The sequence below is a fragment of the Streptomyces sp. NPDC059373 genome, assembly GCF_042751495.1.
Classification (GTDB): domain Bacteria; phylum Actinomycetota; class Actinomycetes; order Streptomycetales; family Streptomycetaceae; genus Actinacidiphila.
Map to the genome: position 1 here is coordinate 57,672 of NZ_JBHYXC010000026.1, position 57,671 is coordinate 115,342.

Below are 57,671 nucleotides of genomic sequence, written 5' to 3' on the forward strand. Positions count from 1 at the left end.
CCTTCTCGAAGGCGCCCTCGAACTCGGTGTGACAGCGCTGGACACCGCCTTCAACTACAACGGCTTCACCTCGCACCGCACCCTGGCCCGCATCGCGCCGGACCTGCTCCCCGACTTCGACCTTTCCACGAAGGTCGGTTACTTCCCCGACGGCCACGACCTGGACCCGCAACGGCTCCGAGAGGCGGTCGAGCAGTCGGCCGAGGACCTCGGGCGCATCCCGGACACCGTCCTGCTCCACAACCCGGAGCGTTCGCCCGGTGACCTCGCACCCGCCTGCGCCGCTCTGTCGCAGATGCGGGATCAGGGGCTGTGCCGGGCCTGGGGCATCACCACGTGGGATCCCCGCCCCTTGCGCCATGCCACCAGAGATATCCCGCGCCCCGACGTGGTGATGATCCGCACCGGTCTGACCGTTCCCGGGGCCGTACTGGACGCCGCCGAAGAGTTCACCGAGCGCGTCAACCCACTCCAGCGCTGGGGCATGGCACCGTTCGCCGGGAACACCGCCGACCCCCTGTGGACGACCGTCGACACCGCACTTTTCGTCGCTCCGGGGCAGCAGGCCACAGCCGTCCAGGCAGGTATCGCCGCAGCGTTCGCCCTCCCCACGGTGTCCCGGCTCGCTGTCGGAACCTCCAGCCCCGGCCACCTGGCCGAACTGGCTTCCGGCGCCCGCTTGGAGACCAACGCCAAGACGATGACGCACTACCGCGTACTGCTGCGTCGGACGGCTACCGTAGGCGAGCGAGAAACGGGCGAAAGGAACGGCAGTGCTGCCTCCCATGGATGATCTGTCCACCGTCCCCCTAGACGACGTGCTGGACACCGTCGAGCGCCGACTGGATCTCCGGCTCAAACGGCAGGACGGCCACTACAGCAAGTACAACGGCACGGCCGGATTCCCCACCGACACCGGCACTTGGGTACGCCTGGCCTGGCGACGGACCAGGAAGATCAACACCCAGGCGTGGACCGGATTCGAAGCAGCCGCGAGCATCGAAGGCGTGCCCCGCCCCGAATGGTCCGCGGCTACCGTCTGGTCGGACACATCCCGAGGGGTGGTCTGGCGCGCCGACGACATGACCCTCATCGAGGACGGCGCACTCTCATCGACCGCCGACCTTGCCACCGACCCCCTCCTACCTGATCGGTGGTGGACCGACCTGCACTCCGCGCTGACCAACCTGGCCGGGCACACCACCGATCGAGTGTGCATGAGCCAGACGCACCTCACCTCCCGCATCCACGAGATCTACGGGGGGAACGTCGAAACGACCATCACGGACTGGTCCTGCGCCCACGGCGACCTGGGTTACGCGAACCTCTCCGGCCCGCGCCTCGCCATCCTGGACTGGGAAAGCTGGGGCCTGGGCCCCCTCGGCTGGGACGCCGCCTGCCTCTGGAACGCGTCACTGGCTGTCCCCGCCCTTGCTGAGCATGTGCTCAACCTCTTCGACGAGGTTCTGAACACGCGGTCCGGCCGCCTGTCACGCCTGTTGCTGTGCGCGAACACCGCGCGAGCGTTCAAACGGACCGGAGTGCAAGCACCGTTGACCGAAGAGATGGCGGCGGTCGCCGACGTGCTCCTTGCCCAACTGACGCACAATCGCTCCTCCAGCCTGTGACGCGGCCGAGTCGAGGACAAAGCAGCGGAAGCTTTCCGGGGCGCCTCGGTATCCGGTGTCGTTCAAGGGCGGGATGCCGTGTTCGGCTGCAAGGCGGTCGAGGGCTTCCCGCAGTCCGTGCGCGGGGGCACAGGTGCGGCTACGCACGTCATGACCCAGCCCTGCCAACAGGTCACCGTGTCGTACCGGCGCGCATGGCAATTCGCCGTCATGGCCGGTAGATCGCCCATGTCTTCGGCGTCTCCGATACTTTCACCGCGCTCAGCTCGGGCAACTCGTGACACCAGAGTTCGAAGATCCACTTCGCGAGATTCTCAGCCGAAGGGGGCACGCCCCCCCCCCATCGCCTCGTTCAAGTGGCGGTGGTCGACGGTCGCATCCATCCATTTCTTGAACTCATCAAGGTCCCGGTAGTCCCGTACAAACCCGCTCTCCGTGCGGGCGTCGTCCTCCGCGGACAGTTCAAGCACCACGATGTAGTTGTGGCCGTGTATGCGGGCGCAGGGGTGCCAGGACGGAAGCGTGTCGAGCACATGGCTGGCGGAGAAGTGGAATTCCTTGGTGATGGTGAACATGCCAGCTCCCGTCTCCTGCTCCCCCGTCTGGGACTCGTAGCGATGCCGCACTGTAACCGGTCACGTCGTGGAACCCTCCTCGAACAGAGCACGGTTAAGGGGCACTGCGTTCAGGAAGCGTGATCGCTGTGCCTCGTCGTCGATGCTGTCCGCTTTGCGTCGTACCTCGGTACGGGCCCGCTCGATCAGGTGGCGGGCTTCGGCGTTGCTACCGGCCGCGTTCAGGGCGCGGGCTGCGTAGTACAGGACTTCCTCGGTACGCAGGGCGGGCATGTCACCGTGCTCGGCGAGTAGACGCAGCGCTTCGCGTGCGTCGCGTACCGCGGGGGCGGTTTCGCCGTCGTGGAGCCGGATGCGGCTGCGCAGGTAGTAGCCGGCGATCTGGCTGCGCACCATGCCGGAGTCCTGGGTGTCCATCAGCGTGTCTCCGGCCAGCTGGTGTGCCAGCCGCTCGTCGCGGCCGGTCTCCAGCAGTACCTCGACGTACAGGTTGCGGACGATGGGCACGAGGTTGGCGAGCCAGGTGCGCGCGGTCTCCTGCCATGCCTCCTCGATACGGTGAACGGCCTCATCGGCGCGTGCCGGGTCACGGGCGAGGAGCAGGGCGAGGAGCGCGCTGTTGTACGCATGCCAGCCGCTGTCTCCGCCGCGTTCCTCCTCGAACTCCAGCGCTTGGCGAAGCGCGGCTTGCGCTTCCTGGTCCTCGCCCATCGCAAGGTGCAGTTGGGCAAGGTAGTTGAGGGCTATCGGCTTCTCGGCCTGGAACGTCTCACCGGCGAGACGTTCGGCGCAGCGCAGCAGTCGGTGCCGGGCTTCGCCCAGGCGGCCGGCGTCGAAGAGGTTGGCGCCGATCTGCATCTCGTTGAGGTTGCGGGCATGCTGGAGGACCGGGTTTCCCGTTTCGCCGAGCCGGGGGTCGGAGGCGTAGAGCTGTTCGGCCTCCATCAGGACCCGCAGGCCGGCGTGAAGGTCGCGTTTGGGCAGTTGCCGGCCGTACTCGACCATGGCGATGAAGAGGGCGGGCCTGCCGTCCTGTCCGCATTCGCGGGCGCGTTGTACCGCCTCCTCCAGCTTGGCGAGGGAGGGCTCAAGACCCTGGACCGCCATCAGGGTCTTGCCTCGCAGGAGGGTGGTACGGGCGATGAGCAGGGGGTCCCCAAGTCGGTGGGCGGCCTCCTCCGCCTCGGCGGCGAGGGTGTCGATTCCCGGGGTCTCCTCCTCGGTCCGGCTGCCTTTCCAGCGCACCTCGGTGAGACTGAGCAGCAGTTCGACCGCCTCTACCAGGTGGCGGTCGCGTTCCGAGTCTCCGACAGGAAGGAGCCGGGCGGACTCGATCGCCGTGTGGCAGTGCTGTTCGGCCTGGGCGAAGGAGAATTCGTTCACGGCCACGGAGCGGGCCAGTTCGTAGTAGGCGGCAGAGCTCAGCGCCGCACAGGCTGGTCCGGCCTCACGCAGCTGGTCGGCGATCAGGACCCGCAGTTCCTTCGGGAGCACGTCGGAGGCGGCGCCGGGCAGCCGTCGGAGCGCTTCGGCAATGCGGGCGTGCCGCTGGAGCCTGGCTCCCTCCGACTGGTCGAGCCTGATTCCGTTCTGCAGGATGCGGTGCTCGAAGTCGTACCAGTCGGTGTGCAGCCGGGCCGCCCAGGCGGGAATGTCCGCGCGCCGGCGTTCACGTACCAGACCGTGCTCGTGCTGGATGCGGTGCAGCTGGTCCTGGACCTGGCTCTGGGGCAGTCCTGTCACATCGGCGATGGTGTGCGAGAAGAAGAACTCGCCCATGGTGGCACCGACGCGCAGCAGTTCGCGGGACCGGTCGTCGAGCCGCTGGAAGCGGTCCTTGACCGCCAGGGGCAGGTCGTCGGGGAGCGGAACACGGTCGCCGAGGCCGGGCCGCCACAGGCGCAGACACTGCTCGACGAAGATCGGGCGCCCCGCGGTCGCGTCGGCGAGCCGCGTCGCGAAATCATCCGGGATGTCATGACCGCGCAACCTCGCGTCGACCAGCTCGCGCACGGCCCACTCGGGAAGCGGCGGCAGAACGTGCCTGTCCACCAGCAGCGGGTCCGCTGTCTGCCAGGCGGCCAGCAGATCCCGGACAGCGCCACCGTTGCCCACGGCTGACGCGTACGAACCGAGACCCAGGACGAGGCCGAGCGGCTCGCCCGCGAGGCGGGGCAGCAACAGGTGCAGCAGCTCCAGGCTCTCCACGTCGCAGAGCTGGATGTCGTCGATGATCAGCAGGAGAGGCTGTTTACCACGGGCCTGCTCCAGCAGGACCTCGATCAGCTGTCTGGCCATGACGCTCGGAACATGGTGGAGGCTGTCGCCGGGGATGGAGCCGGTGGCCATCGCCGCCTCCGTGAATCCCCGCACGGCCGTGAACATCGCTCCGGACCCCGGGACCACCGCGGACAGCAGATCAGGCATAGCCGCCATGGCGCCACGTGCCGCACGCCGGCGCCATCGTCGCCTGACCGCACCACGGGGCTGCCGCCGGTCAAGCTCATCGAGAGCGTCAAAAACCGGTCCGTACGACCGGCCGGTGCCGATCCCGGGCGTACAGCGCACGAGCACCACGCGACACGGCGGCGTCTGCTCCTGCTCCATCCTCGCGACGAATTCCTTGAGCAGGTAAGTCTTACCCATGCCCGAGTCGCCTTCGATGACAGCAACGCCGCTACGCCCCTCCCCCAGGGCATACGCCACGGTGTTCAGTATGTCCAAGCTCTCCGTGCGGTCGACGAAGACCGGTGTCACCTTGCCCCCTCGCCCACCGCGGACATCACCCATCGCATCAACATCACTTCGCCACAGCATATTTGACGCAGCGCCAATTACCAGGACAGCAAGCCGTCGTGACCGAATCCGGTTGGCCGGTAGGGCCTGTCCCCGCGAGACCCCGACCACCCGCTCCGGCCCACGACTGTCGTTGCGCCCTGAGCCGCCCTGATGCCGGCCCGGCACCCGGTGGGGCGGCGTCCGGGCAACGCGAATTGCACCCGCGAGTCAGCCGGAAGGACGGGGCTCGGTCTTCCTCAGGAACGCTTACCCCGGCAGAAGGCCGAACCGAGGGCGCTTCGAGCGATTGGATCGTTCTCCGACGGAGAAAGTTGTTGCCAGAGCACATTTAGTGATCGTAAATTGCATCCATGAACAATCAGCAATGGTCAGCCCAGCTCACCGCACTCGTCGCGGAGCAGCTGCGCCGTTTTCGCAAGGAACAAGACCTGACGGTGCAGGATGTAGCCGACGCGTGTGAGGCTCTCGGCGTGGCAGTGGCGCGCACCACGATCACCAATCTCGAAACGGGCCGCCGGGCCTCCGTCGACCTCGCCGAGTTCCTGGTGCTTGCCAAGGTCCTCGGCGTCCCGCCGATCAGCCTGCTCTACCCTCTCGGGCACACCCCGACGGTAGTGGTCCTGCCGGGCCAGGAAGTGTCCGCCTGGGAGGCGGCAGCCTGGTTCACCGGCGAGACGCCTCAGGATGCCCCTTCGCCGCCAGGGTCACCCCGGGAAATCCTGGACACCTTCCGGGCGCATGGAGACGCGGTGGCCACCGCGCTGGTATCCATGCGCCTCGCCAAGGAGCGCCGTCGGAAGGCGAATGCCTCTCTCGACGCCGGCCGCGACGATTCCCTGCTCGAAACGGCGGCCGGATACGAGCAGCTCGCCGTCGAGGACCGCCGGGAACTGATCGCCCTTCGAACCAGCATGCGCCAACGTGGACTCACCCCACCGGGTCTCCCCACCGAGTTGTCGTCAGCCGAAGAGCCCGGGGCGACGGATCCGGGCTGAGGCGCACCACGACAACGGGTTCACCCCTTTCGAGCACGCACCTCGCTACCACGCCGGTCCGGCCGCACCAAACCATGATTCCTCTGGATCCTGACACTCGCACTGTCACCGATCCGGGGAGGCCGGAGATGCACAACAAGAACCTGCCCTCGTACGAAACGGCCTTCCTCAGCCTGCCCAAGGCCGCCGATTACCTCGGGATCTCCGCCAACACCCTCTACGTCTGGCGCCACCGCCGCCAGGGGCCGCCGAGCTTCCGCATGGGTCGCCGCGTCATGTACAGGATCTCTGCACTCAATGAGTGGATCGCCGAGCAGGAGAAGGCCGATTCACGATCCACCCCCTCTCTCAACCCCCTCAACCACAAGCCGCAGCGCCGTGCGGCACCCGCCCCGCGCCGCCGGTGAACAACCGCAAGGCGTTTCACGCGGGCCAGTTGAGACCCCTCCGGGACCACACAGGGCACGCAGATCAGCCTGCCCGTCGCACACGCACCAAGCCTCCCGGAGGGCATTCAATTGGCGGGGTACATAGAGGACCGGTGGCTCAAGAAGAGGCCGAACAAGGAGACCGGAAAGCGCGAACGGACCACGCTGTGGGGGAAGTGCGCGCGCTACCGGGTGAAGGGCATTCCCGGCGTACGCGACCGCTCCTTCGACACCAGCGAGGACGCGAAGCGGTGGCTCGCGACGGCCAAGACCGATACCACGCGCGGCGAGTTCGTCGACCCGCGCGACGGCACCATCGCCCTCGCTGACTACATTGAAGAACACTGGTGGCCGGCCCGGACCGACGAGCCGTCCACCGCGGCACCCATGCGCAGCCGCATCTGGAACCACATCATCCCGCTGCTGGGCACACTGCCCCTCCGGGACATCGACGCTGCGGTGCTGAGGGCGTGGAAGGCCCAACTGCTCACCCGAGTGGAGGAATCGACGGCCGAGGTGATCTGGATCCACCTCTCCACGATCCTGGGGGCCGCCGTCGATGACGACCGGTTGCTCAAAAACCCCTGCAAGGCGCATCGCACGGTGAAGCCGCCCAGGCGCACGAAGAAGAAGGCCAAGGCGTGGGAGCGGTCTACGGTCGACGCGGTCCGGGCTGGCTTGCAGGAGCGGTATCGCATCACGGTCGACCTCGGCGTCGGTCTCGGCCTGCGACAGGGCGAAGCATTCGGTCTCGGCGAGGACGACTTCGACTTCGCGGCCGGAGTCGTTCACGTCCGGCGGCAACTGCGGTGGGACATCAAGGGTCGGCCGTACTTCTGCCTGCCCAAGGGCGGCAAGACCCGGGACGTCCCCCTCTCCCCCAACCTCGCTCTACGCGTGCGCCAGCACTTCCGGCGCTTCCCTCCGGTCGCCTGCACGCTCCCGTGGCGCAACCCCGAGCCGCCGACGACCGGCCTTGAAGCACGTCAGCGGAAGCCGATCACCGTCCCGCTGGTCCTCAGCACGTCGCAGAGCAACCGCATCTACTACATCACCTGGAACAAGCTCAGCTGGAAACGCGCCCTTGTCACGGCAGGCGTGATCAAGGTCGTCGGCGAGAAGGTGCAGCGCCACGGCGAGCGTGTCCGCACCGTCCCCGTGTTCGAGCTCTCCCGCCAGGACATGTTCCACGTCCTGCCCCACACGTACGCCAGCGTGCAGCTTGAGGCCGGCGAGTCCATCGTCAGCCTGTCGGAGTGGCTCGGCCACTCCTCGCCGAACATCACACTCGACCACTACGCTCACTTCATGCCGCAGGCAGGCCAACAAGGCCTCAGCGCCATGGACACGTGGTTCGCGCCCGATCAACCGCAAAAAGTCCCTGAGAAGTCCCTGGCCGTACCTTGGACCAAGAAACTGACCATAAAACCGCAGCTCACGGGCATGATCAAGTCCACGGGTGACATGAAGGTCAAATACAAGGAGACCGCCCGCGGCGGCCTCGCGGTCAACGTCATCGAGTGCTGACGGGAACGGCCCTGACCTGCTCCTTCGAGTCTTTCGGAGCTGTCAGGGCCTTCCCTGCTTGCACGGCGGAAAGTCCCCGGAAACTCCCCCGGACAGAGCTGTAGAAGTCTGCCCGTGTCAGTGGCCGTCGTTCCGTTGACGGAACCGGCCGCTGCACATCGGCCTGATACCGAGCCCACGCAGGGTGTGGCGACCGAGGACAGAGGGCGCCGCGCACGCGGTGCAGCCGCCTGTCCGTGGTCGGGTTGGACGGTGCACCCAGCGGCGGTGTGGTCGACGAGTGCACGCCCTCGCTCGACAAGGGGACCTCCCTCCGTGCCGGTCCGGTCGACAAGACCGGCGACTGGCGGGGAGGGGCCGGGCCCTCCCCGGTCCGCCGCGTCTGCTTGGGTGATCGTCACGTTGCGGGGTATCGGCCGAAGAGGTTTCGAGGAGGGCTGTCGAATCCGGGCTGGCCGTTCGACGTAGGGGTGTAAGGCAACCACAACCACGTGGAAGGACAGCCACCATGGCTCAGTACGCGATCCTCATCTACGGAAAGGCCCACGCCGATGAGGCCGAGGCCGTTCCTGGGGCGCGTGAGGCCCACGACCGGAACTTCGAGGACATGGTGACGTCCGGGGCCCTGGTCGCGGCATTCGCGCTGCAGTCTGCCGCCGACACAGCGACCTCGATCCGCGGCGACGTGGTGACGGACGGACCGTTCGTCGATGCCAAGGAAGTCATCGCCGGTATCGCCATCATCGAGGCGTCCGACCTGGACGCCGCTTTGAAGATCGCTCGGGCCAATCCCGCTACCCAGCAGGGCGGCGGTGTCGAGGTGCGGCCCATCGAAGGAGGCTTCATCGCTGATCGGCCCGCCGCGGCATGACGCCGTCGGCAGACGTCGAGACGGCGGTCGCGGACGCGCACCGTCGCGGGTGGGCCCTGGTGCTCGCCGCGACGGTGCGTGTCGCTCGCGATCTGGACCTGGCCGAGGAGTGTGTGCAAGAGGCGTATGCCGCGGCCCTGACGAGCTGGGCCCGCGACGGGATCCCGAACAATCCGGCAGCCTGGCTCACCACCACGGCCAAGCGCCGCGCGATGGATGTGGCGCGGCGCGAGCAGACATTCCGCTCGAAACTCCCGCTGCTGGTCGAGTCCGAGGAGACAGAGGACAAGGTGGCTGTCGACGAACCGGCCGTCGTCGAGTCCGAGGCCGTGATACCGGACGAGCTGCTGCGGCTGATCTTCATGTGCTGTCATCCGGCGTTGGCGCAGGAGGCGCAGCTGGCACTGACACTGCGACTCGTGTGTGGGGTGACGACCGCCGATATCGCCCGTGCGCTTCTGGTGTCGGAGCCCACCATGGCCGCCCGGATGACGCGGGCGAAGAAGAAGATCTCGGCTGCACGGATCCCCTTCCGACTGCCGGGAGCGGCTGAGCTGCCGGATCGACTGCGCGCTGTACTCGGCGTGATCCATCTGCTGTTCACTACCGGACACACCGCGCCGTCCGGCGTATCGCTGGTGCGCACCGACCTGGTGGACCAGTCGCTGAAGCTGGCTCGGATGCTGCGGGAGCTGATGCCCGACGAGCGGGAGGTGCGGGGGCTGCTCGCCCTGCTGCTGGTCACCGACGCCCGGCGCGCCACCCGGGTCGACTCCGACGGTCGGCTGCTACGACTGGAGGACCAGGACCGATCGCTCTGGGACCGCCCGGCGATGGCTGAGGCGCACGACCTGATCGTGAACGGGCTGCGCGGCGGGCGACCGGGCCGCTATGTGCTGCAGGCGGCGATCGCCTCGCTCTACGCCCAGGCGCCGTCCTACGACCGGACGGACTGGCCGCAGATCGTGACCCTGTACGACGAGCTGCTGTCGGCGTGGCCCTCGCCGGTGGTGGCGTTGAACCGCACAGTGGCGGTGTCGATGGTCTCCGGGCCGGCGCAGGCGCTGGAAGAGGTTGCGAAGTTGGAGAAGGACGGCCGACTCGCGCGATACCAGTACCTACCGGCGGTCAAGGCGGACCTGCTGCATCGGCTGGGCCGCTCGCAGGAGGCTGCGACCGCCTACCGCCAGGCGCTGGAGTTGACCGGGAACGACGCCGAGCGCGCGTTCCTGGCCGAACGCCTCGCCGGTCCGCACCAGGCATAGGTACCACGCTCTCGGCCATCAGTCTTAGTCCGAGGCTGCCTCGGGATCCGGCTTCGTGAGGTCGGCCACCTCGACGTCGTCCTTCTTCGTACGCAGGGCGACCCAGCAACCAGGACTCCGGCGACCAGCCGTCATCCGGCGCTCAGATCGGAGCATCTGACGTGTGTAGACCCTGGTGCGGGCAAAGCTGCGCTGCACCAGGGAAGCCCCCGTAGACAATCTGGATCACTGCATTGCGAGGGACACATGGCACGACCAGGCGGCGGGGGCCGATGGCCGGGCACCGCAACGCACCACTGACTCCGGAGGGGCGATTGCGGCTCTGCCTGCGCATCGACGCAGGTCGGCCGATCGCGCACGTTGCGGCCGAGGAATCCTCCCCGCCCGCCAACAGCTCGCGCAGCGCGGCAACGTCACCGTGCGCCGCGGCACGGTGCACCGCAGCGCGCCCCGTCTTGTCCCGCTCCTGGTCGCCATCTGTCATGACGCCCATCCTCTCGTCGGGCTTGACGAAGGACATAGGGGCACCCCCATCCTCACCCCTGCCCCCGCAACTTCTGCCACAACTCCGTGACCTGGACGACGTACCCGATGAACGGCAGCCCGAGTGCCAGGTTATGCAGGCCGAAGCGGCGGCGCAGGGTGCGAGTCAGGGGCCAAGTAGGGGCCCGTTCGATGAGCCAGAACTCGGTTTCCAGGTGCTTGATGCGGCCCTTGAGGGCGTCACGGTCGTCGGCCGCCGTCGCCACCAGCAACTGGCGTCGCAGATCAGCGAGTTGCACGGTCAGTCGGTCCGCGTCGTGGCTCAGCTCTACTTTGCGGGCCCGCATGGCCCGGTGGATGCCAGCCATCGGCACGACGAACACCAGTATCTCGATGGTGATGGCGAGGACGAGCAGGCCGAGGTACGGAGTGCGGTACATGTCGAGGCCCTCGACGAACGGGATGATCCACCACCATGCGGCAATGTAGAGGGCGGGGATTCCGGCGAGCATCGACTGGACGAGGTAGAAATCGCCGAGGGGTTTGAGGCCGCCCGCGCCGTCGACGTGGCCGGGCTGTACGTCGAGGCGTGCGCCGTACGCCCGTTGGATTCGCCACATGGTGCCATGGGCCGCCATTCGGCCGAGTTGCTCGCCCGCCGCCCACGCGCGGGTATCAGGGCGATCGAGGAGGCGCAGGATGCAGTCCGACCGGGAGTTCCGCGTGCGCCGTGTCTATGATCCGCCCGATCCGGCTGACGGGCTGCGCGTGCTGGTGGACCGGCTGTGGCCGCGCGGGCTGTCCAAGGAGCGGGCGGCCGTGGACGAATGGCTCAGGGAGGTCACGCCCTCGGGGGCCTGCGTGCCGCCTACCACGCCGAGCAGGTGGACTTCGCCACCTTCCGGGCCCGCTACCGGGCAGAACTGGCCGAGCCCGACCATGCGGCAGCGGTCGGTCACCTGCTCGACCTGATCCGTACCTCGACCGTCACCCTGGTAACCGCCGTGAAGGACCCCGAGCACAGTCATGTCCCGGTCCTTGTCGACCATGTGCGGCGGCAACAGGGTCGTGACGCCGGTGACTGGTAACGCCGAGGCAATGCCGAGGTAAGCGGAACACGCCCAACACCAAAGGGGGATGTTCTTCGCACCAAGGGAAGGGCAGCCCGCTTTGGGAATTGTCCGCTTTTGCGCTCCTAGTGTTTCTTCCTAGTAACAACCTCGGAAACTTCTGTGAAACTGCTGATAACGTGCTCCCGCAGCGCTGCGCACGCCTCCCAGGGGTGGGTCCGGAACGTCGTGTTCGCGCTGCGGAAGGCACGGCATTTGTGCCGGGGGGAAGCGCTGACCTCGTAAGACGTCCGCACCCACCCCAGCCCTCTTTCTTGGTTGAGAGCTCGTGGTGTCGAAGGGGAGGACGTCCATGCCAAGCACGGACGAGGAGCTGATACCGGCCGCGCGGCCGGTGATCGGCGAGTCAGAGATCGAGGCCGCTGTGCGTGTGCTGCGCAGCGGCCGGGTTGTGCAGGGGCCCGAAGTGGCCGCCTTCGAGGAGGAGTTCTCGGAGCTGGTGGCCGGCCGGAGCTGCGTGGCCGTGAATTCCGGTACGTCCGCGCTGCAGCTGACCCTGCTGGCGCTGGGCATCGGGTACGGCGACGAGGTGGTCGTACCGTCCTTCTCGTTCGCCGCCTCGGCGAACGCGGTGCGCCTGGTGGGGGCGGAGCCGGTCTTCGCCGACATCCAGCCGGACAGCTTCTGCATCGACCCGGCGGCCGTCGAGGCCGCGATCACCCCGCGTACGGCGGCGATCATGCCGGTCCACCTGTACGGCCACCCGGCCCGGATGGACCAGATCATGCCGATCGCCGACCGGCACGGCCTGGCGGTCGTCGAGGACGCGGCTCAGGCACACGGCGCCGCGCTGAACGGGTTGCCGGTGGGCGCCTTCGGCTCGGCGGGCTGCTTCAGCTTCTACCCGACCAAGAACATGCACGCCCTCGAAGGCGGCATGGTCACCACCGCCGACCCCGAAGTGGCCCGCACCCTGCGGCTGTTGCGTAACCAGGGTATGGAGCAGCGGTACGCGAACGAGATCGTGGGCGCCAACATGCGGATGACCGACGTCGCCGCCGCCATCGGGCGTGAGCAGCTGAAGCAGCTGGCCGGGTGGACCGATCAGCGCCGCGCCAACGCCGCGTTCCTGGACGAGCACCTGACCGGCGTGGTCGTCCCGCCGGTCGGCGCGGGCGCCCGGCACGTCTACCACCAGTACACGGTCCGGGCCTCCGGCGACCGCGACGCTCTGCAGGCGGCGCTCACCGAACGTGGCGTCGGCAGCGGCGTCTACTACCCGACACCGATCCACCGCCTCAAGCCGTACTGGGAACCCGACCAGAAGCACGGCCGCACCTGGGACCTCCCGCAGACCGAGCGGGCGGCGGCCGAGGTGCTGTCGCTGCCGGTGCACCCGTCGCTGTCGCAGGCACACCTCGACCGCATCGTGGCCGCCGTCAACGCAGCCGGAGGTGCCCTGTGAGCGCCCCGAAGCTGCGCGCCGGCCTCATCGGCCTGGGGGCGATGGGCCGTAACCACGCCCGCGTCCTGGCCGGCCTGGACCAGGTCGAACTGGTCGGTGTCGTCGACCCGATGGGCGACCGCGACGGCGCCGCCCAGGGCGCCCCGGTCGTCCCCACCGTCGACGAACTCCTGGACATGGGCGTGGACTACGCGGTCGTGGCCTGCCCGACCGCGCTGCACGAGGAGGTCGGTCTGGCCCTCGCCGGGGCCGGAGTCTGTGCCCTGATCGAGAAGCCGCTGGCCCACACCGTCGAGGCCGCCCGGCGTCTGGTGCACGCCTTCGAGTCCCGCGGTCTGGTCGCCGCCGTGGGCCACATCGAGCGCTTCAACCCGGCCCTGCAAAGCCTGCGCTCCCGCCTCGAGGCGGGCGAGCTGGGCGAGGTCTTCCAGGTCGTCACCCGCCGGCAGGGTCCCTTCCCGCACCGGATAGCCGACGTCGGTGTCGTGAAGGACCTGGCCACCCACGACATCGACCTCACCGCGTGGGTCACCGGCCAGGAGTACCTCTCGGTGGCGGCCCGCACGGTCTCCAAGAGCGGCCGCCCGCACGAGGACATGGTCGCCGTCGTCGGTCAGCTGACCGACGGCACGATGGTCAACCACCTCGTCAACTGGCTCAGCCCGCTCAAGGAGCGCTTCACCTCCGTCACCGGCGAGCACGGCTGCTTCGTCGCCGACACGCTCACCGCCGACCTCACGTTCTTCGCCAACGGTGCCGTCACCACCGAGTGGGAGGCCCTGCGCGCCTTCCGAGGGGTCGCCGAGGGCGACATGGTCCGCTTCGCCATCTCCAAGCGCGAGCCGCTGCTCGTCGAGCACGAGCGCTTCCGCGACGCGGTGCGGGGCGAGCAGACCGACATCGTGACCCTCCGCCAGGGACTGCGGACCGTGGAGGTCTCCGCGGCCGTCCTGGAGTCCGCCGGGACCGGCGCGACCGTACCTGTCGAGTGGACGGAGACCGTGCTCCATGGCGTCTGACCCCCTCATCGAGCGCCGGCCGGGCACCCGTGGACGGGTTGTCATGCTCGTCGACAACGGCGTGAACGGCGACTCGCGCGTGCAGAAGCAGGCCCGTTCGGCGGCCGCGGCAGGCTGGGACGTGGTCCTGCTGGGCAAGTCGCCCGACCGGAAGCGGCGCGGCTGGCAGCTCGGGGACGCGGAGGTGCTGCTCATCCCCGTACCGGGGCCACTGAGCAAGCGCCGCCACGAGTTCCGCCGGGCGCCCCTGCGGCGGCCGCTGGCCTACCCGCCCGGCCGGCTCGCCGACTACCGCAAGCAGCGGATCAAGGCCTGGCGGTCCGACCTGCGCATCCGTGGCGTGCTCGCCAAGGAGCGGGGCTCGGCGATCGCGGCCGTCCGGCTGCTGCTGCCCCGCATGATGTCCAACCTCGTGGGCCGCTGGGTGACCCTCCGCTGGCGGCACACCCGCGCCCTCGACGGCACGCGCAAGCGGATGGACTCCCGGCTCGACCGGTTCACCACCGCCTTCTGGCAGCGGACCATGGGCGACCGTGCCTGGCGCAGGCTCGACCCGCACCTGTGGGACTACGAACTGGCATACGGCAAAGTCGTGGACGCCCTGAAGCCCGACCTGATCCACGCCAACGACTTCCGCATGCTGGGCGTGGGCGCCAGGGCCAGGCTGCGGTCGCGGGCAGCCGGCCGGCGCGTCCCGCTGGTCTGGGACGCGCACGAGTTCCTGCCGGGCATCAAGCCGTGGAGCCCCCATCCGCGCTGGCACGTCGCCCAGTGCGCCCATGAGCGCGAGTACGCGCCGCACGCCGACGCCGTGCTGACCGTTTCCGAGTCGCTCGGCGACCTGCTCGTGGAGCGGCACGGCCTGGCCGACCGCCCGACGACCGTCCTCAACGCCCCCGGAGCGGAGCTGCCTCAGGACGGCGTCGACGAGCCGGTGCCGAACCTGCGCGAGCTGTGCGGCCTCGGCCCGGACGACCCGCTGGTCGTATACAGCGGATCCGCCGCCCCGCAGCGCGGCCTCGGCATCATGGTCGAGGCCCTGCCCGGGCTCGAAGGCGTCCACGTCGCCTTCGTCGTCCTCAAGCCGACGGCGGCGTATCCCCAGGAACTGCTCGCGCGCGCCGAGGAGCTGGGCGTCGCCGACCGGGTGCACATGGTGCCGTACGTGCCGCACTACCAGGTCGTGCCGTTTCTGGCGGAGGCCGACGCCGGAGTCATCCCGATCCACCACTGGCCGAACCACGAGATCGCGCTGATCACGAAGTTCTTCGAGTACTCGCACGCGCGGCTGCCGCTCGTGGTCAGCGACGTGCGGACGATGTCCGAGATGACGTCCGAGACCGGACAGGGCGAGGTCTTCGCGGCGGACGACCTGGCCGACTACAGCCGAGCCGTCAAGGCCGTGCTCGCGGACCCGGAACGCTACCGAGCGGCATACGACGCCCCAGGGCTGCTGGAGGGATGGACGTGGGAGCGCCAGGCCGAGATCCTCGACGCGGTCTACACCCGGCTGGCGGGGGTTACGAGATGACCACTCCCGACGTCAGCGTCATCGTCGCCGTATACAACACGATGCCGTACCTGACCGATTGCCTGACCTCGCTGGTCGAGCAGAGCATCGGCCTGGACAGGCTGGAGGTCGTCGCCGTCGACGACGGCTCCACCGACGGCAGCGGCAAGGAACTCGACCGCTTCGCCCAGCTCCACCCGGACACCGTCAAGGTGATCCACCAGCCCAACTCCGGCGGCCCGGCCGCCCCCAGCAACCGGGCCCTGGACATGGCCACCGGCCGCTACGTCTACTTCATCGGCTCCGACGACTACCTGGGCCGGGAAGCGCTGGAGCGGATGGTCACCGCGGCCGACGAGCACGGCTCGGACGTCGTGGTCGGGAAGATGGAGGGCGTCGGCGGGCGATACGTCCACCAGGCCCTGTACAAGACGACCCGGCACGATGTCACCTTCAGCAACTCGGCGCTGCCGTGGACCGTGGCCAACACCAAGCTCTTCCGGCGTGAGCTGGTCGAGCTGCACAAGCTGCGCTTCCCCGAGGACCTGCCGGTCGGCAGCGACCAGCCGTTCACCATCGAGGCATGCGTGCGCGCCGCCCGGATCTCGGTGCTGGCCGACTACACGTGCTACTACGCGGTGCGCCGCGGTGACGCCAGTAACATCACCTACCGGGCCGACCACGAGGCCCGGCTGCGGTGTACCGCGGAGATCATGAATTTCACCGCGGACCTCATCCCGGCCGGCCCCGACCGCGACGCGGTGCTCAAGCGGCACTTCGGCTGGGAGCTGTCGAAGCTGCTCCTGGACGACTTCCCGGACCTCGACCGGAAGGTCCAGGACACGCTCGTCGCGGGGATCGGCCGGCTCGCGAAGGCGTATCTCACCGATCCCATCCGGGACAACATGGGCGTCAAGAAGCGGGTCCGCCTCGGGCTCGCGCAGCACGGCAGGACCGAGGAACTGTGCGCGCTGATCCGCGAAGAGGCCAAGAAGGGCGCACCGCCGTTCGTCCTGGAGGAGGAGCGGGCCTTCGCCCGGTATCCGGGCTTCCGCGACCTGAACGCGGTGCTGCCGATGCACTGGTACGAGGTCATCAAGGAAGGCGTGATCGGCCGGCTGAAGGCGGGCACCAAGACCACGTCGGTGTCCTGGCAGAAGGACCGCGAGGGCCGCCCGGTCCTCGCCGTCACCGCCCGGATGAAGCTCCTCGGCCCGTTCGGCGCGGGACCGGCCCAGCCCCGGTGCGAGCTGGCCGGACCAGCCGCCGTGCGGGTCCCGGTCGTGTGGGGCCTGGCCGACAAGGCGTTGGTGGCCACGCAGGTCAAAGCAAGCATCCCGGTGCGTGAACTGGTGGCGGCGGCGGGCGGCAAGGCCGCGAAGTGGCAGCCGAGCCTCGCTGTCAGCATCGCCCGGACGCCGTACGAGATCCCGGTGGCCGCCCTCGGGTCCGTACCGCAGAAGCGGCTGTGGCACGAGCGCCGCCCCTACCGGATCTCCGTCATCACCGGCGAGGACGGCCGACTGGTGGTCGCCGTGGCCCCCATCAAGCCCTTGCGGGTCATCACGCGGCGCCTGCGCCGACTGAGGAAGAAGTAACCACCTATGAACATCTGTGTCGTCGCCCTCGGCAAGATCGGACTGCCGCTCGCCGTGCAGTTCGCCGCCAAGGGCCACCGGGTGATCGGCGCCGACGTCAACGAGAAGGTCGTCGAGCTGGTCAATGCCGGGACCGAACCCTTCCCCGGCGAGCACGACCTCGACGTACGCCTCAAGGCCGCCGTCGAGGCCGGGCTGCTGACCGCGACCACCGACACGGCGGCCGCGGTCGCCGAGTCCGAGGCGGTCGTGGTCGTCGTGCCGCTGTTCGTGGACGCCGAAGGCGTACCGGACTTCGGCTGGATGGACTCCGCGACCAAGGCCATCGCGGCCGGCCTTCGCCCGGGCACCCTGGTCAGCTACGAGACCACGCTCCCCGTCGGCACCACCCGCGGCCGCTGGGCCCCGATGCTGGAGGAGGGTTCCGGCCTCACCGCCGGGCAGGACTTCCACCTGGTCTTCAGTCCCGAACGGGTACTGACCGGCCGGGTCTTCGCCGACCTGCGCCGCTACCCCAAGCTCGTGGGCGGCATCGACGAGGCGTCAGCCGAGCACGGTGTCGCGTTCTACCAGGCCGTACTGGACTTCGATGAGCGCCCGGACCTCACCGAGCCCAACGGCGTCTGGGACCTGGGATCTGCGGAGGCCTCGGAACTGGCCAAGCTCGCCGAGACCACGTACCGCGACGTCAACATCGGCCTGGCGAACCAGTTCGCGCGCTTCGCCGACAAGGCCGGTATCGACGTCAGGAAGGTCATCGAGGCCTGCAACACCCAGCCCTACAGCCACATCCACCAGCCCGGCATCGCCGTCGGCGGCCACTGCATCCCGATCTATCCGCGGATGTACCTGTGGAACGACCCCGAGGCCACCGTCGTCCGCTCCGCCCGCGAGGCGAACGCCGCGATGCCGTCGTACGCCGTCGACCTGCTGGCCGCGGCCTACGGTGACCTCACCGGCGTCAACGTCCTTGTCCTGGGCGCTGCTTACCGCGGTGGCGTGAAGGAGACCGCCTTCTCCGGCGTCTTCCCGACCGTCGAGGCGCTCAAGGCCCGGGGCGCGGTGCCCTACGTCTCCGACCCGATGTACAGCGCCGAGGAGCTGGCCGCCCACGGGCTCACCCCGCACGCGGGCGAGACCGTGACCGCGGCCGTCCTCCAGGCCGATCATGCCGAGTACCGGGAGCTCGGCGCCGCCGACCTCCCCGACGTCCGCGTCCTCGTAGACGGGCGCCGCACCACGGACCCGGCCCGCTGGCCCGGCGTGCGGCACGTCGTCATCGGCGGCTGACGGCGCACGGTCTCCGTGACGCGAGGGCCCCCACCGGCTGCCGGTGGGGGCCCTCGCGTCACGCGTTACGGGTGTTCGACGAGCACGCCGTCCCGCTCCTGGTAGACCGAGCCGGTCTGCGGGCACTCCCATCCGCCCGGCTCGCCGTCGCGTTCCACCAGCCGTACGCCGGCCCGGCCGACCCAGCCGACGCGGCGCGCGGGCACCCCCACGACCAGGGCGAAGTCCGGCACGTCCTTGGTGACGACCGCACCCGCGGCCACCAGCGCCCAGCGGCCGATCCGTACCGGAGCCACGCACACCGAGCGGGCGCCCAGCGACGCGCCCTCGGCGACCTTGACGCCGACGGCCTCCCAGTCGCCGCCACGCTTCTGCCTGCCGTCGGGGTCGACGGAACGCGGGTACTGGTCGTTGGTCAGGACGGCCGCCGGGCCGACGAAGACCCCGTCGCCCAGCTCGGCGGGCTCGTAGACCAGCGCGTAGTTCTGCAGTTTGACGTTGTCGCCGAGCCGTACGCCCGTACCGACATAGGCGCCCCGCCCGATGACGCAGCCCGCGCCGAGACTGGCCTTCTCGCGAATCTGCGCGAGTTCCCACACGGTGGTGCCGTCGCCGATCTCGGCGCTCTCATCCACCTGTGCTGTGGGCTGAATCCTGTAGCTCACCTGTGAACCTCCCGACTGCGACTCCGACCCGTGAGGATACGGCCCGTGGTTCCAGCAGCAGCGGCAGGCCCAGCACCACTGGTGTCCACATCAGCACACCAAGGCGGCCGGCCTCCTGCGCCAGAGGGTGACCGGTGACCAGCACGGCCCCTGTGACCGCCGCCGCCAGCACCGGCCAGCCGAGCCCGGCACCGTACGTCACCAGGGCCCAGGCGGCGAGAGCGGTGAGGAGAAGGAAGTACGGCATGGCTGCCTGTTCCGCGAACCAATGCGTCCAGAACCGGCCGGCGAGAGCGAACAGCCGCCCCCAGGGATCCGGCACGTCGGGATGCCGGAAGTGCCGGGTGAAGGTGTCCTGCAGAGTGATCTCCGACGACGGCAGGCCCAGCAGCCGCATCGCCGCGGCGGTCGCCAGCGTGGCCGTCCCGCACATCGCGGCGAGCAGTGCGGTGCCGGAGTGCCTGAGCCGCCGGGAGAAGGCCGCCGCCGCGACCGCGACCGCCGCCAGCAGGGCGGCGAGCACCAGGATCGAGGAATATCTGGTGACCGCGCCCAGCGCGAGCGAGGCCGCCATCACCGACCCGCCGGCCGCCGGGCGGCGCCGGAACAGCAGCACGGCCCCCCACAACGCCCCGAACGAGCACAGGGTGAACAGTCCCTCGCCCAGTGCCTGCATGCTCCACCAGCCCAGTGGCGACGCCAGAAAGGCAACCTGGCCGCCCACCGCCCCGCGCCACGACAGACCGGCGCCCCGCAGCAGCCCGGCCACCATCAGCGATCCCCCGGCCGCCGTCAGCAGCCCCAGCAGCCGCATCCCGCGCAGCACGCCGAACGCTCCGACGAAGGGCGCCGCCACCAGCGGATATCCCGGCCGGCTGGAGAAGATCGCCTGATAGCGCGGGTCGCCCGTGGTGATGTCCACGGCGTCGGCCCACCGCGCCAGGCATCGCTTCTCGTCCTCGCCCTTGACGACCCCCGGGGACTCCCCCAGCGGGTCGAGCCGGCTCGCGGCCGCCGCCTGGTCGGCCCGGCTGGCGCAGAACGCGGCCAGGGCCGTGCGGTGCGCCTGCGTGCGGGACTCGCCCAGGTACTGCTCCGCGGCACGCGCGTACCGGTACGAGTCGGGGAAGAACGTCCACTGTGATGCCGCGGTGAGCTGAAGCAGAACGAAGACCGCGGGCGCCAGGAGCAGGAGCGCGGCACGAAACACACGCCTGGCGGAGGGCGTCCGCGGCCGGGGTATCCGCTGTGGGGATGTCACGAGCCGGTCAGGCTAGCACCGAATCCGGCAGGCCGCGTACGGCGCTGACCCGCAGGTCGCAGACCTCGGCCCGGGCTTGGGGCGAGGTGGCTGCCGGACAGGTCGACCGTCACGTCGACCGCGCGGGGGAACGCGTCATCGCGGGCCGGCGGGGGCCGACAGGGCCCGACAGGAGCGCAAACCGCTTGCTGTGATCGTGACGTGGTCGCGAGGATGGCGCCATGCCTGCTTTCACCGCTCCCGACGGGACTGAACTCGCCTACCACGTCGTCGGTGAGGGAGAGCCGCTGCTCTGCCTGCCGGGCGGCCCCATGCGGGCCTCGGCCTACCTCGGGGATCTCGGTGGGCTGTCGGGGGAGCGGCGGCTGGTGATGCTCGACCTGCGGGGTACCGGTGACTCGGGTGTTCCCGCGGACCCGGCGACGTATCGGTGTGACCGGCAGGTCGACGATGTCGAGGCCTTCCGTGATCACCTCGGGTTGGAGCGGGTGGACCTTCTCGCGCACTCGGCGGCGGGCGATCTCGCCATTCTGTACGCGGCCCGGCACCCGGAGCGGATCCGCAGCCTGACACTGATCACGGCCCGGGCTCGGGCCCTTGGGGTCGACTTCACCGAGGAGCACCGCAGGGAGGCGGCGGCCCTGCGCGCGGGCGAGCCGTGGTTCGAAGCCGCGTACGAGGCGTACGAAGCGGTGTGGGCCGGGTCGGCGACGGATGACGACTGGGATGCCGTCGCACCGTTCTTCTACGGGCGTTGGGACGCGGCGGCGCGGGCGCATGCCGCGGCGGAGGTCGAGCAGAGCAACTTCGAGGCCGCGGATGTCTACGCGTCCTCCGGCGCCTTCGATCCCGCCTCGGCCCTGGCCGCGATCGCCGCGCTGGACGCACGGGTGCTGGTCCTCGCGGGTGAGAGGGACAGTGGCCCGCTCCCCCGCGTCGCGGCCGGCATCGCGGAGCTGTATCCCAAGGCCGAACTGGCCGTTCAGCCGGGCGCCGGGCACTTCCCGTGGCTCGACGACCCCGGCCGCTTCAGGCGCACCGTCACGACGTTCCTCCGGTGACCGGGCCGACGCCCGGCAGCGTCAGGGCTTGCGGCCGACGCCGCAGACCGCGGTCGACTCCCCTGATGCAGGTGTCGCCCGGACGGGCGGATACCTGGACGCCGGCGGTGTCAGGCGCGCCCTGACGTCCCCGCAGCGAGCCCCGCACGGCCCAGACGGCGGATGCGCTCGGCACCATGCCGGGCGTCGTCATCGGCGACGGATGACCAGTACGGCCACGTCGTCGAGGTGGTCCACCGCGTCCGCCGCGTCGAGGACTCGGTCAGCGGTCGCCTCGGTTCTCAGCCCTTCGTGAAGGGCTTCGGCGGCCAGCCTTCCGGCCCGCTCCAGTCCGGCTTCCAGCGTCAGGCCCGGTCCTTCGACCACGCCGTCGGTGACCATGACCAGCGCTCTGTCCTTGTCCAGTGTGAAGGTCTCCTCGGGGTAGTCGGTGTCGGAGAGGATCCCCAGGACCGGGCCGCCGGGGAGCTTGAGAACCTCGTGGCTGCCGTCCTTGTGTGCGGACAGCACCGGCACGTGGCCGGCGCTGGTGCCCGTGACCTGTCCGTCGCGTGAGTCGATGTGCAGCATGGTGCAGCTGGCGAATAGTGCGGCACCCATCGTGACGAGCAGTTCGTTGGTGCGCGACAGCACAGTTCCCGGAGCCGGTTCGTGGGCGGCGATCGCACGCATGGACGCGCGTACTTGTCCCATGAATGCCGCGGCGTCCACGTCGTGCCCTTGAACATCGCCGATCGCCAGTGCGACCGCGCTGTCGGGCAGGACGAAGGCGTCGTACCAGTCGCCGCCGATGTCCAGCCCGTCCCGGCTCGGACGATAGCGAGCGGCGACCTCCAGGCCCGGAAGATGTTCGGGCAGCGTCGGGAGCATGCTCTTCTGGAGCGCCGTGGCCAGTTCGAGGCGGGCTTGCTGCGATCTGACGCGTCGCAGTGCCTGGCCCGCAAGGTCGGCCAGAGTGCCCATGAGGGCCCGCTCGTCCGGGGACGGCCGGTAGTCGCGACCGTATATCACCGCCCAACCCCCGAGCGGCTGATCGTCGACCCGACCGAGTGGGGTGACCAAGGCAGCGCGACCGGAGCCGGGCAGGTCGAACCATGACAAAGAGGCCCCGTGCGGCCAGCACCGGATGTAGTCCTCCTGGCTGCCGATGACCAGCGGCTCGCCGGTGCGGATCGCATCGGGCAGCGGACTCGGATCGTCCAGGGACAGGCCGTGCAGGGCGTCGGCCTCCTCGGTGGATATCCCGGCATCGGTGGAGACGCGCAGGGACCTGCCGTCGACGAGCGCGAGCAGGGCGCCGCACCCCTCGAAAGTCGTGGCGAGCCGGGTCAGGATGACCTGCTCAAGCCCCTGCTCCGTGGTCGCGGTGATCAAGGCGGAGGAGAATTCGGCGATCAAGCCGGCGCGCTCCTGCTCGGCGCTCAGCGCGGCCTGCATCTCGTCCTTGTGCCTCTTTTGCTCGGTGTCGTCGCGGACCACCCCGAAGGTCACCGTAGGGCCGCCATACCCCAGATCGACTCGACGGGCCTGGCAGGCCAGATGGTGCCAGCCATCGTCATCGGCACGGAACCGAAGCTCGATCCAGGGAGACTCGGCGGACGTCGGCCGCAACAGCCGCCGGAGCGCCTTCCGGTCGTCATGGTGGACTCGCGCCGTCACCCAGGACAAAGACACCGCGGCCTTCGGGAAGAGCGCGGCCATCGCAGGTGCGCCCCCTGTCCACTCCAGCTGACGATCGAAGGAGGAATACATCCACAGACCGAGACCGGCGGCCTTGGCCGCCAACCGGAACGGGATCAGCAGGCTGGCCAGGTCGTTTTGCGTGTCCAGCGAATGGACCCACACCAACCGCCCGTCACCTGCGGAATCCTCCACCTGCCGCGCCTCGACCAGGAAGACCAGGGACGCCCCGCCAGACCCAGGGAACTCCAGCACAGTCATCGCGAGCCGCTTGCCCGTAGCTCCCTGGGCCAGCAGACGTTCCGCCGAGATCTTCTGCCCCGCCGGCAACAAAGCAGCGAAGTCACGGCCCACGCACCGCTCCGCCGGCCTCCCCAGCGCCGTCGCCATCGCCGCGTTGAGGCGGCGGACGTCACCGCCCGAGCTCACAAGAGCCGACGGGTAAGCCCCTCCGAGAAGTTCGTCCGAGGCTTCCATCCGAGGCTTCCTGACAATCGTCGAACGATGCCCACGTCGTCCCCATCCTATTCCCGGTACTTCTTTCGCACCGCAGAATGTTGACGCCGCTCACATCATTCAGCGCATCTGGCCACTGTCGAGTTCGCCTCAGGCGTCCATGGCGGAGGTCACCGGTGCCGGGGTGGTGGTGCGGGGGCGGCTGCCGAGGCGGCCGGCGGCGGGGACGAGGGCGATGGCGACCGCGCCGGTCACGCCGGCCAGGGCGAAGGTGGTGAAGCCCCAGCTCTGGCTGCCGTTGGAGGCGAGGGCGCCGACCAGCCAGGGTCCGACGACGGCGCCGGTACGGCCGATGCCGGTGACCCAGCCCAGTCCGGTGGCGCGTTCGCTGTCGCGGTAGAGGGTGTTGGAGGTCGCGTAGACCATCACCTGGGCGCTGAACAGCCACACGCCGGTGATCGCCACGACGGCGTACGTGAGGCCGAGGGACAGGTGCGACTTCAGCAGCAGCGCGCCAACGGCCGTGAGGGTGAACCAGATCGCCGAGACCCGGGCCGGCCCGAAGCGGTCGGCGGTCCGGCCGGCGATCAGCATGCCGACGATCCCGCCCGCGTTGATGACCAGAAGGAAGCTGACGGAGGAGGTCATCCCGTAGCCGGACGCCTTCATCATGGTCGGCAGCCAGGTGCTGACCCCGTAGACGAGGAGCAGGCCGCAGAAGGAGGCCACCCACAGCAGCGGGGTCGCCCAGCGGGACTCGGGGCGGAACAGCGCGAGGACGGCGTCCACCCGGCCCCGGGCTCCGGCGGCCGGGCTGGCGACCGGCGTCGGCCGGGGCAGCCCGTAGCGGTCGGCCACCCCGTCGGCCCGGTCGCGGTGGCCCCGGGAGAGCAGGACGCCGGGCGACTCGGGCATGAGCCTCAGCAGCAGCGGGACGGTGATCACTGCGGGCACCACGCCCGCCCAGAACACCCAACGCCAGCCCACGGAGGGCGCGACGGTCAGTCCGAGGACCGTCGCGAACATGCCGCCCGCGTGGTACGAGGTCATCAGCAGGCCCGTCGTCAGCGCGGCCCGGCGCGGCGGAGCGAACTCCATCACCATGGCCAGGGCCAGCGGCATGAGGCCGCCGAGCCCGAGTCCGGAGACGAAGCGTCCGGCGCCGAACAAGGCGGTCGATCCGGCCAGGGCGCACAGCGCGGAGCCCATGGAGAACAGCGCGACGCTGGCGGCGAGGATGGGCCTGCGACCGATCCAGTCCGTGACATTGCCCGCGGTGAGCGCGCCGATGAGCATGCCGAAGGTGGTCCAGCTGCCGATGGTGCCCGCGATCGAGGTGGTCAGGCCCAGCCCGCTGTCCTCGAGCATGTGGGGCATGACGGCGCCGTAGATGTTGACGTCCATGCCGTCGAAGAACACGGCCAGCCAGCACAGGGCCAGGACCGGGAAGACGGAGCGGAAGGTGTGAGGTGGGCGTTGCGCGTCGTGGGTTCCGGAGCCGGAGAAGGTCGTCATCGTCATTCCCTGGGTTGCGAGGGGTGTTGCGAGGGGCCCTGCGAGAGGCGTCGTACGGGGCTTGGTGGGGAGACCGGCCGGCGGTGGCACCGGTCGGTTGCCGAGATCGGAGGTGCGACCTCCGGTTCGCGGTCACGATAGCACCAAGCGGAGATTACGTCTCCAGTTTGAGCCGAGCACCATGTGATGTCCGTTTCCCGCCAGCGTCCGGCGCGCGACCGGCGCACAGTGGTGGGGTGATGAGCGAGGACAGCAGGTACGAGGCGGTGTGCAGCCGGGACGCGCGGTTCGACGGGGTCTTCTTCTTCGCCGTGACCAGCACGGGGATCTACTGCCGCCCGAGCTGCCCCGCAGTCACGCCCAGGCGCGGGAACGTACGGTTCTTCGCGACGGCGGCCGCGGCCCAGGGCGCCGGGTTCCGGGCCTGCCGGCGCTGCCGCCCGGACGCGGTGCCGGGGTCGGCGGAGTGGAACGCGCGGGCGGATGCCGTCGGGCGGGCGGTGCGGCTGATCGGCGACGGCGTCGTGGACCGGGAGGGCGTGGCGGGCCTGGCGGCGCGGCTGGGCTACAGCGCGCGGCAGGTGCAGCGGCAGCTCAACGCCGAGCTGGGGGCCGGGCCCATCGCGCTGGCCCGGGCGCAGCGGGGGCACACCGCGCGGATACTGCTGCAGACCACCGGCATGCAGGCCGCCGAGGTCGCGTTCGCGGCCGGGTTCGCCAGCGTGCGGCAGTTCAACGACACGATCCGCGAGATCTACGCCCTCACGCCCAGCGAACTGCGCACCGCGCGCCCCGGCCACCGGTCCCGCTTCGGCTCCGTCGCCTCCCCGGGTGCGTCCGGCGGGATCCCGCTGCGCCTCGCCTACCGGGGCGCGTACGACACCGAGCAGGTCTTCGACCATCTGGCGTACCGCGCGGTCACCGGCATTGAGGAGCTCACCGGCGAGCGCGGCACCCGCACCTACCGGCGCACCCTGCGGCTGCCGCACGGCCATGGCGTGGCCGAGGTCAGCGAGGCCACCGGCGCGGGCGGCTGGCTGGAGTGCCGGCTGCACCTGAGCGAGCTGCGGGACCTGACCACCGCGACCCAGCGCATCCGCCGGCTTTTCGACCTGGACGCCGACCCCTACGCGGTCGCCGACCGCCTCGGCGCGGACCCCCTCATGGGCGCCCTGGTGCGGCGACGGCCCGGCCTGCGCGCTCCCGGCGCCGCCGACCCGCACGAGCTGGCCGTACGCGCGGTGCTGGGCCAGCAGGTCACCGTCGCAGCCGGGCAGCGGCTCGGCGGCGCCCTGGTGGAGGCGTACGGGGAGCCGCTGCCGGCCCCGAGCGGCGGGCTCAGCCACCTCTTCCCCCGGGCCGCCGACCTGGCCGACGCGTCGCTGAGCGAGATGGGCATGCCGGAGTCCCGCCGGGCCACGCTGCGCACCCTGGCGACGGCGCTGGCCGACGGTACGGTCCGCCTCGACCCCGGCGCCGACCGCGATGCCACGGAGCAGGATCTGCAGGGTCTGCGCGGCATCGGCCCCTGGACGGCCGGTTACATCCGCATGCGTGCCCTGGGCGACCCCGATGTCCTGCTGGAGGGTGACGTGGCCGTCCGGGCGGCCGCCCGCCGCACCGGAATCTCGCTCCAGGACGCCGAGGCCTGGCGGCCCTGGCGCAGCTACGCGATGCACCATCTGTGGAACGGAGGTGACCGGTGACCGCCCTCATCCCCCGCCCGCGCCTGCGGGTCGCGCCGGGCGCGGTCCACGTGCCCGGCTGGCTGACCCTCGGGCAGCAGCAGGAGCTGGTGGCCGCGTGCCGTGGCTGGGCCAGGGGGCCGGTGCCGATCCGGCACACCCGGCTGCCGCGCGGTGGCGTGATGTCCGTGCAGACCGTGTGCCTGGGCTGGCACTGGCAGCCGTACGCCTACACCCGCACCGCGGACGACGTGAACGGCCGGCGCGTCGCCGAATTCCCGGACTGGCTGGCCGACTTGGGCCGCCGGGCGCTGGTCGAGGCGTACGAGGACGAGACGGCCGGGGACGGCTACGCACCCGACACCGCGCTGATCAACTTCTACGACAGCCAGGCCAGGCTCGGTATGCACCAGGACAAGGACGAACGCTCCGGCGCCCCCGTGGTGTCCCTCACCATCGGTGACAGCTGCGTCTTCCGCTTCGGCAACACCGAGACCCGTACCAAGCCCTACACCGACCTCGAACTCGCCTCGGGCGACCTCTTCGTCTTCGGCGGTCCCTCGCGCTACGCCTTCCACGCCGTTCCGAAGATCCACCCCGGCACCGGCGACCCCGCCACCGGTCTGGCCTCCGGCCGGCTGAACATCACCATGCGCGTCACCGGCCTGAACGACGGACAGGCGCGCCCGTGAGCACGGGCGCGCCTGTCGGTCGGATTCAGCAGGGTTACGCGGCGGCGGACCTGCGGGGTGCGGAACGCTCCGGCTTGCCGCCACCCGCACGGCGGGCCTGGGAGGAGCGGCTGCGGCGGCCACGGGAGGAGGCGGCGCTGCGCTGCGGACGCTCCGCGGCCGGGGTGCTGATGGTGACCGGGATGCCGGACGGGGTCTGCGCACCGGTGATCCGGGTCAGCTCGGCCTCGCCGGAGCGGACCTCGGTGGTACGCGGGGTGATGCCGGCGGTGGCCATCAGGCGGGCCATCTCACGGCGCTGGTTGGGGGTCACCAGGGTGACGACCATGCCGGACTCCCCCGCGCGGGCGGTGCGGCCGCCACGGTGCAGGTAGTCCTTGTGGTCGGTCGGCGGGTCGACGTTGACCACCAGGTCGAGGTTGTCCACGTGGATGCCGCGGGCGGCGACATTGGTGGCCACCAGGACGTTGACGTGCCCGTCCTTGAACTGGGCGAGGGTGCGGGTGCGCTGCGGCTGGGACTTGCCGCCGTGCAGCGCCGCCGCGCGGACGCCGCTGGCCAGCAGGTCCTTGGTGAGCCGGTCGACGGCGTGCTTGGTGTCCAGGAACAGCAGCACCCGGCCGTCGCGGGCCGCGATCTCGGTGGTGGTGGCGTGCTTGTCCGCGCTGTGGACGTGCAGCACGTGGTGCTCCATGGTGGTGACCGCGCCGGCCGAGGGGTCCACGGAGTGAACCACCGGGTCGTGCAGGTACTGGCGCACCAGCCGGTCGACGTTACGGTCCAGGGTGGCCGAGAACAGCATCCGCTGCCCGTCCGGGCGGACCTGGTCGAGCAGCGCCGTGACCTGCGGCATGAAGCCCATGTCGGCCATCTGGTCGGCCTCGTCGAGGACGGTGATCCCGACCCGGTCCAGGCGGCAGTCGCCCCGGTCGATCAGGTCCTTGAGCCGTCCGGGAGTGGCGACGACGACCTCGGTGCCGCCCCGCAGGGCGCTCGCCTGCCGGCCGATCGACAGGCCGCCGACCACGGTGGCCAGCCGCAGCTTCAGTGCCTGCGCGTACGGAGTGAGGGCGTCGGTGACCTGCTGGGCCAGCTCACGGGTGGGAACGAGGATCAGGGCGACCGGCTGCCGCGGCTGGGCACGCTGTCCGGCGGTGCGGGCCAGCAGCGCCAGGCCGAAGGCGAGGGTCTTGCCCGATCCGGTGCGGCCACGGCCGAGCACGTCGCGGCCGGCCAGCGAGTTCGGCAGCGTGGCCGCCTGGATCGGGAACGGCTCGGTCACGCCCTGGGCGGTGAGGGTCGTCAGCAGCTCGGACGGCATCTCCAGGTCGGCGAAGGCGGCGACGGCCGGAAGTGCCGGGGTGATGGTGACCGGCATCGCGAACTCGCCCTGCACCGCGGCGGGACGGCGGCCGGGGGTACGCCCCGGGTTGCGCCCGGCGGAAGACCCACGCCCGGCGGAGCCACCACCAGAACGGTTACGGGAATAGGGGCTGTTCGAACGTGTGGTGCGGTTCAACGGAGAACCCTCCTCGATGCGGCGCGGTCGAGGGAGTCTCGGCGGCCGGCAGCCGCACAAGGAATCGCAAGAACGAGCCGAAAACAAAAAACGGAAACGAAGCCGGGACGGGAACAGCCCGCGCCGATCGCTGGTGAGCGGCCGGCGGCCGGCCCGGAAAGGGCCGCCGTTCGGCGCGAAAGTGTGCTGTGGCGGTCTGCCGCCACTGGCAAAGCGGAGGGCCCGCACCGGTGGTGCGGGCCCTGCTGCGTGGCGCTGGTCAGCGTCAGGCCGGAACGATGTTCTCGGCCTGCGGGCCCTTCTGGCCCTGCGTGACGTCGAAGGTCACCTTCTGGCCTTCCTGCAGCTCGCGGAAGCCCTGGGTGGCGATGTTCGAGTAGTGGGCGAAGACGTCAGCGCCGCCACCGTCCTGCTCGATGAAGCCGAAACCCTTTTCCGCGTTGAACCACTTCACGGTGCCACTAGCCATGTCAATCTCCTTCGATAGGGGGCAAAACCGGAATCCGCGTGTGCTGATTCCGCGTCGCCGCATTGACCCATCCGGAGATGACCGGCAAAAGAAATGCGCCCGACGGTCACAACCCGTCAGGCGCACACAAACTTCATGGGTACCAAAACTGCAACTGACCTAAAGGTACCACGGACGGGCCCCGCCCTGTTCAGATGCGGTCGCGCAGCCGCCGCTCACGGCCGTACAGGCCGACCACGGCGAGGATCAGCCCACCCGTGATCATCTGCTGGTCGGCCGAGGAGAGCTGGGCGGCGCTGAGCAGGAGCGCGACCACGGACAGGACGAGGGCGCCGAGGACGGTGCGCCAGTAGTCGCCGCGGCCGCCGAACATCGTGCCGCCGACGATGACGGCGCCCAGGGAGTCGAAGAGGTACGGGTCGCCGATGGTGACGTTGCCCGATCCGGAGTAGCCGGCCAGGAGGATGCCGACGAAGGTGGCCAGGACGGCGCTGGCGACGTAGGCGCAGATCCAGGTGCGGCCGACGCGGACGAGGGCGAGCTTGGCGGCGGGCTGGTTGACGCCGGTGAGGTAGAGGTTGCGCCCGGCGCGGGTGCGGGTCAGGACGAGGCCGATGACCAGGGCGACGAGGGCCCAGATCAGGACGACGGGCGGGACGGCCAGGCCGAAGGTGGTGCCGTTGGCCGCGGTGAGCTTGCCGAGCCAGGAGGGCGAGACGCCGGTGGCGGCGCCGTTGATCCACTTGAGGATCAGCCCCGACAGCAGGGCGCTGACGCCCAGCGTGACGATCAGCGGTTCCACCTTGAAGCGGAACGACACCAGGCCGTTGACCAGCCCGCCGAGCACGCCGACGGTCAGGGCGACGGCCACGGCGGCCCCGGTGGACCAGTGGTCGGTGCCGCACAGCTCGGCGATGATCACGTCGCCGGCGGAGATGAAGGCCGCGATGGAGAAGTCGATCCCGCCGACCAGTACGACGATGGTCTGCCCGGCGCCGGCCAGCCCGAGCAGGGAGGCGTTGATGAGGATCGCGTACAGCACGCGGTCCGAGCCGAAGCCGTCGATGGTGGCCAGGCCGTAGCCGTACAGGGCGACCAGCGCGAGAAGTTGCAGCAGGGGGAAGCGGCGCTGCCACTCGGCGAGGGCGGGGAGGAAGGGCACCCGGCCGGTGGTGGTGGGCGCGGTGGTGTCGGTCATGCGGCTGCCCTCCTGTGGGCGTTGGTCAGGACGGCTCCCACGACCACGGCGAAGAGCAGCATCGCGCCGTAGATCGCGGTGGACCACAGGGTGGACACGTTGACCTCGTTGAGGAGGTTGTTGATCAGGTAGATACTGCCCGCGCCGAGCAGCGAGCCGAAGAGCGAGCCGCGCCCGCCGGACAGCGCCGTGCCGCCCAGGGCCACCGAGGCGATGGCGAGCAGCGTGTACTGGGTGGCCATGCTGGCCGCGCCCTCGCTGATCAGCGCCATGAGGGCGAGGCCGCCGATGCCCGCGAAGAGCCCGCCGAGTGCGTACGCGGCGATCCTGACCCCGGGCACGTTCACCCCGGCGGAGAAGGCCGTGGCGTCGTCGCCGCCGACCGCGTAGAGGGCCTTGATGAACGGCGTACGACCCAGCAGCCACCAGATCACCAGGGGCGCGCCGATGGTGAGCACCGCGCCCGGGACCGGGCCGATCGAACCGGCCAGGTCCTTGGTCCAGGAGGTGCTGCCGGAGGGCACCGAGTCTCCCTGGACGTCGGTGGCGAGGCCGCCGATGACGATGTTGGCGCAGAGCGTGGCGACGACCGGCTGGAAGCGCAGGACGGCGACCATGAAGCCGTTGAGCGCGCCGATGGCCGTGCCGATGGCCAGGCAGACCGGGATGACGACCAGCGGTGAAGTGAGGCCGTTGGGCAGCAGGTTGGCCACGATGACGATGTCGACCAGGGTCAGCACCGGCCCGATCGAGATGTCGATACCGCCGCCGCCGGACAGGATCGCCGGGGTGCTGGCCATCGCGGCGAGCGCGAGCGGCGCGAAGGAGGCCAGCACGGTGGGCCAGTTGGAGAAGGCCGCGAAGGCGGGCTGGACGGCGATGTCGGCCAGCAGCAGGGTCAGCGTGAGCAGCCCCGCGAAGGCGTAGGGGCGCCGGCCGAGCAGCCCTCTGAAGGCGGCGAGGGCGGTCATGAGGCACCTTCCGAGGGGGCGACGGGCACGGGTGGGCCCGCGTGAGCTTCTTCTTCGACCGTCCGGCCGAAGAAGGCCGCGACCAGTGACTGCCGGGTCAGTTCCTTGCGGTCCAAGGTCGCCGACAGCGTGCCCTCGCGGAAGACGAGGACCCGGTCCATCAGCTCGATGTGCTCGTCGACCTCGGTGGAGAGCATGACGACGGCCACGCCCTGCGCGGTCAGTTCGTCCAGCAGCGCGTAGATGTCGCGCTTGGCGCCGATGTCGACGCCACGGGTGGGGTCGTTGAGGAGCAGCACGCGGGGGTCGCGGGCCAGCCAGCGGGCGATGATGACCTTCTGCTGGTTGCCGCCCGACAGGGTGGTGATCGGGTCGGACTCCCGGCCCATGCGGATCTTCAGGCTCGCGCGGTACGCGGCGAAGCGTTCCAGCGCGGCCTTGCGGGACAGCAGTCCGAGGCGGGCGTCGCGGCCCATCGTCGCGGCGGCGAAGTTCTCCCGGATGGACAGGCTCCCGAACACGGCCTCGGCCCGCCGGTCGCGCGGTACGTAGCCGATGCCCGCGGCGGCGGCCCGCTGCTCGGAGTGGATCTCGGTCCCGGGTTCGGTGCCGTCCTGGACGCGCACCACCGAGCCGTCGCCGGGCGGTCCCTCCCACAGGGCCTTGATGAAGGCGTCCTGCCCCTGGCCCTCCAGCCCGGCCAGGCCGACCAGTTCGCCGGCCCGCAGGTCGAAGTGGACCGGCAGCGCCTCACCCCGAAGGCGCAGTCCCCGTACGCGCAGCAGCACCGGCGCCTCGGGGGACGGGGCCGCCCGGTGGGCCAGGCTGCCGCCCTCGGGGGCGCTCGTCAGGTGCTCGGCGCCGGTCATCAGCCGGACCAGCTCGGCGGTGGTGGCCCGCTCCGCGTCCAGCGTGGCGACGGACTCGCCGGAGCGCAGGACGGACACCCGGTCGGCTATCTCGTCGACCTCGTCCATCCGGTGGGAGACGAAGAGTACGGACATGCCGGCCGCCTTGCGCCGGGCGACGGCCTGGAACAGCCGGTTCCGGGTGGCCACGTCCAGCGCGCTGGTGGCCTCGTCCAGGATCAGCACCTTGGGCTCGCGCACCAGCGCCCGGGCGATCCCGCAGGCCTGCCGGTCGCTGAGCGAGAGGTGCTCGACCGGGGTGTCCAGGGCGGGCACCCGCTCCAGGAGTTCGCCCAGTACGGCGGCGGCCTTGGCGCGCTTGTCGCTCTCGGACACCCTGCGCCGGAACACCCCGTCGGCGCCGAGCCAGACGTTCTCCAGCACCGAGCGGGGGCCGACCACCAGGACCTCCTGGTAGACGGCCATCACGCCGGCACCGATCGCCGCCGCCGGGCCGGCGAGGCGGACCGTACGGCCACCGACCTGGAGGTCGCCGGAGTCGGGGGCGTGGACTCCGGTGAGGATCTTGACCAGGGTGCTCTTGCCGGATCCGTTCTCGCCCATCAGGGCGTGGACCTCACCCGCCAGCAGCCGGAGCGAGCAGGACCGCAAGGCCCTGGTCGCCCCGAACGACTTGGCGAGGCCGGTGACTTCGAGGGCCACCTGGCTCTGCTCGCTCAACGTACTGCTCCGTTCGTGCGCTTCGTGCGGCGGACAGGTCCTAGCCGAAGAAGCCGTCGATGTAGCTGTCCTCCGCGAAGGTCTGGCCGACGTCGCCGAGCGTGATCGTGGAGGCGTCACCGGTCTTGAAGGCGGACTTGGTGAACTTGGACAGGTTGTCGCTGGTCACCAGCGGCGGGTTGATCACGATGTCGGAGACCTTGACGCCGTCGCCGTCGAGCATGTGCTTGGCGACCTGTGACACGGCCTTGGCCAGTCCGTCGGCCGGGTTGTAGAGGCCAACGCCCTTGTAGCTGCTGTTGGCGCTCCAGTACGCCACGCCGCCCTTGGTCAGACCGTTGTCGGCGATGGTCGGCACGGTCACGTTGGTCTTCTGGAAGGCCGAGATGATGCCGGTGGTCATCGGGCCGCCCTCAAGGACGCCGCCGATGGTCTTGGTGGGGTTGGCCGCCAGGTACTGCTGGACCTTCGTCTGGGCGGTGGTCGGCGAGAAGTCGGTGTACGTCGAGTCGTCGAGCGTGATGCCCGAGCACTTCGCCAGGGCGGCCTTGGCGCCCTTGAAGGTGTCGGTGTCGATCGGCACACCCTTGATGCCGTGCACGCCGAGGATGGTGCCCTTGCCGCCCATGATCTTCGCGACGGCGGCGGCCTGCGCCTCGCCGGCGGCGAAGGAGTTCGGCACGACGTTGACGGTGTTCGCGTCCGCCACGTTGTTCAGCATCGAGATCGACGGGATGCCGGCCTTCGCGGCCTTGTCGACGACCGACTCGAAGCCCGAGGCCAGCGGCTGGTAGACGATCAGATCGACCTTGTCGGTGATCAGCTGGTTGAACTGGGCTATCTGATTGGTGACCTCGTTGGTCGACACCAGGTCGATGACCTTGTAGCCCTCGGCCTTCAGGTACTTCTGCAGCGCGGTGTTGATCAGGGTCTGGTACGGGTTGCTCAGCTGGGACTCGGAGATCCCGACGGTGATGGTCCCGGACTGCTTGCCCTTCCAGTTCGCCCACGCGCTCTTCTGGACGGTGCCGGAGTAGCCGCTGTACGCGGCCTCGTACGACCCGCCCAGCGCCTTGACCAGACCGGCGGCGTCGTTGAAGGAGGCGGTGGGCACCGACCCGCAGGCCGAGGAGGAGGACGAGCCGGTGGTGGAGCCGGCGGTGGAGGCCGAGGAGCTGTTGCAGGCCGACGCCGTGAGTGCGAGGAGGGTCACGGCACAGAGAGCGCCGGGGACACGGGCCATGCGGTGCGATGTGGCGGTGGCCGGTCTTGCGGTCATCGTGGGGACTCTCCTTTGAGTCTGATCACCATCAGTGCGGTGGCGGATGTGAAGCGAGGGTGCGCACTGACGCGTGGCGGTCGCGGGATCGCGCCGGACTGCTCGGAGCGTAGGAAGTGCCGGTCATAGCGGACAAGGTTCGGGGTCATCGCTGGTCGGCATGGGTGGTATATCCGCCACAGGCTCGCCCCGGGCGAGCCGGACCCCTCGCAGGTCGCGCCGCTTCCCGGAGCAGGGACCGCCTGCGGGCGGTGGCCTACCGGATGCGCAGGGCGAACTCGCACCAAACGATCTTGCCGGGGCCCCGTGCACCCACGCCCCATTTGTCCGACAGCGCCTCGACGAGGGTCAGACCGCGCCCGGACTCGTCGGCGACGTCGGGGATGCGCGGACGGCCGCCGCCGCTGTCGTGCAGTTCGACCCGCAGCAGCGCGTCCGGCTCCAGGCGGAGCCGGAGGCGGAAACCGCGCCCGGGGGGTACGCCGTGCAGGAGGGCGTTGGTCGCCAGCTCGCTCACGCAGAGCACGATGTCGTCGACCCGGTCGGGGGCCACGGCCCAGTCGCTCAGCACGTGCTTGGTGAACTCGCGGGCCGCGGCCACGGATCGGCGGGTCCGTGGGTAGAAGTACTGGCGGCAGCCGGGGTGTTCACATTCCTCAGTCATGCATCAAGCGTCGCTCTCTGTCACTAGGATCATGCAGTACGTCAGCCCGTACGGATCGGCCGTACGGGTCCGTTCGAGGTCGAGTACGGATCCGGGTGGGGAGCCCAGGCCATATGCACCCCTTGCAGAAACCGAAGAAGAGGCTGGGCTCCGGCATTCGTCTCGTGGGCGCCCAGGTGGCCAACTTCCGCCGGGCCGAAGGCCTCACCCAGCGTGAGCTGGCCGAGCGGCTACGCGTGTCCGAGCAGCTGGTCGCGTCCATCGAGCAGGGGCGACGGCCCCTGAAGCGGGACGTGGCCGAGTTGATGGATCAACTGCTGGACACCAAAGGCGCGTTGGAGGTGCTGGTCGACAACCTGCCGGAGATCGACAGTTACCCGGTGTGGGCGATGGAGTTCATCGATCTGGAGCGCGAGGCGATCGCCCTTTCCTGGTACGAGAACCAGGTCCTCCCCGGACTCCTCCAGACCGAGGCCTACGCCCGCGCCACGTTCCGGAGCCGCGTCCCGGTCCTCGGCGAGGACGAGGTCGAGCAGCAGGTCGCGGCCCGGATCGCCCGGCAGGGCATCCTCCACCGCAAGGTGCCGCGCACCATCAGCTTCGTGATCTCCGAGGCCATCCTGATGGACCGCCTCGGCGGTCGAGGGGTGTACGAGGAGCAGCTTCGCCACCTGTGCGTGTGCGCCGATCTTCCGGGGCTCTCCTTTCAGGTCATGCCGTTCGGCCGTGAGACCCATGCCGCGCTCGACGGCCCGTTCGTCCTGCTGGAATCCCCCGACCATCTGCTCGTCTCGTACACCGAAACCCAGCGCGGCAGCCAGCTCACCTCCGACCCCGATGAGGTGAGCATCCTGGGCCAGAAATATGCGATGCTGCGATCACAGGCTCTCAATCCCGAGGAGACCAAGGGCCTGTTGGAGCGGCTGCTAGGAGAGCGATGAACGACGCAGTGGTGTGGTTCAAGTCCAGCTACAGCGGCAGCGAGGGCGGGGCCTGCCTCGAAGTCGCCTACGACTGGCGCAAGTCCAGCTACAGCGGCAGTGAAGGCGGCAACTGCGTCGAGGTCGCCGCCCACCCCGAAGCCGTCCACGTGCGCGACTCCAAGGACCCGGCCGTGGGCGCTCTTACGTTCAGTCCGGCCGCATGGGCGGCCCTCACGTCGTTTGCAGCATCCGACTCCCGCTGACGACCCGCCGCGCGGCCGCGTACAGCAGGTACGCGAGGGACGCCCCGGCCGTGTTGAGGATGAGGTCGTCCACGTCGAAGCTGCGGCCGGTGAGCACAAACCCCTGAATCGTCTCGACCAGCAGCATCGCGGCGCCGGTCACCAGGGTGACCTGGCGGAGGCCGTCGAGGCGACGGGAGACGAGCGGGAGGAGTATGCCGAGGGGCGCGCACAGCAGCAGATTGCCGCCGATCTCCAGGAGGAAGGTCGAGATCGACGAGTGGTCGATGTAAAAGCGGATCGTGCGTCCCGGCACGACGTTGTTGTACGTGACATCCGCCGCGGAAGCGACGGGAATGAGAGTTACCTGAGCGAGGGCAATCGCGTAAAGCATCAAGGCGATGCGGCTCTTGCGCATGTCACCCCCTCCCCCTTCATGAGAATCGGCTCAACAATTTCTCCGCCCCGGGGCGAGGCGGGCACGCGGCGCCTTGGCCGCACGCCCGCCTCGTGATGCCCGGGCGGCTACCAGCAGGAGCCGTCAGCCACCGATCGGGCGGCGGCGCTCCTTCTTGGTGGTCTTCTTCGCGACCTTCTTGTGCTCGTCCTTCTTGGACTTCCTGACGGGGACGATCTTGTTGAGAGCCATGGTCTTCTCCTTATGTGCGAGTGATCCGGTTCCTGTTTTCCGTCTCCGCCTTTCGGCTTCGACATGTAAAACAATACGCGCTGAATTCGCTGACACATACCAAATCCGGTTAGATAACGGTGAATTAGAGGTAAGAGGGTTTCTCAGTCTCCGGTTGCATTTACCGGAAATAGCTGTGACGGAATCACAACATATCCGCAGTACCCCCGCAGGCGGCCGGCCCGGCGCTTGGCGCGGTCACGACATGGGGGCGAGGAAGTGCTCTGACCAGCGTTTGCAAGGCAAGTGGGGGATCTCACCTGCGGTTGATTAGGCCGGGAAGCCCGGGTCACGTAGAGTGGAAGCAGTCGCGGCCCCACCCCCCTGGCCCGCGGCCGACAGAAGAGGCCCCCGTTGCGTCGTTACAACGACGCAGGGGGCCTCTTCGGTTTCGGCCGGAGTGCCGAGGGTCTCAGCGGTCGATGACGCGCATCTCGAACCAGGTGGTCTTGCCGCGCGGCAGCAGGTCGACGCCCCAGCGGTCGGCGAGCTTGTCGATGAGGAAGAGGCCGCGGCCGCTGACGTCCAGCTCCCGTACCGGCATGAGGCAGGGCAGGGCGCGCGAGGGATCGCGGACCTCGACGCGGATCCAGCCGCGGCGGCGGAGCAGACGGAGGCCGAAGGTGCGGGCGCCGGTGTGGCGTACGGCGTTGCCGACCAGCTCGGAGACGAGGAGTTCGACGACCTCGTTCAGCTGGGGCAGGGCCCAGACCTTGAGGACCGACAGCGCGAGCCGGCGGGCGGTGCCTGCGGACTCGGGGCGGGAGGTGAGCCGTACCTCGTCGACGGAGGGATCGCCGACCAGATCAAGGGGTGTCGCGGCGATGTCGTCCATCGCCATGGGCACCGCGGTCGGCACCCATCCCGCAGGGGGTATGGTCACCCGCTGCGGTCGCTCCGATGCTCCCTGCCCCGCCATGCCTTCATGATGGCCGTACCAGCGGTAGTTGGGGCCGCTTCGGCGGAATTCGCCTTCCGGAATCTTTGCTTCCAGGCGGGGGTGGGGGCATATGCCCAGGGCACTGATGGGTGGCGTACAACCCGGGTGAACTGGGGCGTTGTGGCACGAGATGATCGCAAAGACGCCGTAGGGCGCAGGCGGCCTTAAGGCTCACTTAAGGCCGGTTTAAGGCCGCCGTACGCCGCTACGGCGCGCTACGGACCGTCACAAGGCCGCCGTCTAGCGGAACTTGGCCTTCCCCGGGCCCTCCTCGACGAAGCTGCGCATGCCGGTCGCACGGTCCTCCGTGGCGAACAGCCCTGCGAACAGGCCGCGTTCGATGGCCAGGCCGGTGTCGAGATCGGTCTCCAGGCCCGAGTCCACCGCCTCCTTCGCGGCGCGCAGGGCGACCGCGGGGCCCTTCGCCAGCCGCTCCGCCCAGGTGCGCGCCTCGGCGTACACCTGGTCGGCCGGGACCACCTTGTCGACCAGGCCGATGGCCAGCGCCTCGTCGGCACGGACCTGGCGGCCGGTGAAGATCAGGTCCTTGGCCCTGGACGGCCCGACGAGGCGGGCCAGGCGCTGGGTGCCGCCCGCGCCCGGGATCAGGCCGAGCAGGATCTCGGGCTGGCCGAGCTTGGCGTTGTCGGCGGCGATCCGGATGTCGGCGCACAGCGCCAGCTCGCAACCGCCGCCGAGGGCGTAGCCGGTGACGGCGGCCACGACGGGCTTGGGGATGCGGGCGACGGCCGTGAAGGAGTCCTGCAGATCCTTGCCGCGCACCGCCATGGCCTCGTAGTCCATGGCCTGCATCTCCTTGATGTCCGCGCCGGCCGCGAACACCTTCTCTCCGCCCCACACGATGACGGCACGTACGTCGTCGCGGCGCGAAGCCTCCTCGGCGGCCGCGCGGAGCCCGTCCTGCGTGGCGATGTCCAGGGCGTTCATCGGCGGACGGTCCAGGCGGATCGTGCCGACACCCTCGTCGACCTCAAGGTTCACTGTCATGGCCGACGAGGGTAGTCGTGAACGGGCGTTTACGCTGCGGTCCGGATCACGGTGTTCATCCCTGCGTCAGGAGGCCTTGATCCAGTCGGACCAGTCCATGTTCCAGCCGTTGAGGCCGTTGTACCAGGCGACGGTCTTGTCGTTGGAGTTCTTGACCTGGACGACGTCGCCGATGATCGAGTTGGTGTAGAACCAGTACGCCGAGGTGCTGGTGTCGTTGGCGCCCTTGGTATCGCTCAGGCCGACGCAGCCGTGGCTGACATTGCTGGAGCCGAAGACGGACTTGGAGGCCCAGTAGTTGCCGTGGATGAAGGTGCCGGAGCTGGTCAGGCGCATCGCGTGCGGCACGTCGGGGATGTCGTACTGGCCCTCGTAGCCGACGGTGTCGCCGTTCATCCGCTTGGTCTTGTACTTCTCGGTGATGACCATCTTGCCGTTGTACGTGGTCTTGCCCGGCGCGCCCGAGGTGATCGGGATGGTCTTGATCAGCTTGCCGCTGCGGTACACCTTCATCGTGTCCTTGGCGGCGTCGACGATGCTGACCTGGCTGCGGCCGACCGTGAAGTGCACGTCCTTGGACTGGGTGCCGTAGGTGCCGGAGGCGCCCTTCACCCCGTTGAGGTGCAGGCTGAGCGTGATCTTGGTACCGGCGGCCCAGTAGCTCTTGGGGCGGAAGTCGATGCGCTGGTTGCCGTACCAGTGGCCGACGACGTCGACGGCGGGGCTGGCGGTGACCTTGACGGCCTTCTCGATCGCCTTCTTGTCGGTGATCGCGTGGTTGAAGTTGAGGGAGACCTCCATACCGGTGCCGACCGTCTGGCCGTTCTCCGGCGTGTAGTAGCCGACGAAGGTGGCCTTCGGCGTGACCGTACGGAAGGTCGTGTGCTTGGTCGTCGTCGTGCCGGCGCTGTCCTTGGCGGTCGCGTCGACGGTGTACTTGGTGTTGGCGGCCAGGGTGCCCGACGGCTCCCAGCCGGTGCCGCCGCCGGCTATCGCGCCGTCGACCTTGTTGCCCTTGCTGTCCTTGACCACGACCGTCGTCAGCGTGCCCTTGGCGGCCGTGACCTTCAGGACGCCGGAGGTCTCGACGCCGTCGGCGCCGTTCTTGGGCGTCACGCTCACCACGGCCTTGGGCGTGGGCGACGCGGACGCGTTGTCCTGCGACGTGGCACCGGCGTCGTTCTTGCCGCTGCTGCCGCTGTTGCTGTCATTTCCCCCGCATGCCGTGGCCACCAGCATCATCGTTCCGATGACCAGGGCCAGAATGGTCTGTCTGGCCCCCGGCACCGTCCGTATCGGCTTCAACTCGTATCTCCCCATACCCGGTCAGCTCTGGGGTCAGATAACCACACGAAGCTGGGAAGCAGCACAGAGCTGTGTCACCGTTCCGCACCAGTTGGATCAGGGGGGAACCGGCGGCGATCGCCGTGGATCATGGGGCCCAGCCGGCGAGCCAGTCCTCCCACGACAGATTCCAGCCACCCAGCCCGTTGTCCGGGGAGACCGTACGGTCATGGGAGTTGACGACCTCCACGACGTCCCCCACCAGCGAGTGCTCGAAGAGCCACCCGGCGGGGGTGTCGTTGCCGCCGCCCTTCGTGTCGAACAGCCCGACGCAGCCGTGGCTGGTGTTCTCCCGTCCGAAGACGGACCCCGCCGCCCAGTAACTGCCGTGCACAAAGGTCCCGGAGCGGGTCAGGCGCATGGCGTGCGGCACGTCCGGGATGTCGTACTCGCCGCCGAAGCCGACCGTGTCGCCGTTCATCCGGGTCAGCCGCAGCTTCTCTGAGATGACCATGATGCCGTTGTACGTGGGGTTGGACGGGCCGCCCGCCGATACCGGCAGCACGCGCAGGACCTGGCCGGCGCGCCGTACGGTCATGGTGTGCGCGTCCGCGTCGACCAGGTCGGTCTGGTCCCGGCCGATGGTGAAGGCCACATCCTTGGACTGCGTCCCGTAGACCCCCGGCGCGCCCTCCACATCGCGCAGCCGCAGCCGCAGCGTGACCCGGGTCCCGGGCGCCCAGTGGTGCTCGGGGCGGAAGTCCAGGCGGCTGCTGCCGAACCAGTGCGGGGCGACCTCGACGGCGGGTTCGGAGGTGACCGAGATCGCGCGCTCGACGGCGGCGCGGTCGGTGACCGGACGGTTGAAGGTGAGGGAGACGATCATGCCGGTGCCGACGGTGGACCCCTCCTCCGGCATGAAGTAGCCGATGAGGGTGTTCTTCGGCACGAGGGTGGTGAAGACGACGTGCTTGGCGGCCCGGCGGCCGTCCCCGTCCACGGCGTAGGCGTCCACGGTGTACTTCGCCGACAGCGCCAGCCGCTTGGCCGGTTCCGGCCGCCAGGTGTGTCCGCCGGCCGAGATCCGTCCGCCGACCTCCTTGCCGTCGGCGTCCACGGCCCGTACGGAGGTCAGCGTGCCCTCGTCCGCCTCCACGGTGAAGGGCGCGTCCGGGCGGACGTCCCGCGCGCCGTCCCTCGGCGTGATCAGGATCCGGGCGCTGGACACCGGAGGGGTGTCGTGGGTTACCGTTCCTCCCCCGTTTCCGCCGATTCCACAGCCGGCCAGTACGACCAGCCCCGCCCCCGCGCACGCGCGCAGTGCGCGCCTCACCGCTTTCGTCACGCACCGTCAACGAGCGTGCGTGCCCAGTGGAAACGTGTCCGCGAGGTCACGGGTGTGACTACTGGCGTCCGAACGGGAAGTAAAGGATGAGGACGGCACGCCTGCGATAGGGACATCGCGGACCGGCTGCCGCGGAGCCGCAGGAGGGCACGTGTCAGGGACGCGCGAGCACAAGGGGGTCGAGGCCGCCCCGCGGTCGAACGGCCACCGGGCCGGACCCGTCGCCGCGCCGCCGCGAACACCGCTGCCGGAGCCGCGCACGGAACCGGCCGCCGAGGTCCTCCACGCGCCGCGCCCCGTCTGGCCCGGCAGCGCCCAGCCGCTGGGCGCCCGCTTTCACACCGGGCCCGACGGCCGGCCGGGTACCAACTTCGCGCTGTGGGCGGGCGGCGCCGAATCCGTCGAGCTGTGCCTGTACGACGCCGAGGGCCGGGAGGAGCGGCTCGAACTCACCGAGCTGACCCACGAGATCTGGCACGGTTTCGTCCCCGGGATCCTCCCCGGCACCCGCTACGGCTTTCGCGTCGACGGCCGCTGGGACCCCTGGACCGGCGCCCGCTGGAACCCGGCCAAGCTGCTCCTCGACCCGTACGCGCGGGCCGTGGACGGCGATTTCACCCTCCCGCCCGAGGTCTACGGACACGTACGGGACTGGCCCGAGCACGACATCGCCGACACCGTCCGCGACAACCGCGACTCGGCGCCCTTCGTGCCCAAGGGCGTCGTCGTGGAGGACGGCGTGGGCTGGCCCGACGAGTGGATGAACGACCTGCGGCCCAAGACCCCTTGGGCCGACTCCGTCATCTACGAGCTGCATGTACGCGGCTTCACCATGCGCCACCCCGGCATCCCGCCCGAGCTGCGCGGCACCTACGCGGGCCTCGCACACCCGGCGGCGATAGCGCACCTCACCCGGCTCGGCGTGACGGCGGTCGAGCTGCTGCCGGTGCACCAGTTCGCCCACGAGGACCACCTGCTCCGCCGTGGCCTGCGCAACTACTGGGGCTACAACTCCGTCGGCTACTTCGCGCCCCACGCCTCGTACGCCGCCTCCGGCACCCGCGGCCAGCAGGTCAACGAGTTCCGTGGCATGGTGCGCGCCCTGCACGCCGCCGGCATCGAGGTCATCCTCGACGTCGTCTACAACCACACCGCCGAGGGCAGCGAGTTCGGCCCCACCCTCTCCCTGCGCGGCATCGACAACCGCGGCTACTACCGCCTCCAGCCCGACGCCCGCCGCTACGCCGACTACACCGGCTGCGGCAACACCCTGCACGTCGTCCAGCCGCACGTCCTGCGGCTCATCACCGACTCCCTGCGCTACTGGGTCACCGAAATGGGCGTCGACGGCTTCCGCTTCGACCTGGCGGCGGCGCTGGCCCGCTCGATGCACGACGTCGACATGCTGTCCCCCTTCCTCGCCGTCATCGCCCAGGACCCGGTCCTGCGCCGCGTCAAGCTCATCGCCGAGCCCTGGGACGTCGGCTCCGGCGGCTACCAGGTCGGCGCCTTCCCACCCCTGTGGACCGAGTGGAACGACCGCTACCGCGACACCGTCCGCGACTTCTGGCGCGGCGCCCGGGCCGACGTACGCGACCTCGGCTACCGCCTCTCCGGGTCCAGCGACCTGTACGCCTGGGGCGGCCGGCGACCGTACGCCTCGGTCAACTTCATCACCGCCCACGACGGCTTCACCCTGCGCGACCTCGTGTCGTACGAGCAGAAGCACAACGCCGCCAACGGCGAGGACAACCGCGACGGCACCAACGACAACCGCTCCTGGAACTGCGGGCACGAGGGCGAGACCGACGACCCGTCGGTGACCGAGCTGCGGCGCAGGCAGCTGCGCAACCTGCTGTCCACCCTGTTGCTGTCGACCGGCGTCCCGATGCTGGTCGCGGGCGACGAGATGGGCCGTACGCAGGGCGGCAACAACAACGCGTACTGCCAGGACAACGAGATCAGCTGGATCGACTGGTCACTGCTCGACCAGCCGGAATGGCGGTCCCTGCACGACCTGGCGGTCCGGCTCATCGCGCTGCGCCGCGACCACCCCGTGCTGCGCAGCCGCGCCTTCTTCTCCGGCCGCGCCCAGACCGACGGGGGGCTGCGCGACCTCGCCTGGTTCAATGCGGCCGGTGACGAGATGACCGACGAGGACTGGTACTCGCCCTCGGCCACCCTGGGGATGTACCTGTCCGGCTTCGACATCCCGCAGCGCGACGCCCTCGGCCAGGAAATCATCGACGAGAGCTTTCTGGTCGTCCTGCACGCCTCCCACCTCCCGGCGAGCTTCACGCTGCCCGGCCTGCCCTGGGCCGAGGAGTACGAACTCGTCCTGGACACCGCCCTGGAGGACCAGTCCGCTTCCCCGGGCACCCGGCACGCCGCCGACACCCCGGTCACCGTCGGCCCTCGCTCGGTGCAGGTCTACCGGGTCGGCCCCGGCTGAAATCCCCTGGACCGCGCCCAGTGGTCCAGTCCACACTGACCGCCTGTGACCTCCACCCCGCCGCGATCCACCGCCAGGCCGCACCGGCCTGCCCCGCGCGGCATGTGGTCGCGCAACTTCCGGCTGTACTTCATCGCCCGCTCGGTCGCCACCCTGGGCGACTCGATGCTGCCGGTCGCCCAGTCCGCAGGCCTGCTCCTGCACGGTTACGGCGCCGGAGCGATCGGTGTGGTGATGGCCTCGTACACCGCCTGCTTCGCGGGGCTGGTGATCCTGGGCGGGGTCATCGCGGACCGTTTCGACGCGCGGAAGCTGATGATCGGCGCCGATGTGGTGCGGCTCGGGACGATGTCGCTGGCGGCCGGGCTGTTCGTCGCCGGGCACGTCGTGCTGTGGGAGATGTGCGTGCTGGCGGCGGCGAGCGGCGCGGCGGCCGCCATGTTCCAGCCGGGGGTGGCCAGTACGGTGCCGCGCGTCGCGCGCGACGTCCAGGGAGCCAACGGCATCCTGCGCACCGCCGAGTCCCTGGCCTTCCTCGCCGGGCCCGCGCTGGCCGGGCTGCTGGTGGCCTTCGTGTCACCCGGCGGGGTGATCGCGGTGGACGCGGGGACCTTCGCGGCCAGCGCGGTCTGCCTGCTCCTGCTGCGGCTGCCGCCGCCGGCCCCGACGGACGCGGAGAAGCCGCCCAGCACCTTCCGGGCCGACCTGGTCGAGGGCTGGCGGGAGTTCAGGTCCCGTACCTGGATGTGGTCGGTGATCCTGGTCTGGATGGTCTACATGATCACCGTCATCGGCCCACTCACCCCGCTGGCCGCCGTCGAGATCATCCCCTCCCACGGCATCCGCGCGTACGGCCTCGTCCAGTCGGCCTTCGGCGCGGGCACGGCTCTCGGCGCCCTCCTCGCCATCCGCGTGCGCTCCGAACGCCCGCTGCGCGCCGGCTCCACCGCCCTGTTCGGCACCGCCCTCTTCCCCGCCTCGATCGGCGCGCACCTCCCGGTCCCCGCGATGGCGGTCTGCGTGCTGATCGCCGGAATCTCCTCGTCGTACTGGGGCGTCAACTGGGCCACCAGCGTGCAGACCCAGGTCTCCGGCGACATCCTCAACCGCATCCACGCCTACGAGGTCGCCGGGTCCGTGGCCACCGTGCCCTTCGGCCAGGCCCTGGCCGGTCCGGCGTCGGGACTGTTCGGAACGCCGCACGTGCTGCTGGCGGGCGGGGTGATCACGGTGCTGGCCGCCACGGTGCTGCTCTCGATACCGGCGGTGCGGAATCTGGTCCGGGCGGGGGCGGCGGGAGGGGCCGTGGCAGGGGAGGACGGCCGGAAATCCAGGTGAGGGATGTCAGTGGTCGCACGTAGTCTCAGAAACGATGCCTGAGTCGACCATCAACCCAGCTGATCCCCCGCCCGCCACGCCTGCCAGACCCCGCTCCGCAGTGCGCTCGCTGCTGCGCCTTCGGCCCTACGTGGCGCCCGTCCGCGCCCGGCTGTTCGGGTCGGCCGGGGTGGCCGTGCTGGCGTCGTGCCTGGCGCTGCTGATCCCCCTGGTCCTGAAGTGGATCGTGGACGGCCCGGTGGCCGACCGGGACCCCTCAGGGGTGTGGCTGGGCGGCGGGATCATGCTCGCGCTCGGCGTGCTGGAGGCGGGTCTCTTCGGGATCCGCCGGTGGCTGATCGCCCGGCCGCTGGCGGCGCTGGAAGCCCGGATGAGGGGAGATCTGTTCCGGCATCTCCAGCGGCTCCCGGTGGCCTTCCACGACCGGTGGGGGTCCGGACAGCTGCTGTCGCGGGCGACGAACGACCTGCAGATCTGCCGGATGTTCCTGGCCTTTCCGCTGGTCTTCCTGGTGGTCAACACCACCACCATCGTGGTCGGTTTCGGCATCCTGATCTCCCAGCGCTGGACCCTGGGCCTGCTGCTGCTGGCGCCCGCGGTGCCGCTGGTCATCCTCTGCTCGTACTTCGAGTCGCGGTACTCGCTGGCCTCGCGCCGCGCGCAGGACCAGATCGGCGACCTGACGACGCTGGTCGAGGAGTCGGTGCTCGGCATCCGCATCATCAAGGCCTTCGGACGCCACCACAGCCAGGCAGTGGCCTTCCGCGAGCAGTCGCACGAACTGCGCGGGACGGAACTGCGGAAGGCGCGCCTGCTCTCCGACCTGTGGATGCTGATCATCGGGCTGCCCGATGTCGCGCTGGGCGCGGCGCTCGTCGTCGGTTCGGTGCAGGTGGCGGACGGCAAGCTGTCGGTGGGCACCCTGGTCGCCTTCCTGTCCACCGCGCTGGCGCTGCGCTGGCCGGTGGAGTCGATGGGCTGGCTGCTCTCGATCAGCAACGAGGCCGCCACCTCCGTCGACCGCGTCTTCGAGGTCTTCGACTCCCCCATCCCCGAGGAGCACGGCCAGGAGAGCCTGCCCGAACGCGGCGGCGACGGCATCCGCTTCACCGGCGTCCGATTCCGCTACCCCGACGCCCCGGCAAGCACCCCGGACCTCCTCACCGGCATCGACCTCCACATCCGCACCGGCGAGACCCTCGCCCTCGTCGGTGCCACCGGCTCCGGCAAGACCTCACTGACGGCGCTGATCCCGCGCCTGTACGAGGCCACCGGCGGGCGGCTGACCCTGGACGGCGTCGACACGGCCGAGTTGACCCGGCCGGCGCTGCGCGGGCTGGTGTCCACGGCCTTCGAGGAGCCGACGCTCTTCTCCGCGAGCGTGCGGGACAACGTCCTGATGGGCGCGCCCGGCGCGAGCGAGGCGGACCTGCTGCGGGCCCTGGACACCGCCCAGTGCGACTTCGTCCACGGGTTGCAGCACGGCGTCGACACCCAGGTCGGCGAGCAGGGGCTCAGCCTCTCCGGCGGCCAGCGCCAGCGGCTCGCCCTCGCCCGGGCCGTCGTCGGCCGACCCCGCTTCCTGGTGCTCGACGATCCGCTCTCCGCCCTCGACGTCCACACCGAAGCCCTCGTCGAGGCCGCCCTGCGCCACGTCCTGGTCACCACCACGGCCCTCGTCGTGGCCCACCGGCCCTCCACCGTCATGCTGGCCGACCGCGTCGCCCTCCTCTCCGGCGGCCGCATCACGGCGGTCGGCACCCACCACGACCTCCTCCACTCCAGCCCCGAATACCGCCACATGATGTCCGGCGCCCCAGTAGGTGCCGCATGACTGCGCCGGGTGGTTGTCCCTCCCCCACCCCGCCCCTTCCCGAAACCAAGGGGCTCCGCCCCCTGGACCCCCGGTCCTCAAACGCCGGACGGGCTGATTTTGCCCATCCGGGTTGTGGGAGAACGTTCCGCAAGGCGGAACGGGCTGGCACAACCCGGCCACCGGCGGAAAGCCGAACACGATGCCGCAACCGCCGACTCGGCGAGAGGAGCGACGCCCGATGACCGCCGTCACCGAGCAACCCGCTGAGCAGGAAGAGCAAGCGGCACCGGCCCGGACCGAGCCCGAACTCCCGACCCCCGCTGGGGCGTCGCGCGCGCTGCTGCGCGGGCTGCTGGGCCCGCACAGAGCCCGGGTGTGGGCGGCGGCAATCGTGCTGGTCGTGCAGCAGGCGTCCGTGCAGGCGGGGCCGCTGATCGTGGCGTATGCGATCGACCGGGCGATCCCGGCGTTGCGGCGGCATGACCACGGGCCGCTGATCGCGGTGGCGGTCGGTTATGTGGGCTGCGCGGTGCTGGGCGCGGTGCTGCAGCGGGTGTTCATCCGCTCGGCGGCCCGCATCAGCCAGGACATACTGCTGGACCTGCGCGGGCGGATCTTCCGGCATGCGCAGGCGCTGGGGCTGGACTTCCATGAGCGGTACACGTCGGGACGGATCATCGCGCGGGCCACGTCCGACGTGGAGTCGATCCGGGAGCTGCTGACGGAGGGCCTGCAGGAGTTGCTCAATGTGGGGCTGTCGGTCGTCTACATCTCCGTGGTCCTGCTGTATCTCGACTGGGGCCTGGGCCTTTTCGCGCTGGCGACCGCGCTGCCGCTGGTGCTGACCGTACGGGCGTTCCGGCGCCGCTCGCACAGGGTGTACGCGCGCAGGTCGGCGGCGATCGCGGCGGTCATCGTGCAGTTCACCGAGACCATGAACGGCATCAGGCCGGTGCAGGCGTTCCGGCGTGAGAAGGCGAACGACAAGACGTTCGCGGGGCTCAACGCGGCCCACCGTCAGTCCAACGGGGACGCGATCCTGGAGATGGGCCGCTTCACGGTCTCGTCGTGGCTGCTCGCGAACACCTCGGTGGCGCTGGTCGTGCTGTGGGGTGCCTACCGGGTCGCCGAGGGCTCGCTCGCGCTGGGCGTGCTGGCGGCGTTCGTGCTCTACCTGCGGCGGCTGTACGCGCCGATCGATCCGCTCGGGATGTTCCTCAACTCGTACCAGTCGGCGGCGGCATCGCTGGACAAGATCGCCGGGTTGCTGGCCCAGAGCCCGTCCGTGCCCGAGCCGGAGGCTCCGCGCGAGCTGCCCGCCCGGAGGGACGGGATGCCGGGGCGCGAGGTGGTGTTCGACGGGGTCCACTTCGCGTACCGCACGGGCGGCGAGGTGCTGCCGCGCTTCGATCTGCGGCTGCCGGCCGGGCAGACGGTGGCGGTGGTCGGCGCGACCGGGGCCGGAAAGTCCACGCTCGCCAAGCTGCTGGCCCGCTTCTACGACCCGACCGGCGGCCGGGTGCTCCTCGACGGAGTCGACCTGCGGGAGCTGTCGCTGCCGGAACTGCGGCGCGGCACGGTCATGGTCACCCAGGAGGCGTTCCTCTTCTCCGGCACCGTCGCCGAGAACATCGCCATCGGCAGGCCCGATGCCACCCGCGAGCAGATCGAGGAGGCCGCGAAGGCGATCGGCGCCCACGACTTCATCGCCGAGCTGCCCGAGGGCTACGACACCGACGTCCGTAAGCGCGGCGGCCGTATCTCGGCCGGTCAGCGCCAACTGGTGGCGTTCGCGCGGGCGCTGCTCGCCGATCCGGCCGTGCTCATCCTGGACGAGGCGACCTCGTCGTTGGACGTGCCCGGCGAGCGGGCGGTGCAGCAGGCGATGCAGACGGTGCTGGCCGGACGTACGGCGGTGATCATCGCCCACCGGCTGTCGACGGTCGAGATCGCCGACCGGGTGCTGGTGATGGACGCCGGGCAGCTGGTCGAGGACGGCACCCCGGACCAACTGGTCGCCGGTGACGGGCACTTCGCCGGGCTGCACCAGGCCTGGCGGGACAGCCTCGTATGAGCCGGAAGCTCCTGTTCCTGCCCCCGATCGACGCGTACGCCGACCCCGGCACGCCGCCGCCCGGCTCCGGGCCCGGGCGCTTCCTGTGGTGGCTGCTCACCAGTCAGCGGCACCGGACGGTGGGCGGGGCGGTGTACGGCTCGGTGTGGATGGTGCTGCTGACGGCGCCGCCGTACTTCATGTCCCGGGCGATCGACGACGGCCTGGTGCCGGGCGACATGACGGCCGTGGCCGGCTGGGCGTCGGCGCTGCTGGTCACCGGGGTCTTCAACGCCTGGGTGAGCATCATGCGGCACCGGACGATGACACGGCTGCGGATGGACGCCCGGTTCCGGGTCGTCAAGGTGGTGATCCGGCAGGCGGTGCGGCTGGGGGCGGCCCTGCCGCGCCAGGTGCAGGCCGGGGAGGTGGTGACGGTCGGCGTCAGCGATGTACGGACCATCTCCGAATCCCTGACGATGGTGGGCCCGGGCGTCGGCGCGGCCGTCGCCTACCTCGTGGTCGCCGGGGTGCTGATGTCGATCTCCGGGCCGCTGGCCGCCGTGGTGCTGCTCGGCCTGCCGTTGATGGCGGTGCTGCTCGGGCCCCTGCTGAGGCGGTTGCAGGGCGCGGAGGGCGCGTACCGGGAGCGGCAGAGCGGGCTCACCGCGCGGATCGGGGACCTGGCCGGGGGCCTGCGGGTGCTCAACGGGCTGGGCGGCAAGGAGCTGTACGCGGACCGGTTCCGCGGCGCCTCACAGGGGCTGCGGGAACAGGGGTACCGGGTGGGCGCGGTGACCAGCTGGGTGCAGGCGCTGGGCGTGGGGCTGCCGACCGTGTTCCTGGCGGTGGTGACCTGGCTGGCGGCGCGGATGGCGGCGCAGGGCACGATCAGTGTGGGTGAGCTGGTGTCGGTGTACGGGTATGTGGCGGTGCTGGTGGGGCCGGTGGCGTTCTTCGTCGAGGGCTCGTACCAGCTCAGCCGGGGTCTGGTGGCGGCCCGCCGGGTCGTACGCTTCCTGGCCCTGGAGCCCGCCGCCGACACCGGCACCCGGGACGCCCCCGACGGGCCGGCCGTCCTGCGCGATCCGGTCTCCGGGGTGGAGGTGGCGCCGGGTCGGTTCACCGCCCTGGTCAGCGCACGGCCCGCCGACGCGGCCGAAGTCGTGGACCGGCTCGGGAGGTTCGCCGGGTCGGACGTGACGTGGGGCGGGGTGCCGCTGGCCGAGGTCCCGCTGTCGCAGGTGCGGGAGCGCATCCTGGTCGCCGACAACGAGGCCGACCTCTTCGCGGGTCCCCTGCGCGAGCTGATCGCCGGCCGCCGCGAGCACACCGACACCGCCATCGCACGGGCCGTCCACGCCGCCGTGGCCGACGACATCGTCGAGGGTCTGTCGCACGGGCTGGACTCCCCCGTCGACGCGCAGGGCCGCAGCCTCTCCGGCGGCCAGCGGCAGCGCGTACGCCTGGCCCGGGCACTGCTCGCCGACCCCGAGGTGCTGCTGGCCGTGGAGCCGACGTCGGCTCTGGACGCGCACACCGAGGCGGCGGTCGCGGCTCGGCTGCGGGCCTGCCGTGAGGGCCGTACGACCGTGGTCACCGGCACCTCACCGCTGCTGCTGGAGCGCGCCGACGCGGTCTGCTACCTGGTCGACGGCACGCTGGCCGCCGTCGGCACGCACCGCGAACTGATGGACGGTGAGCCCGGATACCGCGCGCTGGTCGCCCGCGACGCGGACGTCGACGCCGAGGAGGCCATCCGATGAGCGCCCCGCTGCCGATCGCCGCGCCGGCCGAGGTCCGCCGGGCCGCGCTCCGCCTGATCCGCGCCGACGGCCGCGCCTTCGCCGCCGTCCTCGCGCTGAACGCGGCCACCGCCGGGGCCGGGCTTGCCGGGCCCTGGCTGTTGGGCCGCATCGTCGACGCGGTCCGGACGGGCGCCGGAGTCCGCGCGGTGGACCGGCTGGCGCTGGTCCTCGCCGTCTGCGCACTCGTCCAGTTGCTGCTGGCGCGCTACGCCCGCTACGCCGGTCACCGCTTCGGCGAACGTACGCTGGCCCGGGTGCGCGAGCAGTTCGTCGACCGGGCGCTGGCGCTGCCCGCCTCGGTCGTGGAGCGGGCCGGGACCGGTGACCTGACGGCCCGGGGCACGGGCGATGTCGGCTCGCTCGCCTCGACGCTGCGCGACGTGGGGCCCGAGATCTTCATCTCCGCCGTCCAGTGCCTGTTCTTCTTCGGCGCCGTGTTCGTGATCAACCCGGTGCTGGGCGCCTGCGGGCTGCTCGGCCTGATCGGCATCCGGTACGCGCTGCGCTGGTATCTGCGGCGGGCCCGGGACGCGTATCTGGCGGAGGGCGCGGCCGATTCGGAGGTCGCCGAAATCCTGGCGTCCTCGGCCGCGGGCGCCCGTACGGTCGAGGCCTTCGGCCTCCAGGAACGGCGGCTGGCGGCCTCCGCGGACACCATCGAGGCCAGCCGCCGGGCCCGGTTCGCGACGCTGGGGCTACGGACGGTGTTCTTCCCGGCCGTGGAGGTCTCGTACGTCGTCCCGGTGGTCGGCGTGCTGCTGGTCGGCGCCGTGCTGCACGCTCACGGGGTGACGAGCCTGGGCGCGGTGGCGGCTGCCGCCCTGTATCTGCGGCAGGTCTCCGAGCCACTGGACCAGATCCTGATGTGGCTTGAGCAACTCCAGAGCAGCGGCGCCTCCTTCGCCCGCGTCGAGGGCCTGGGCTCGGTGCCGCGCGCCGCCTCGACCACCTCGCCGGTGCCGGACGGCGACCTCATCGACATCGCCGGGGTGCGGTACGCGTACGACGGCGGGGCCGAGGTCCTGCACGGCATCGACCTCACCGTCCGGCCCGGCGAGCGACTGGCCGTCGTCGGGCCCTCCGGCGCGGGCAAATCCACGCTGAGCAGGCTGCTGGCGGGCGTCGACGCGCCCGCGTCCGGCTCGGTGACGGTCGGTGGCGTGCCCATCGCCGAGCTGGATCCCGAGCAACTGCGGCGGCACGTGGTCCTGGTGACCCAGGAGCATCACGTCTTCCTCGGCACCCTCCGGGACAACCTGCTCATCGCCGCGCCTTCCGCGTCCGACGCCGAGCTCGCCGCCGCGCTGGCCGCTGTCGGCGCCGACTGGGCCACCGACCTCGACACCGCTCCCCGCCTCGACGGCTCCCAGGCCCAGCAACTCGCCCTCGCCCGCGTCGTCCTGGCCGACCCCCACACCATCGTCCTCGACGAAGCCACCGCCCTCCTCGACCCCCGCACCGCCCGCCACACCGAGCGCGCCCTCGCCACGGTTCTGGAGGGCCGCACCGTCATCGCCATCGCCCACCGTCTCCACACCGCCCACGATGCCGACCGCGTCGCCGTCATGGAAGGCGGCCACCTCACGGAACTCGGCACCCACGCCGAGCTCGTCGCCGCGGGCGGCGCGTATGCGGCCCTCTGGGCCACGTGGCACAGCTAGCCCCCGTCGGGGGCTCCGCCCCCTCGCCCCCGCGTGGGTTGGGGGTGGCCCGTTCCGAGGCGAGCGAAGCGAGGTGGGGGTCCCCCCGGCCGAAGGCTGGGGGAGGGCTGGCCCAACCCGCCCGCACCCGGCAACGGGCCCGCACCACGACGGTGGGTGTCCGGGGGTGCGCCGGCGGCCTGCGGCCCGTGGCCGGGTTGGGCCAGCCCGCTCCGCCTCAGGCGAGCGGCCTACCCCCAACCCGGTAGACCGGGGCTTCAGACCGCGTCGGGGCCTCGTTCGCGCGTGCGGATGCGGACGACGTGCTCGACGGGCGTGACCCACACCAGCCCGCCCCCCGTGCCGCGGCCGCCCGCTGCACGGATGACCCGCACCAGATCCGTCGCGTCGAAGTCGAGCGTGAGGACGTCGAGCCGAAGCAGCGGGACCAGGTCCACACGGAACGTGGCGCCGCGGTAGACCTCCTCGTGGACAGGGCGGGTGTCGTGGCCGCGTACTTCGGTGACCGTGAGGCCGCGTACGCCGAAGGACTGGAGTGCCTTCACCACGTCCGGGACCCGGTGGGGCGGGAGGACGGCGGTGACAAGCTTCACTGCTGTGGCTGGGCGGCGGAGTCAGGAGCCGGGACGATCGGGGCGGGTGAGGTCGCCGGGGAGCCGGCGACGGCGGACTCCGCCGGGTAGGCCTCCTCGTCGTGGACGGCGAGGTCGCCGGACTCCAGTACGTCGTCGGGGGCCCGGAGCTTCACGAAGAGCCCGAGGGTCTTCAGGATCAGGAAGGTCATGACCGCGTCGTAGACGATGATGGTCCCGGCGGCGCCGGCCTGCTTCCAGAGCTGGTCGAAGTTGCCGTAGAGCCAGCCGCTCGTCGACCACGCCGACGTACCGTCCTTGTTGAGGTAGACGAACATCGCGGGGTCCGCGAAGATCCCGACGAGCATGCCGCCGGCGAGGCCTGCGATGCCGTGCGTGTACACCACCCCCAACGCGTCGTCGACCTTGTTGAACGGCGGCACCTTGGGCAGGTACGTCCAGGCGAGCCACACCAGGCTCGAAGCGATGAGGCCGATGTAGATCGCGCCGATGCCCGAGACGAAGCCCGCCGCCGGGGTGATGGCGACCAGCCCGACGATCATGCCGTTGACGGCGCCCAGGAAGGTCGGCTTCTTCTGCGGCCCGACCAGCAGGTCCCAGAGCACCCAGGTCAGCAGGGCAACCGCCGTGCACAGGTTGGTGTTGAGCACCGCGGCGGCCGCGTTGTGGCCGCCGAAGTACATGTCGCCGCCGTTGAAGCCGTTCCAGCCGAGCCACAGGATGCCGGCGCCGACCGCGACCATCGGCAGGTTGTTGGGCACCCCGTGCGCGCGGTCCCGCGCCAGTCGTGGCCCGATGACGGCGGCGGCGACGAAGCCGGACGTACCGGCCGCGAGGTGGATGACGTAGCCGCCGGAGTAGTCGAGGGCGCCCTTGCCGGCCCACCAGCCGCCGCCCCAGAGCAGGAAGGCGTTGACGGTGTAGACCAGGGTCGACCACAGCGGTACGAAGAGCAGCCAGGCGCGGATGTTGATCCGGCCGACCACGCTCCCCAGGAACAGCAGGGGCGTGATCGCCGCGAAGGCGAAGTGGAAGTACGCGAGCGTGGACTGCGAGAAGTGGAAGTCCGGCATCAGCTTGGGCCCGTTGACCAGCGGGATGTAGGCCTGAGCCTGCTCGCTGTGGGAGCCGATGATGGTGCCGGGGCGGCCCACGAAGGCGCCGAGGATGCCGGGCCAACTGGAGTTGAGGGGCTCGCCGAAGCCCATCTTGAACTCCCAGAGCACCCAGGCGACCAGGACCAGCGAGAAGCCGGTGAAGGCCATGAGCATGGTGTTCACGACCCACTTGCGCTGAACCAGGCCGCCGTAGAGGATCGCGATGCCGGGGATGCTCATCAGTCCGACCAGGGTGGCGGCGATCAGCTGCCAGGCATTGTCGCCGGCGTCCAGCCAGTTCGGGTACGGGATCACGGTGCGTCAACTCCCCTCCCGGGAGCGGCGGTCCGGGCGGCCGCCGGTTGTGACGCAGAGTCGCGCTTGATCCGTTTCTGTCCGGTTCCGGGGGCATTTCGCCGCTGCAAAATCCTCCTCACTTTCTGCGACCGAGGGATAACCCTCAAGGTCGAGTCATGGGCGTGACATGTACCGGCAAAGAATGGCAGCCTGCATCCAGCTGTCACACACAGAACCCGCACAGCCGTGTCATAGCCACGCTCCCGCACTGCTCAGCTCTTCCCGGACAGCACACCCCGTCTGCCCGGTCTGTCACCGGCCGTCGACCCACGGCCGTCGCAGTAGGAGTACGAGTGAGACGATCCCCCCGCAAGGCGGCCGCAGCCGGCGCACTGATCGCCACCGCCGCCTTCCTGGCCGTCGGCATACCCACCACCACCGCCGCAGCGAAGGCCCTCCCCCACCCGAGTCCCCTTCGTACCGGGGCCGTTGAGGCCAAGCTCTCCCCCGCGCAGCACACCGCCCTGATCAAGAGCGCCAGTGCCACAACGGCCACGACCGCCAAGTCGCTGAGCCTCGGCGCCAAGGAGAAGCTGGTCGTCAAGGACGTCCTCAAGGACGCCGACGGAACCCTCCACACCCGCTACGAGCGCACCTACGACGGACTCCCGGTCCTCGGCGGCGACCTCGTCGTCCACACCCCCGCCTCCGGCGAGGGCACACTCGGCACGACCTTCAACAACAAGCACACCATCAAGGTCGCCTCCACCACCGCGACCTTCACCAAGTCCGCCGCCACCACCAAGGCCCTCAAGGCCGCCAAGGCACTCGATGCGGTCAGGCCCGCACCCGACAGTGCCCGCAAGGTGATCTGGGCCGGCAACGGCACCCCCACACTCGCCTGGGAGACCGTCGTCGGCGGCCTGCAGGACGACGGCACGCCGAGCCAGCTGCACGTCATCACCGACGCCACCACCGGCAAGCAGCTGTTCCAGTACCAGGGCGTCAAGACCGGCACCGGCAACAGCCAGTACAGCGGCACCGTCAGCCTCTCCACCACCCTGTCCGGCTCGACGTACCAGCTGTACGACACCACGCGCGGCGGCCACAAGACGTACTCGCTCAACAACGGGACGTCCGGTACCGGCACGCTGATGACCGACGCCGACGACACCTGGGGCACCGGCGCCGGCTCCAACACCCAGACCGCAGGTGTCGACGCCGCCTACGGCGCCCAGATGACCTGGGACTTCTACAAGAACACCTTCGGCCGCAACGGCATCAAGAACGACGGCGTCGCCGCCTACTCGCGGGTCCACTACAGCACCGCGTACGTCAACGCGTTCTGGGACGACACCTGCTTCTGCATGACGTACGGCGACGGCACCAGCAGCACCCACGCCCTCACCTCGCTCGACGTCGCCGGCCACGAGATGAGCCACGGCGTCACCTCCAACACCGCGGGCCTCAACTACACCGGTGAGTCCGGCGGGCTCAACGAGGCGACGTCCGACATCTTCGGCACCGGCGTCGAGTTCTACGCCAACAACAGCACCGACGTCGGCGACTACCTCATCGGCGAGAAGATCGACATCAACGGCGACGGCAGCCCGCTGCGCTACATGGACAAGCCCTCCAAGGACGGCTCCTCCGCCGACAGCTGGTACTCGGGCGTCGGCAACCTGGACGTCCACTACTCCTCGGGCCCGGCGAACCACCTCTTCTACCTGCTCTCCGAGGGCAGCGGCACCAAGGTGATCAACGGCGTCAGCTACAACAGCCCGACCTCCGACGGCGTCGCCGTCGCGGGCATCGGCCGGGCCGCCGCCCTGCAGATCTGGTACAAGGCGCTCACCACGTACATGACCTCCAGCACCAACTACGCGAGCGCCCGCACCGCCGCCCTGTCGGCCGCCTCCGCCCTGTACGGATCCGGCTCGACCCAGTACGCGGGCGTGCAGAACGCCTTCGCCGGCATCGCCGTCGGCAGCCACGCCCCCACCAGCGGCGTGACCGTCACCAACCCCGGCAGCCGGACCGCCACCGTCGGCACCGCCGTCAGCCTGCAGATCTCGGCCAGCAGCACCAACGGCGGCTCGCTCACCTACGCCGCCACCGGCCTGCCCACCGGCCTGTCGATCAGCAGCTCCACCGGCCTGATCAGCGGCACCCCGACCACGGCCGGTACGTACAGCACCACCGTCACCGTCACCGACAGCACGGGCGCGACCGGCACCGCAACCTTCACCTGGACGGTCAGCACGTCCGGCGGCGGTGGCACCTGCACCTCGGCCCAACTGCTGGGCAACGCGGGCTTCGAATCCGGGGCCACCACCTGGACAGCCAGCAGCGGCGTCATCACCAACTCCACCAGCCAGGCGGCCCACGGCGGCTCGTACAAGGCCTGGCTGGACGGCTACGGGTCGACGCACACCGACACGCTCTCCCAGTCGGTGACCATCCCTAGCGGCTGCAAGGCCTCGCTGACCTTCTACCTCCACATCGACACCGCCGAGACCACCACCAGCACCGCCTACGACAAGCTCACCGTCACGGCCGGCTCCACGACCCTGGCGACCTACTCCAACCTCAACAAGGCCACCGGCTACGTCCTCAAGACCTTCGACGTCTCCTCGCTGGCCGGCACCACCGCCACCATCAAGTTCAGCGGAGTCGAGGACTCCTCGCTCCAGACCAGCTTCGTGGTGGACGACACAGCTCTGACCACCAGCTGACGCAGGTGAGAGCGACGTAGGTCACATCGGGCAACGTGGGCCATCTGCTAAAGTGGTCCACGTTGCTCGTGTGGTACCCATGAACTTTGTGTGCGCCAGATCGTATGCGATCTCGGCGCACTTTTTGTTTTCCGGCCCGGCCGGTGTGGGAACCCATTTCGTTT

The 57,671-nt window shown here is 70.2% G+C and carries 46 protein-coding genes and 2 pseudogenes (1 of these 48 only partly in view); 26 read left to right on the forward strand and 22 right to left on the reverse strand.

The window, feature by feature from the left end; translation table 11 throughout:
• The 3 genes in view from ACFXJ5_RS28540 to ACFXJ5_RS28550 are tightly spaced (each overlapping or abutting the next) and all read left to right on the forward strand, a layout consistent with a single transcriptional unit that may run on beyond the window.
• Nucleotides 1-32, forward strand: partial view of a JmjC domain-containing protein gene (locus ACFXJ5_RS28540; protein WP_384637040.1) — the 3' end only. It extends 1,183 nt beyond the left edge of the window; only the last 32 of its 1,215 coding nucleotides appear in the window; its start codon lies beyond the left edge, outside the window; it ends in the stop codon at nt 30-32.
• Nucleotides 29-793, forward strand: coding sequence for an aldo/keto reductase (locus ACFXJ5_RS28545; RefSeq protein WP_384637043.1), 765 nt, complete (start codon nt 29-31; stop codon nt 791-793). Before ACFXJ5_RS28540 ends, ACFXJ5_RS28545 begins: the two co-directional genes overlap by 4 nt.
• On the forward strand, nt 786-1,628 hold the full coding sequence (locus ACFXJ5_RS28550; RefSeq protein WP_384637046.1) for an aminoglycoside phosphotransferase: 843 nt from the start codon (nt 786-788) through the stop codon (nt 1,626-1,628). Before ACFXJ5_RS28545 ends, ACFXJ5_RS28550 begins: the two co-directional genes overlap by 8 nt.
• 208 nt (nt 1,629-1,836) lie before the next feature.
• Here the strand turns inward: ACFXJ5_RS28550 and ACFXJ5_RS28555 are convergent.
• A pseudogene (locus tag ACFXJ5_RS28555) lies at nt 1,837-2,203 on the reverse strand (6-pyruvoyl trahydropterin synthase family protein).
• Between the two features lie 60 nt (nt 2,204-2,263).
• Nucleotides 2,264-4,993 (reverse strand): ATP-binding protein, encoded by a 2,730-nt coding sequence (locus tag ACFXJ5_RS28560; protein WP_384637049.1) that lies wholly within the window; start codon nt 4,991-4,993, stop codon nt 2,264-2,266.
• Nucleotides 4,994-5,352: 359 nt separating this feature from the next.
• Here ACFXJ5_RS28560 and ACFXJ5_RS28565 point away from each other — a divergent pair, with 359 nt between their 5' ends.
• From ACFXJ5_RS28565 to ACFXJ5_RS28585, 5 genes are all read left to right on the forward strand, one after another.
• Nucleotides 5,353-5,997: a helix-turn-helix transcriptional regulator gene (locus tag ACFXJ5_RS28565; RefSeq protein WP_384637052.1), complete on the forward strand. Its 645-nt coding sequence runs from the start codon at nt 5,353-5,355 to the stop codon at nt 5,995-5,997.
• A gap of 128 nt (nt 5,998-6,125) precedes the next feature.
• Nucleotides 6,126-6,404, forward strand: coding sequence for a helix-turn-helix transcriptional regulator (locus tag ACFXJ5_RS28570; RefSeq protein WP_384637055.1), 279 nt, complete (start codon nt 6,126-6,128; stop codon nt 6,402-6,404).
• A gap of 111 nt (nt 6,405-6,515) precedes the next feature.
• Nucleotides 6,516-7,952 (forward strand): integrase, encoded by a 1,437-nt coding sequence (locus tag ACFXJ5_RS28575; protein ID WP_384637058.1) that lies wholly within the window; start codon nt 6,516-6,518, stop codon nt 7,950-7,952.
• A 508-nt stretch (nt 7,953-8,460) separates the two neighbouring features.
• Nucleotides 8,461-8,823 (forward strand): YciI family protein, encoded by a 363-nt coding sequence (locus tag ACFXJ5_RS28580; RefSeq protein ID WP_384637061.1) that lies wholly within the window; start codon nt 8,461-8,463, stop codon nt 8,821-8,823.
• Nucleotides 8,824-8,882: 59 nt separating this feature from the next.
• Nucleotides 8,883-10,088, forward strand: a complete 1,206-nt coding sequence (locus tag ACFXJ5_RS28585) for an RNA polymerase sigma factor (RefSeq protein WP_384637064.1) — start codon at nt 8,883-8,885, stop codon at nt 10,086-10,088.
• Nucleotides 10,089-10,112: 24 nt separating this feature from the next.
• On the opposite strand, the gene ACFXJ5_RS28590 is transcribed toward ACFXJ5_RS28585, so the two are convergent.
• Together ACFXJ5_RS28590 and ACFXJ5_RS28595 are read right to left on the reverse strand one after the other, a co-directional pair.
• Nucleotides 10,113-10,244 (reverse strand): hypothetical protein, encoded by a 132-nt coding sequence (locus ACFXJ5_RS28590; protein ID WP_384637067.1) that lies wholly within the window; start codon nt 10,242-10,244, stop codon nt 10,113-10,115.
• 380 nt (nt 10,245-10,624) lie between these two features.
• Nucleotides 10,625-11,191 (reverse strand): hypothetical protein, encoded by a 567-nt coding sequence (locus ACFXJ5_RS28595; protein ID WP_384637070.1) that lies wholly within the window; start codon nt 11,189-11,191, stop codon nt 10,625-10,627.
• Between the two features lie 79 nt (nt 11,192-11,270).
• On the opposite strand from ACFXJ5_RS28595, the pseudogene ACFXJ5_RS28600 reads away from it, so the two are divergent.
• The 6 genes and pseudogenes from ACFXJ5_RS28600 to ACFXJ5_RS28625 all read left to right on the forward strand — a co-directional run bounded on the left by ACFXJ5_RS28600 (nt 11,271) and on the right by ACFXJ5_RS28625 (nt 18,523).
• A pseudogene (locus tag ACFXJ5_RS28600) lies at nt 11,271-11,659 on the forward strand (DUF488 domain-containing protein).
• Nucleotides 11,660-11,993: 334 nt separating this feature from the next.
• The gene (locus ACFXJ5_RS28605; RefSeq protein WP_384637073.1) at nt 11,994-13,106 is read left to right on the forward strand and encodes a DegT/DnrJ/EryC1/StrS family aminotransferase; all 1,113 of its coding nucleotides are present in this window, start codon (nt 11,994-11,996) and stop codon (nt 13,104-13,106) included.
• Complete coding sequence (locus ACFXJ5_RS28610) at nt 13,103-14,125, forward strand: Gfo/Idh/MocA family oxidoreductase (protein ID WP_384637076.1); 1,023 nt, start codon at nt 13,103-13,105, stop codon at nt 14,123-14,125. Before ACFXJ5_RS28605 ends, ACFXJ5_RS28610 begins: the two co-directional genes overlap by 4 nt.
• Nucleotides 14,115-15,656 (forward strand): glycosyltransferase family 4 protein, encoded by a 1,542-nt coding sequence (locus ACFXJ5_RS28615; RefSeq protein ID WP_384637079.1) that lies wholly within the window; start codon nt 14,115-14,117, stop codon nt 15,654-15,656. The genes ACFXJ5_RS28610 and ACFXJ5_RS28615 overlap by 11 nt, the downstream gene beginning before the upstream one ends.
• A complete protein-coding gene (locus ACFXJ5_RS28620; RefSeq protein ID WP_384637082.1) occupies nt 15,653-17,233 on the forward strand; it encodes a glycosyltransferase family 2 protein in 1,581 nt (526 codons plus the stop codon). Before ACFXJ5_RS28615 ends, ACFXJ5_RS28620 begins: the two co-directional genes overlap by 4 nt.
• A gap of 6 nt (nt 17,234-17,239) precedes the next feature.
• The gene (locus ACFXJ5_RS28625; RefSeq protein WP_384637085.1) at nt 17,240-18,523 is read left to right on the forward strand and encodes a nucleotide sugar dehydrogenase; all 1,284 of its coding nucleotides are present in this window, start codon (nt 17,240-17,242) and stop codon (nt 18,521-18,523) included.
• A gap of 65 nt (nt 18,524-18,588) precedes the next feature.
• On the opposite strand, the gene ACFXJ5_RS28630 is transcribed toward ACFXJ5_RS28625, so the two are convergent.
• Together ACFXJ5_RS28630 and ACFXJ5_RS28635 are read right to left on the reverse strand one after the other, a co-directional pair.
• On the reverse strand, nt 18,589-19,188 hold the full coding sequence (locus ACFXJ5_RS28630; RefSeq protein WP_384637088.1) for an acyltransferase: 600 nt from the start codon (nt 19,186-19,188) through the stop codon (nt 18,589-18,591).
• Entirely contained in the window at nt 19,151-20,398 is a 1,248-nt protein-coding gene (locus ACFXJ5_RS28635; RefSeq protein WP_384637091.1) for a hypothetical protein, read from the reverse strand. Before ACFXJ5_RS28635 ends, ACFXJ5_RS28630 begins: the two co-directional genes overlap by 38 nt.
• Nucleotides 20,399-20,670: 272 nt before the next feature.
• Between ACFXJ5_RS28635 and ACFXJ5_RS28640 the strand changes: the two genes are divergently transcribed.
• A complete protein-coding gene (locus ACFXJ5_RS28640; RefSeq protein ID WP_384637093.1) occupies nt 20,671-21,510 on the forward strand; it encodes an alpha/beta fold hydrolase in 840 nt (279 codons plus the stop codon).
• Nucleotides 21,511-21,699: 189 nt separating this feature from the next.
• Here ACFXJ5_RS28640 and ACFXJ5_RS28645 read toward each other — a convergent pair whose 3' ends face one another.
• Nucleotides 21,700-23,667 carry a SpoIIE family protein phosphatase gene (locus ACFXJ5_RS28645; RefSeq protein ID WP_384637096.1) on the reverse strand — a complete coding sequence of 656 codons (1,968 nt, stop codon included), beginning with the start codon at nt 23,665-23,667 and terminating at the stop codon, nt 21,700-21,702.
• A gap of 129 nt (nt 23,668-23,796) precedes the next feature.
• Complete coding sequence (locus tag ACFXJ5_RS28650) at nt 23,797-25,161, reverse strand: MFS transporter (RefSeq protein ID WP_384637099.1); 1,365 nt, start codon at nt 25,159-25,161, stop codon at nt 23,797-23,799.
• 239 nt (nt 25,162-25,400) lie between these two features.
• Between ACFXJ5_RS28650 and ACFXJ5_RS28655 the strand changes: the two genes are divergently transcribed.
• Complete coding sequence (locus ACFXJ5_RS28655; protein ID WP_384637102.1) at nt 25,401-26,867, forward strand: AlkA N-terminal domain-containing protein; 1,467 nt, start codon at nt 25,401-25,403, stop codon at nt 26,865-26,867.
• Nucleotides 26,864-27,538 carry an alpha-ketoglutarate-dependent dioxygenase AlkB family protein gene (locus tag ACFXJ5_RS28660; protein ID WP_384637105.1) on the forward strand — a complete coding sequence of 225 codons (675 nt, stop codon included), beginning with the start codon at nt 26,864-26,866 and terminating at the stop codon, nt 27,536-27,538. Before ACFXJ5_RS28655 ends, ACFXJ5_RS28660 begins: the two co-directional genes overlap by 4 nt.
• Before the next feature lie 34 nt (nt 27,539-27,572).
• Here ACFXJ5_RS28660 and ACFXJ5_RS28665 read toward each other — a convergent pair whose 3' ends face one another.
• The 7 genes from ACFXJ5_RS28665 to ACFXJ5_RS28695 form a co-directional block, all read right to left on the reverse strand.
• Nucleotides 27,573-29,057 carry a DEAD/DEAH box helicase gene (locus ACFXJ5_RS28665; protein ID WP_384637108.1) on the reverse strand — a complete coding sequence of 495 codons (1,485 nt, stop codon included), beginning with the start codon at nt 29,055-29,057 and terminating at the stop codon, nt 27,573-27,575.
• 265 nt (nt 29,058-29,322) lie between these two features.
• Entirely contained in the window at nt 29,323-29,526 is a 204-nt protein-coding gene (locus ACFXJ5_RS28670) for a cold-shock protein (RefSeq protein ID WP_069779708.1), read from the reverse strand.
• 190 nt (nt 29,527-29,716) lie between these two features.
• The gene (locus ACFXJ5_RS28675) at nt 29,717-30,724 is read right to left on the reverse strand and encodes an ABC transporter permease (protein WP_384637111.1); all 1,008 of its coding nucleotides are present in this window, start codon (nt 30,722-30,724) and stop codon (nt 29,717-29,719) included.
• Nucleotides 30,721-31,695, reverse strand: coding sequence for an ABC transporter permease (locus ACFXJ5_RS28680; RefSeq protein ID WP_384637114.1), 975 nt, complete (start codon nt 31,693-31,695; stop codon nt 30,721-30,723). The genes ACFXJ5_RS28675 and ACFXJ5_RS28680 overlap by 4 nt, the downstream gene beginning before the upstream one ends.
• Nucleotides 31,692-33,284: a sugar ABC transporter ATP-binding protein gene (locus ACFXJ5_RS28685; protein WP_384637117.1), complete on the reverse strand. Its 1,593-nt coding sequence runs from the start codon at nt 33,282-33,284 to the stop codon at nt 31,692-31,694. The genes ACFXJ5_RS28680 and ACFXJ5_RS28685 overlap by 4 nt, the downstream gene beginning before the upstream one ends.
• 40 nt (nt 33,285-33,324) lie before the next feature.
• Complete coding sequence (locus ACFXJ5_RS28690) at nt 33,325-34,563, reverse strand: substrate-binding domain-containing protein (protein WP_384637120.1); 1,239 nt, start codon at nt 34,561-34,563, stop codon at nt 33,325-33,327.
• A gap of 256 nt (nt 34,564-34,819) precedes the next feature.
• Nucleotides 34,820-35,227 (reverse strand): ATP-binding protein, encoded by a 408-nt coding sequence (locus ACFXJ5_RS28695; RefSeq protein WP_384637123.1) that lies wholly within the window; start codon nt 35,225-35,227, stop codon nt 34,820-34,822.
• 113 nt (nt 35,228-35,340) lie between these two features.
• Here ACFXJ5_RS28695 and ACFXJ5_RS28700 point away from each other — a divergent pair, with 113 nt between their 5' ends.
• Together ACFXJ5_RS28700 and ACFXJ5_RS28705 are read left to right on the forward strand one after the other, a co-directional pair.
• Complete coding sequence (locus ACFXJ5_RS28700) at nt 35,341-36,168, forward strand: Scr1 family TA system antitoxin-like transcriptional regulator (protein ID WP_384637126.1); 828 nt, start codon at nt 35,341-35,343, stop codon at nt 36,166-36,168.
• Nucleotides 36,165-36,413 carry a DUF397 domain-containing protein gene (locus ACFXJ5_RS28705; RefSeq protein WP_384637129.1) on the forward strand — a complete coding sequence of 83 codons (249 nt, stop codon included), beginning with the start codon at nt 36,165-36,167 and terminating at the stop codon, nt 36,411-36,413. Before ACFXJ5_RS28700 ends, ACFXJ5_RS28705 begins: the two co-directional genes overlap by 4 nt.
• On the opposite strand, the gene ACFXJ5_RS28710 is transcribed toward ACFXJ5_RS28705, so the two are convergent.
• The 5 genes from ACFXJ5_RS28710 to ACFXJ5_RS28730 all read right to left on the reverse strand — a co-directional run bounded on the left by ACFXJ5_RS28710 (nt 36,382) and on the right by ACFXJ5_RS28730 (nt 41,609).
• The gene (locus ACFXJ5_RS28710) at nt 36,382-36,810 is read right to left on the reverse strand and encodes a VanZ family protein (RefSeq protein ID WP_384637132.1); all 429 of its coding nucleotides are present in this window, start codon (nt 36,808-36,810) and stop codon (nt 36,382-36,384) included. The two genes, ACFXJ5_RS28705 and ACFXJ5_RS28710, sit on opposite strands and share 32 nt — an antisense overlap.
• 682 nt (nt 36,811-37,492) lie before the next feature.
• A complete protein-coding gene (locus tag ACFXJ5_RS28715; RefSeq protein WP_384637134.1) occupies nt 37,493-37,963 on the reverse strand; it encodes an ATP-binding protein in 471 nt (156 codons plus the stop codon).
• 297 nt (nt 37,964-38,260) lie between these two features.
• Nucleotides 38,261-39,028, reverse strand: a complete 768-nt coding sequence (locus ACFXJ5_RS28720; RefSeq protein ID WP_384637136.1) for an enoyl-CoA hydratase/isomerase family protein — start codon at nt 39,026-39,028, stop codon at nt 38,261-38,263.
• 66 nt (nt 39,029-39,094) lie between these two features.
• On the reverse strand, nt 39,095-40,333 hold the full coding sequence (locus ACFXJ5_RS28725) for an Ig-like domain-containing protein (protein ID WP_384637139.1): 1,239 nt from the start codon (nt 40,331-40,333) through the stop codon (nt 39,095-39,097).
• Nucleotides 40,334-40,460: 127 nt separating this feature from the next.
• Nucleotides 40,461-41,609, reverse strand: coding sequence for an Ig-like domain-containing protein (locus ACFXJ5_RS28730; RefSeq protein WP_384637172.1), 1,149 nt, complete (start codon nt 41,607-41,609; stop codon nt 40,461-40,463).
• 292 nt (nt 41,610-41,901) lie between these two features.
• On the opposite strand from ACFXJ5_RS28730, the gene glgX reads away from it, so the two are divergent.
• The 6 genes from glgX to ACFXJ5_RS28760 all read left to right on the forward strand — a co-directional run bounded on the left by glgX (nt 41,902) and on the right by ACFXJ5_RS28760 (nt 52,785).
• Nucleotides 41,902-44,109 (forward strand): glycogen debranching protein GlgX, encoded by a 2,208-nt coding sequence (glgX, locus tag ACFXJ5_RS28735; RefSeq protein ID WP_384637175.1) that lies wholly within the window; start codon nt 41,902-41,904, stop codon nt 44,107-44,109.
• A gap of 102 nt (nt 44,110-44,211) precedes the next feature.
• The gene (locus ACFXJ5_RS28740) at nt 44,212-45,447 is read left to right on the forward strand and encodes an MFS transporter (protein ID WP_384637178.1); all 1,236 of its coding nucleotides are present in this window, start codon (nt 44,212-44,214) and stop codon (nt 45,445-45,447) included.
• Nucleotides 45,448-45,481: 34 nt separating this feature from the next.
• A complete protein-coding gene (locus ACFXJ5_RS28745; protein WP_384637142.1) occupies nt 45,482-47,281 on the forward strand; it encodes an ABC transporter ATP-binding protein in 1,800 nt (599 codons plus the stop codon).
• Between the two features lie 220 nt (nt 47,282-47,501).
• Nucleotides 47,502-49,337, forward strand: coding sequence for an ABC transporter ATP-binding protein (locus ACFXJ5_RS28750; protein ID WP_384637145.1), 1,836 nt, complete (start codon nt 47,502-47,504; stop codon nt 49,335-49,337).
• Nucleotides 49,334-51,082, forward strand: a complete 1,749-nt coding sequence (locus tag ACFXJ5_RS28755) for an ABC transporter ATP-binding protein (RefSeq protein WP_384637148.1) — start codon at nt 49,334-49,336, stop codon at nt 51,080-51,082. Before ACFXJ5_RS28750 ends, ACFXJ5_RS28755 begins: the two co-directional genes overlap by 4 nt.
• Nucleotides 51,079-52,785: an ABC transporter ATP-binding protein gene (locus tag ACFXJ5_RS28760; protein WP_384637151.1), complete on the forward strand. Its 1,707-nt coding sequence runs from the start codon at nt 51,079-51,081 to the stop codon at nt 52,783-52,785. The genes ACFXJ5_RS28755 and ACFXJ5_RS28760 overlap by 4 nt, the downstream gene beginning before the upstream one ends.
• A gap of 257 nt (nt 52,786-53,042) precedes the next feature.
• Here the strand turns inward: ACFXJ5_RS28760 and ACFXJ5_RS28765 are convergent, their stop codons facing one another.
• Together ACFXJ5_RS28765 and ACFXJ5_RS28770 are read right to left on the reverse strand one after the other, a co-directional pair.
• Nucleotides 53,043-53,378, reverse strand: a complete 336-nt coding sequence (locus tag ACFXJ5_RS28765; protein WP_384637153.1) for a P-II family nitrogen regulator — start codon at nt 53,376-53,378, stop codon at nt 53,043-53,045.
• Nucleotides 53,375-54,790, reverse strand: a complete 1,416-nt coding sequence (locus ACFXJ5_RS28770; protein WP_384637156.1) for an ammonium transporter — start codon at nt 54,788-54,790, stop codon at nt 53,375-53,377. Before ACFXJ5_RS28770 ends, ACFXJ5_RS28765 begins: the two co-directional genes overlap by 4 nt.
• Nucleotides 54,791-55,125: 335 nt before the next feature.
• Here ACFXJ5_RS28770 and ACFXJ5_RS28775 point away from each other — a divergent pair, with 335 nt between their 5' ends.
• Entirely contained in the window at nt 55,126-57,507 is a 2,382-nt protein-coding gene (locus ACFXJ5_RS28775) for a M4 family metallopeptidase (protein ID WP_384637159.1), read from the forward strand.
• Nucleotides 57,508-57,671 lie beyond the last annotated feature (164 nt).

Bases quoted from the DNA above. Each gene is read 5' to 3' on its own strand.
- ACFXJ5_RS28625 (WP_384637085.1), top strand. From the start codon at position 17,240: ATGAACATCTGTGTCGTCGCCCTCGGCAAGATCGGACTGCCGCTCGCC.
- ACFXJ5_RS28570 (WP_384637055.1), top strand. From the start codon at position 6,126: ATGCACAACAAGAACCTGCCCTCGTACGAAACGGCCTTCCTCAGCCTG.
- ACFXJ5_RS28615 (WP_384637079.1), top strand. From the start codon at position 14,115: ATGGCGTCTGACCCCCTCATCGAGCGCCGGCCGGGCACCCGTGGACGG.
- ACFXJ5_RS28645 (WP_384637096.1), bottom strand. From the start codon at position 23,667: ATGGAAGCCTCGGACGAACTTCTCGGAGGGGCTTACCCGTCGGCTCTT.
- ACFXJ5_RS28745 (WP_384637142.1), top strand. From the start codon at position 45,482: ATGCCTGAGTCGACCATCAACCCAGCTGATCCCCCGCCCGCCACGCCT.
- ACFXJ5_RS28755 (WP_384637148.1), top strand. From the start codon at position 49,334: ATGAGCCGGAAGCTCCTGTTCCTGCCCCCGATCGACGCGTACGCCGAC.
- ACFXJ5_RS28605 (WP_384637073.1), top strand. From the start codon at position 11,994: ATGCCAAGCACGGACGAGGAGCTGATACCGGCCGCGCGGCCGGTGATC.
- ACFXJ5_RS28720 (WP_384637136.1), bottom strand. From the start codon at position 39,028: ATGACAGTGAACCTTGAGGTCGACGAGGGTGTCGGCACGATCCGCCTG.
- ACFXJ5_RS28710 (WP_384637132.1), bottom strand. From the start codon at position 36,810: ATGCGCAAGAGCCGCATCGCCTTGATGCTTTACGCGATTGCCCTCGCT.
- ACFXJ5_RS28620 (WP_384637082.1), top strand. From the start codon at position 15,653: ATGACCACTCCCGACGTCAGCGTCATCGTCGCCGTATACAACACGATG.
- ACFXJ5_RS28750 (WP_384637145.1), top strand. From the start codon at position 47,502: ATGACCGCCGTCACCGAGCAACCCGCTGAGCAGGAAGAGCAAGCGGCA.
- ACFXJ5_RS28650 (WP_384637099.1), bottom strand. From the start codon at position 25,161: ATGACGACCTTCTCCGGCTCCGGAACCCACGACGCGCAACGCCCACCT.
- ACFXJ5_RS28580 (WP_384637061.1), top strand. From the start codon at position 8,461: ATGGCTCAGTACGCGATCCTCATCTACGGAAAGGCCCACGCCGATGAG.
- ACFXJ5_RS28675 (WP_384637111.1), bottom strand. From the start codon at position 30,724: ATGACCGACACCACCGCGCCCACCACCACCGGCCGGGTGCCCTTCCTC.
- ACFXJ5_RS28640 (WP_384637093.1), top strand. From the start codon at position 20,671: ATGCCTGCTTTCACCGCTCCCGACGGGACTGAACTCGCCTACCACGTC.
- ACFXJ5_RS28595 (WP_384637070.1), bottom strand. From the start codon at position 11,191: ATGTGGCGAATCCAACGGGCGTACGGCGCACGCCTCGACGTACAGCCC.
- ACFXJ5_RS28700 (WP_384637126.1), top strand. From the start codon at position 35,341: ATGCACCCCTTGCAGAAACCGAAGAAGAGGCTGGGCTCCGGCATTCGT.
- ACFXJ5_RS28670 (WP_069779708.1), bottom strand. From the start codon at position 29,526: ATGGCTAGTGGCACCGTGAAGTGGTTCAACGCGGAAAAGGGTTTCGGC.
- ACFXJ5_RS28655 (WP_384637102.1), top strand. From the start codon at position 25,401: ATGAGCGAGGACAGCAGGTACGAGGCGGTGTGCAGCCGGGACGCGCGG.
- ACFXJ5_RS28565 (WP_384637052.1), top strand. From the start codon at position 5,353: ATGAACAATCAGCAATGGTCAGCCCAGCTCACCGCACTCGTCGCGGAG.
- ACFXJ5_RS28705 (WP_384637129.1), top strand. From the start codon at position 36,165: ATGAACGACGCAGTGGTGTGGTTCAAGTCCAGCTACAGCGGCAGCGAG.
- ACFXJ5_RS28760 (WP_384637151.1), top strand. From the start codon at position 51,079: ATGAGCGCCCCGCTGCCGATCGCCGCGCCGGCCGAGGTCCGCCGGGCC.
- ACFXJ5_RS28550 (WP_384637046.1), top strand. From the start codon at position 786: ATGGATGATCTGTCCACCGTCCCCCTAGACGACGTGCTGGACACCGTC.
- ACFXJ5_RS28590 (WP_384637067.1), bottom strand. From the start codon at position 10,244: ATGCTCCGATCTGAGCGCCGGATGACGGCTGGTCGCCGGAGTCCTGGT.
- ACFXJ5_RS28740 (WP_384637178.1), top strand. From the start codon at position 44,212: ATGTGGTCGCGCAACTTCCGGCTGTACTTCATCGCCCGCTCGGTCGCC.
- ACFXJ5_RS28690 (WP_384637120.1), bottom strand. From the start codon at position 34,563: ATGACCGCAAGACCGGCCACCGCCACATCGCACCGCATGGCCCGTGTC.
- ACFXJ5_RS28560 (WP_384637049.1), bottom strand. From the start codon at position 4,993: ATGGGTGATGTCCGCGGTGGGCGAGGGGGCAAGGTGACACCGGTCTTC.
- ACFXJ5_RS28680 (WP_384637114.1), bottom strand. From the start codon at position 31,695: ATGACCGCCCTCGCCGCCTTCAGAGGGCTGCTCGGCCGGCGCCCCTAC.
- ACFXJ5_RS28695 (WP_384637123.1), bottom strand. From the start codon at position 35,227: ATGACTGAGGAATGTGAACACCCCGGCTGCCGCCAGTACTTCTACCCA.